Here is a 57,671-nt window from a genome sequence, read left to right as displayed (position 1 = left end):
GCATCATCGAGGAGGTGGTCTCGGAGCATCCGATGGTGCTGAAGGACCCCGCACCGACTATCAAGATGAGTGAACTCGCTGACAGCTCGGTGAACTTCATCGTTCGCCCATGGGCCAAGACCAGCCAGTACTGGGACGTATTCTGGGACGTGACCAAGCGGGTGAAGGAGCGCTTCGATGCGGAGGGCATCAATATCCCGTTCCCGCAGCGCGATCTGCACTTGGCGGGTCCCATCGAGGTGGTGATGGGGGACGCCGGTCGCCCGTCCACGCCGCCGCCGGCAGCACCTTCGCCCACGCCCACAGGCCCTGTCCACGACGACAGCTCGCCCTCCACGGCCGAGCCTGGACCCGCGGACTAGCCCAAGGGCGCGCAGCCCTCGGCACGGATTGGGGTGGGGCGCCCGTCCGTGCCGAACGGTGATTTACTCATCGGACACCCAGCGCGTCAGGTGGGCCTTGGCGCCCATCGGCACCGGCTTGCTGGCGAACTCGTCGTACCAGGGCAGGGACTGGCTCCAGGTATACCCCATGCTCCAGGTGTAGCCCCGGCTCCAGGTGTACCCCTGACTCCAGGTGTAGCCTTGGCTCCACGTGTAGCCGCGGCTCCAGACGTACCCCTGGCTCCAGGTGTAGCCGAGAGGCCCTGGCGGCGACTGATCCCAACCGTAACCGGGCTCGCGGATGGCGCTGCCATCCTCCGGGGCGACCACGTAGAAATGACCGTCCTCGCGCTGATTGGCGGGGCCGCCGAAATGGCGGGTGCCAGCCAGGTCGGCCTCGACATCGAGGCGCTGGTTGGCGCAACCATCGCGGCGGGACCGGATTGCAGCGAACGCATCGATTAGGCCTGCTCCCTGTTGGAAGATGCTGTAGGCGGGAGTGCCAGCCTCGGAGATTGCGGCACGCGCCGAACTCATGAGTCGGCACTTCACATCATCCGGCGTCAGCTCCGGGCGCGCGTCCAGCATCAAAGCTACGACGCCGCTCACCACCGCGGCGGCTTGCGAAGTGCCCGACATCTGAAAGGTGTCGCTGCCCTCGCGGAACTGCTCGGGGTGCGTGTGCGGCAGCTGAGCGTCCCGCCCTAGCCACGCTGCCATGTGACCGCCCGGTGCGACCACCTCCGGTTTGACGAAGCCCTCGTAGGTGGGCCCGGCGGAGGAGAAGCTGGCGAGCCGATCGTCCCCTCCATCATGTGGGGTGTAGCTATCACTCATGGCGCCGACGGTGATCACGTAGGGCACGTTCGCCGGCACGCCGATGGTCATCGCGTCGGGACCCAGGTTGCCGGCCGCGGCCACCACCACGATGCCGTCGCGCCACGCGCGCATCACGGCGCGGTTGATCGGGTCGTTCCAGTACCAGGACAAGGGCGGCGCGGTGAAGGAGAGGTTCAGCACCCGGATGTCGTACTCCTCGCGGTGGGCGAGCACCCAATCGAGGGCGCGAACCACGTCGAAGTAGGTGGCGCTGCCGGTCTCATCGAAGGCGCGCAGGGAGAGCAGCTTGGCACGCGGGGCCACCCCCGTTGACGCAGGGTCGTCGCCGTCGATACCGGCCATCGCGATTTCGATCAGGTGAGATCCATGGCCGTGCGGATCGCCCTCGCTTCCGTCGTTGACGAAATCAACTTGCTTGAGAACACGGTCCGGCATGCGCTTCTCGTGCGCTTGGCCGATGCCCGTGTCGATCATCGCAATCGTGATATCGCCGAAGATGCCTGCCCGGTGCGCAGCGAGGGCGCCCGACACCCACGTATGAGCGGCTACCGCTGTCGCGCCAGCGCCTTGGGGAGGTGCCGAGGTGGAGAGTTCGCCATCGGCGGGAAACAACGCGAGGCCTGCGGCGCGCAGGGTCGCCTGTTGTTGCCGCGTCAACCTTGCCGCCACCGTGTCCAGCGCAGAAGGGGTGAACACGCGTTCGCCACCACAGGCGTCGATGGCCGATACTACCTCGGCCGTGGCGCGCGTGCCGATCGGGCTGACGAACCACAGGGAACCGTCCTGGGAGGCGCCGAGCGCGGTCGTTGCGATCGCAAGGCCAAGCGAGAAGAAGGTAGTCAGGCCTAAGCGCCTCATGCATCGAGCCATCCGTCGCCCCGGTCAGGTCATTGAAACAGGGGATCGAGTGTAGGAAGAAGGTGAGCCTGTGGCTGTTACTCGGGCCACTACGTGACACGCCCTCGGTGTGATCGGTCCTGCAATAACCGCCGGTCAACTCGTAGGCCGGCTCGGCGAATCTAACTGCCGCGGGCGCGCGAAGCGCTGGGGATGGAACGTGACGATGCAATTCCCCAGGTGGTCTGGTTCAAACGTGATCTGAGGATTCACGATCACCGCCCGCTGGCCGATTCGGTGCGTGCGGGCGGCCCGGTACTGCCCCTCTACGTCCGCGAGCCCGCCCAATGGCGTCAACCTGATCGTTCCCCACGCCATATCGCCGTCACGGCCCAAGCCCTAGTCGACCTGGATGCACAGCTGCGCAAGCTCGGTGCGCGCTTGGTGGTGTTTCCCGGCGAGACTCTGGCAGCGCTCGAGCGCCTGCGTGAGCACTACGGCGTGTTCGCCCTGTGGGCGCATGAGGAGACGGGCAACGGCTGGACCTTTCAGCGCGACCTGGACGTCATCGATTGGTGCCGTGAGCACGGCATCCGCTTTCGGGAGCACGCGCAGTTCGGGGTCACTCGGGCCCTCAAGCAGCGCGATGGCTGGGCAGGGCGCTGGAATCGGCAGATGGCCGAGCCGCTGACGGCGCCGCCACGTCGTCTGCAACCGGCCCCAGTGCCGAGTGGGTTCGGCGGCGTGGAGCTCTTCACCGAGGGAGCGGACCCATTGCCCGAGCCGATGCAGACGGTGGGCCGAGCGTCCGCGGTGGGAGACCTCGAGACCTTCCTTCGCCATCGGGCCGAGGGCTACCGCAAGCACATGTCGAGCCCGCTCACGGCCGAGGACGGCGGCTCGCGCCTCAGCGTTCACCTGAGCCTCGGCACGCTCGCGATGCGCGAGGCGTGGCAAGCGACCTCCCATCGGCGGCGCCAACTGCTGGCGCGGCCGCCCGAGACCCGTGGCGCCCTCGCCGATGATCTGAAGGCCTTCGAAGGTCGCCTGCACTGGCACTGCCACTTCATTCAGAAGCTCGAAAGCTCGCCGGCCATCGAGTTTCGCAACATGGCGGCCAGCGCCGACGGCCTGCGCGAGGAAGAGGCGCCGCACGAGGTGCGCCTCGAGGCCTGGTGCGAGGGGCAGACCGGCTACCCCTACATCGACGCTTGTATGCGCTACCTGAACCACACCGGGTGGCTCAACTTTCGCGCTCGGGCGATGCTCATGTCCTTCGCTGCCTACGATCTGTGGTTGCACTGGCGCGAACCAGCCCTGCACCTGGCTCGGATGTTCCTGGACTACGAGCCCGGCATCCACTACTCCCAGGTGCAGATGCAATCGGGGACGACGGGAATCAACACCCTGCGTATCTACAACCCCGTGAAGCAGGGGCAGGACCACGACCCCGAGGGCACGTTCATCGGCCGCTGGGTGCCTGAACTCGCCGCGCTCCCAGGCCCGATCCGCCACACCCCCTGGAGCGCATCCCCGATCGAACTGGCCACCACCGGCCTGGTGCTCGGCCGCGACTACCCGCAGCGGATCGTCGATCATGCCGAGGCGGCGCGGGCCGCCCAAAGCGCGATCCGGGCCCGTCGCCGTCAGCCGGAGGCGCGCGCTGAGGCTTCGGGTATCCACCGGCGCCACGGGAGCCGCAAGCGGCGAAACTAGGGGGATGAGGGAGATGCCTGAATGGGGATTTGCGGTCCATGTGGTAGCATTTGCCTAATTCCCCGAATGTATTCGGATTTTTGCCTTGCCCCAACTCCACTTCTACGTGCCGGAAGACATTGCCGACGCCGTACGCCGGCGCGCACAGGCTCGCAACATGCCGCTTTCGCGCTATCTGGCCGAGATCGTGCGCCGTGAGGTGGCGGGCTGGCCGGAGGAGTTCGCGGGTACCCTCGGCGCCTGGCAAGGGGATGAGCCGCCGTTACCCGGGGGTGGGAGTTCGAAGCGGGATCGTAAGTGACGTCAGTGGCTCGGATCTCGCGACGACGCTCCTAGGCAGCGCATGTATCTCCTCGACCTGCGGATCTGCACTCAGTTGCTGAAGCACCCCACCGGGGCGGCCCGCCGGCGCCTGCTCTCCTGCAAACCCGAGGACATCCGCCTGTGCAGCATCGTGCAGGGTGAGTTGCTCTACGCCGCCCGCCGGGCGCGCAGCAGTGCCCTGGCCGAGGAAAACCTGCAGCTCCTGGCCACCTTCTTCGCGCCGCTCGAGTCGCTTGAGTACTGCGAGGCGTCAGCCGCCGAGTACGGCTTGATGCGGGCCGAAGTGGAGCGTCGCGGCTTGAGCCTGAACCCGGTGGAGGTCATGACCTGCGCGATCGCGCGGGTGAACGATGCCGCCCTCGTCACCTACGACGCCACCCAGACCTTCCAGCGGGTGCCCGGCGTGCGCTTCGAGGACTGGCGCCAGTACGAGGACGGCTAGTGCCCTGCCCGACTTCTTCAACGCACTAGTCGGACAGGGCACTAGGCCGGCACGCCGGCCGACCTAGCCGTCGATCTGCAGGCTCAGTGCAAGTCTACGGGGCACTGGAAGTCAGCAGGTTTCACCACCAGCAGGTCGGCGCTCAGCTCGCCGAACACCCGTTCCGCCGTGCTGCCGAGGAACAAGCGCTTCAGGGCGCCGCGGGCGATAGCGCCCATCACCACCAGATCGATCGAGTGGTCTTCGATGCGGGCGATCAGCGAGTCCGCCGGTGGGCCCACTTCCAGCACGACTTCGTCCGCCGTGCACTCGCGGTTGGCGAGGAGCGCGTCCAGTGCCTCGCGGTGAGCGTTTTCGATAGCTGCTGCGTCTTGCTCGATCGGCAGATCCAGGGGAATGCCCCCTGCTTCCACCGGGATACGATTGATCGCCGGCTGGAAGGCGTGGAAGACGCTGAGCTCGCCCTTGATGGCATCGCGCAGGAGCTTCGCGTGATCGACGATGCGATGGTCGAGGGCGGCGGGCTTGTCACGTTCGTGCATCGGATCCACGGCCGCCAGAATCCGCGGCGGGTTGTGCCAGCGCCCACTCTTGAGCATGAGCAAGGCCTTCGGGCATTCGCGGACGAGGTGCCAATCGGTGTTGGTGAACATCGATTTGCCCCAGCGCGGGTGATGGTGAATGTCCTTGATGACCAGATCTGCATCCAGCTTCATGGCCTGGCGCAGGATGCCGTCGTGCCAGGGATGGTCCCACTCGAGGTGGGCTTGCACCTGAGCGATGCCATCGGTGTCGAGCTTGCTGATGCAGTCGGCGAGCCATTCGCGCCAGGTCTGCATGAAGGTCTCGCGTGCCTCGGCCATGGCAGCGGACTTACCGTGAAGCTGGTTATTGTATTGAACGAGGCCGAAGTGCAACTCAGCCCCCATCTCCCGCGCCAGGGTAATGCCTGTATTCATGGCGGGTTGGGCCTTGTTGGTCGGGGCGGAGTACGGGTCGAGTACCACGAGTATGCGATTGATCGCTTCCATGGGCGGTTCCTCCTGCTGATTCCCACCCAGTATCTGGGACGCGCGAGGGGGCAGCAATCGTGGAATGCCGTATTGAACTCGCCCTGGCGAGCTGTCTACACGGTGTTTGCCTAGCTGGCCTGCACCTGGGGCTGATCGGTCAGCAGCTCCGCGATGGCCGCGCCCCTGACGGGGTGGGAGATGAGGAAGCCCTGGATCGTGTCGCAGCCGTGGGCCGCGAGCCATTCGCGCTGGGCCTCGGTCTCCACCCCTTCGCCCACCACCTCCAGTCCGAGCTGTTGGCCTAGGGAGATGATGGCGCTGACGATCGCCTGATCGCCCGTCTGCGTGGGCAGGCCGTCGACGAAGGAGCGGTCGACCTTTAGGGCGTCCAAGGGCAGGCGCCGCAGGTTTTGCAGGCTCGAGTAGCCGGTGCCGAAGTCGTCGACGGCAACTCGCAGCCCACGGGCCCGCAGGTCGGCGAGATCGGAGATCGCACTATCGCTGATGCTCATCAGCGCGTGCTCGGTCAGATCCAGCTCGAGCCGTTGAAGCAGTCCCTTCGGCTCGCTCACGTAGGAGAGTACCTCGCAGAACTTTCCGCGGTTGAACTGGATAACGCTGGTGTTGACCGTGACGCGCGGTACGTCCACCCCTGTGGTGGCCCACTCATCGAGCTGGCGAAGCACCTCGGCGAGCACCCACTCACCGTCGATGATCAGGCCAGAACTCTCTGCGACCGGCAGAAAGTCGACAGGAGCCATCTGCGTCTTGCCCTCGCGCTCCCAGCGGATGAGCGCCTCCACGCCCACGCATCGACCGCTCGACAGGGCGATCTTCGGTTGATAGGCGAGGGAGAACTCGTTGGCGCGTAGGGCCACCCGTAGGCGGCCTTCGAGCGTCAGGCGGCGCAGGGCGCGTTCGCCGAGTTCTTCCGAGAAGAACTCGAATCGATTTCGGCCCAGCGACTTCGCGTGATACATCGCCGTGTCGGCGCAGCGCAGGAGCGTCTCGACGTCCTGTCCGTCGCGCGGGTAGAGAGCGATGCCGATGCTCGGCGTGACTCGCATGTCGTGACCGTCCACCACGATGGGGCGGTTGAGCACGTTGACGATGCGTGCGGCAACACCTGCTGCGTCCTGGCCTTCGGGGAGTTGGGTGAGCAGGACGACGAACTCGTCACCGCCCATGCGGGCCACTTCGTCCAGTCGGTCGCCCTCGTCAGCGCACGCCTGCGGGGCGCTCGTCGAGCTATGGCCGATGGCATCGCTCTCGCGCACCACCGCTGCCAGGCGATCGGCCACCTGGCGTAGCAGCAGGTCACCGAAGGTGTGGCCGAGCGTGTCGTTGATGCGCTTGAATTCGTCCAGATCGATGAACAGCACGGCCAGGCTGCTCTCGTTGACCGTGGCCCGGTCGAGGGCGCGACCTAGCTGCTCGCGGAAGTGTCGGCGGTTGGGGAGGCCCGTCACGTCGTCGTAGTAGGCGAGACGTCGGATCTCCTGCTCCTGGGCGCGTCGGGCGCTGACGTCCTGCAGGGTGCCGCGCAGACGCACGGCTGCACCGCCCGTACGCACAGGCACGATGTGTTGGGCCAGCCAGACATCGCCCGTGGCCAGCTGGAACTCGCACTCCATCGCCGTGCTGCGCTCCGCCACGGCGCGCAGGGTGCGGGCGCAACGCTCGCGGTCGTTCGGATGGATGCGACGCAGGAGATCCTGCTGGGTGAAACGCTCGTCCTGGCGCTGGCCCAGGCGCAGTAGCTGGCGTGCCTGGGTGGACAGGCGCAGCTCGCCGCTGGCCGGATCCAGGGCCCATTCCCCCACCCGAGCTACCCGTTGCATCATCAACAGTCGGTCGCGATATTGGTGGAGTTCGGCCAACTGCGCCTGCGCGACTCGCAGCCGTTGAATGCGCAGGGCGAGGGCGTCCCAGGCGTATGGGGCCAGGGCGAAGTCCGCTGCACCGGCGGCCATGGCAGCGTGGGCCGTGGCCAGGTCGCCCGCGAGGGCGATCCAGGGAGTACTGGTGAGCTCCTTGGCGGCGTCGGCGGGGATCGCCTGCACGAGCGCATGGTCGCCTAGCAGCACGTCGACCGACCCCTCGCGCAAGCGATGCTCGAGTTCTTCGCGCACCATCACGCACTGCAGATCGAGCGCTTGATCGCCGAGCTGGTTGGCGAGGGCCGTCGACGCATCGTTCCAGGCGGAGGCATCCACGTGAGCGAGCACCACCCGCAAGGGGCGACGGGGTTCATCGGCGGAGGTATCAGCGACCACGGGCGAGGGCGCCGAGGGCGCCATCACCACCGCGTCGCGTCCGCCAGGGCGTGCCTCGACGGTTGGGGGCGGTGTCAGGTGCGCGAGGCAACGGTGCAGTGCGTCCACGCGCAGGGGCTTTCGCAGCTGCGCATCAGCCGCCTGCTTGAGTTGTTCCGCCTGGGGCCGGCAGTGTGCCGTGCCGCACATGGCGACCACGTAGACCGGACGTCCGAGGGCCGCGCTCACCTGACGGATCGCGGCGACGCTGCTGGCGCCCGCGATGTCGGGCACGAGGCTATCGATGAGCACGGCGTGGAAGTGGCGATAGCGCGCGTATTCGAGCGCCAGGCGCATGTCGCCAGCGATGGTGGTTGAGCAGCCGAGCTTGCCTAGCAGCCGCTCGATCACCTGCTGCTGAGGGCGCAGATCCTCCACCACCAGCACCTTGAGCGAATCGAGGGAGGCTGACGGTGGGCGTTGGATCGAGCCCGGTCCTTGGGGAGGCGGTGAGAGCTTCACGGGATCCTCGTTGCGGCGGCTGCCACGCCGCGCGGCCGGAGGGTCTGGTACCGGGCGGTTGGCGTCATGTCTATTTTTGGGTCGGCAGTTCTCCTGTGAGCTTTAGCTCGGGTGCGTCATAAGCCCGGCGGTTCAGGTCGACGCGAGGCGAATCCCGGCCTGGGCGAGCGCGTAGAGCCCGACGAGCAGCAGCGCGATGGAGAACAGCTTGTCAAAGCGACGCAGGGAGGTTTTGGGTGTCATCGTCTTCTCGCTTGCATACCGACGGGTCGGTCTGTTTCGGGAGTCCAGTTACAAGGTGACAGGGACAGTTACGGGTAGCTGGCTAGTGTTGGATGCGCTGGGCGCGAAGGTGCACCAGCAGCGCGGTGATCGCTTGGCGAAACAGCGACTCGTCCATCGCGTTCTTCACCAGGCCGACGGCTCCCTGGGTGGTGGCCACGATCAACGTGGCCAGGCCTTTAGCGTCCGTCGACGGATCCATGGTGCCAAGGGTCTGGGCCCGCTCGAAGGCGTTCTCTAAAGCCTGCTGCCAGTGCCTGTAGATGGCGCTGACTCGCTCTCGAAAACCTTCATCGAGTGGCGACATTTCCTGCGCCAAGTTATTGATTGGGCAGCCGTGACGCATTTGCTCCGCGCACGCTGACTCGCACTGCTCGGCAAGCTGATCGATGACTGCGCCAAGGGGGTCGGGGGTCTGGCTCACGTCGTCCCAGCAGCGGGCGTGGCGTTCCGCAAGGTACTCATCGAGCACCGCGTAGCCGAGCGCCTGCTTGCTCGGAAAGTGGTGGTAGAGCGCCCCCTTGGAGATGCTGAGGCGCTTTAAGATGTTGGCCGTGGAGGCCGCTTGGTAGCCCACGCGGTACATCTCTTGCGCTGCGCCCTCGAGGATGCGCTCGCGAGTGTGCTCAGCTTGTTGGGGGCGGTCGCTCATGGTGACTTCCTTCAGGATGGGCGAAAGTCTACAGACCGACCGGTCGGTTTGCAAGCCTGGGCCGAGTGTCGTGGTGCGTAAGTTCGTCGAAGCAGTCGCACGGGGCTTTTTGTTCCTAGGCGCGGCGCGACGACGAGCGTGGCAGGCCCCACGGGAGGAGGAGCAACGTGCCTAGGGGCCAAAAGTACCCGCGAATGCTTCGACGAACTTGCGGGACACGACACTAGGCAGTCAGGTGGGCGGGCGGTTCCAATCCGTTCGCCAGGCAGGTCGCCGTGACGGTATTGGCGAGCAAGCACGCGATGGTCATCGGTCCCACGCCGCCAGGCACCGGCGTGATGGCGCCTGCCACCTGCGCCGCGGCAGCGTAGTCGACGTCACCGACGAGCTTGGTCTTGCCCTCGCCGCGTTCCGGTGCGGGCACGCGGTTGATACCGACATCGATTACCGTCGCGCCGGGCTTCACCCATTCGCCCTGTACCATCTCGGGGCGGCCCACGGCGGCGACCAGAATATCCGCCGAACGACAAACGTCGGCGATGTCACGGGTGCGCGAATGGGCGACGGTCACCGTGGCGTTGGCGCTTAGCAGCAGCTGCGCCATCGGCTTGCCCACGATATTCGACCGACCGACGATCACCGCGTTGGCACCAGACATGTCCCCTAGATGATCACGCAACATCAACAGGCAGCCGAGGGGCGTGCAGGGCACGAGGGATTGCATGCCGGTGGACAAGCGACCCACGTTCACCACGTGAAAGCCGTCGACGTCTTTGGCCGGGTCGATGGCGTTGAGCACGTCATCGGAGTTGATGTGATCGGGCAGGGGGAGCTGCACCAGAATGCCGTTGACCTGCGGATCGTTGTTGAGCTGATGCACGAGGGCGAGGAGCTCGTCGGCGGACACGCTGGCATCGAGGCGGTGTTCGATGGAGTGCATGCCCACCTCTACCGTCTGCTTGGCCTTGTTGGCCACGTACACCTGGCTCGCGGGATTCTCGCCGACGAGCACGACGGCCAACCCGGGTTGCAGCTGGTGCTGCTCCGAAAGCTTGCGCACTTCCGTCGCCACCTCACCGCGAATTTTGGCGGCGAATGCCTTGCCGTCGATGACCGTTGCGCTCATGCGTTTCCCCTCAGATGTCGTCGGTAGAGTTGTTGTGTCGTCAGGTCTAGCTCAAGCGCACAGAGTCTAACGACTCGCGGCCGCTGGCTGCGGCCGCGGTGGCTCAGGATCCCTTAGCAGGCCATAAGCAGCCGTGGCGTTACCGGACTTCGGTCACTCCAGCACGATGCGGATAGAATCTGCCGCCGCCTGCGCCCGCAGGCGCGATTCCGCGAGCGTGTCCGAGGCGGCGAGCACCACCCCCATGCGCCGTCGTCCGTGCACCTGGGGCTTGCCGAACAGGCGCAGGTGTACGTCGCACATGGCGAGGGCGTCTTCCAGACCTTCGAAGCGTGGTGCGTTCGAGTCGCCCTCGGCGAGCAAGGCGTAGGAGGCGCCCGGCCCCAGCTGGCGGATCACCGGAATCGGCAGACCTAAGATCGCTCGGGCGTGGAGGGCGAACTGGGAGAGATCTTGGGTCATCAACGTGACCAGGCCCGTGTCGTGGGGACGGGGGGAGACTTCGCTGAAGATCACCTCATCGCCCTGCAGGAAGAATTCGACCCCGAAGACGCCGAAGCCCGCGTCCGTACGATCCTCGCACAGGGCGGCGGTGATCTTGCCGGCCATCTCCTGGGCTCGCTCCAGGGCAGCTTTGCTCACCGAATGCGGTTGCCAGGATTCGCGGTAGTCACCGTCTTCCTGGCGGTGGCCGATCGGCGCGCAGTAGCTCGTGCGTACCTGGCCGTCGCGGCCTCGATGGCGCACCGTGAGCAGGGTGATCTCCGACTCGAAGCTCACCTGCCCCTCGACGATCACCCGCCCGCCGCCAGCGCGCCCGGCGGTTTGCGCATGCTCCCAGGCGTGCGCCACCTCCGATACGTTTCGCACCATGGACTGCCCCTTTCCCGAGGAGCTCATCACCGGCTTGATGAAGGCGGGCAAGCCGAGTGCCTCGACGGCCTCGGCACAGGCCTCGGCGCTGTCTGCGAAGCGGTAGGGCGAGGTGGGCAAGCGCAGCTCTTCGGCCGCGAGGCGCCGGATGCGTTCGCGGTTCATGGTGATGTGTGCGGCGCCGGCCACGGGCACCACGCGGTGGCCGCGGGCTTCGAGCGCCAACAAGGTGTCGGTGGCGATGGCCTCGATCTCCGGCACGATCAGGGCCGGGTGTTCCTGCTCGATCACGCGCTGGAGCGCCTCACCGTCGAGCATGTCGATCACGTGGCTACGGTGGGCCACCTGCATGGCGGGCGCGTTCTCGTAGCGATCCACACCGATCACTTCCACACCCAGCCGTTGCAGCTCGATGGCGACTTCCTTCCCGAGTTCGCCGCAACCGAGCAGGATCACACGCCGGGCGGAGTCGGTGAGGGGCGCGCCGAGGGACATCATCGTGAGGAGCCTCTTTTCGAATTGAACCGCGGGCGGGGTGCCCGCGTCGTGTGAGCTGCGTCACACCTTCGCTGTGGGGCGTTGCCCATAATCGGGTCGAGTATCGCTCCTAAGCCTCTGGCTGCGCCACCTCACGAGACGCCGCCAGAATCTGTGCGCGGTGCCCATCTCGCGGGGCGAACGGGTAGCCTAGCAGCGTCGAAGGCCTGCGCCGCAAGGGCCCTCCAGCTATCGGTGATCGATTGACTGAACCAACAGACCGCCTCCGTATCGTCTCCCCACCGGAAGACGATGGCACGATCGACCTCAGCGGCTCCTGGCGTCGCGATATCGGGGCGAGCGGGGCGGCCGGCGGTGGCGCGAGTGGCCCGGTCCCCCGGCGCGCAGCACAAGCGCCGAGCCTTCAGGTCTCGCCAGCGATGCACCACGCCCTGCTCACCGGGGCGATGCCTTCACCCGCCCTGCTGAGTGCGCTCGCGCATCCGCGCGCCGCGATCCAGGCCTCCTTGCTCACCGATGCCCTGCCCATCGGGCCGATTCGCCAAGCCTTGCGCGAGGCGTACTCGGCGGCGCGTGAGACGGATGACTCGCAAGGCGTCGTAGCCGCGCTGGAGGCTGCCGCCACGGTGGACGCCCGGCGCAGCGCGTTGGTCGAACGGCTGCTCGGCGACTTCTTCACCAACTACCCGGATCTTGAGCAGCGCATCGTTGCCATCGTGGAGGGCGGTGCCACGCGTGGCGACCCCGAGTACCGCGGGATCTTCGGCGACATCGACTTCACGGTGTTCACGGATAGCGCCTCGCCGCGCGAGCTGGCGCGGGTCAGCGAAGCCCTGGCGACGAGCTTCGCCTGGACGGGCTACCCCTTGAGCGCCAGCGGCTGCAACCGAACCCTCGATCTGCACGTGTTCGTTCAGCCCGCCAGCCGTCAGGGCGATGAGGACAAGCGGATCCTGCCCGCTGGCAGCCCCGTGCCCATCGGCACGCACAACCCGAGTCGCTTCGTCTGCGACGCCGGCCTGCGCTGGATCGTCAACCAGATGTACTACAGCGGCCGCCCCCTGCGCGGACTCGTCGAGCGCGCCTGTCATCCGCGGTCGATCCCACCGGAATCAGCGGTGACCTTCGCCAGCGACGTCACCTGCCACATGGGCTCCGCCCTGATGCGCGTGGCGCACGAGGAGCAGACCGGGGCGCGCCATGGCGACGGCGATAGGCTACGCGAGCGCCGCGTGCTGTCGGCGGCCCTCGAGGAGGCCAAGCACGTGTTGCGCCTGGTCGACGCCTGGCTCATCGCAACGCCCATGGGCAACGCCCTCTACCACGATCGCTTCGCCGGGCCTCGCCACGCCACCCGAGGCACCAGCTATCACGAGCGCATCGTGCGCGATGCCTTGCAGGTGATGCATGCGGGCAAGGGCGGGGGCGCGCTTCGCGAGGACGATCGCCAATTGCTGCTCGACCTCGTCGAGCTGAAGATGCGCAAGCAACACCTCACGCCATGGGACTACCTGGGCTACAGCGGCGCGGCGAACGACCGCGCCCGGGATCTCGCGTTGCAGATGCTCGATCTGGTACGACGCATCGGCGATGAGCTCGATCTGCTCAACCAGGGACGCTCACCGCAGGCCACGCGTTAGGACGAAGCCGGGCTAGTGGCGCAAGACGCTGCTGCCCACCAGTGCCATGCTGTCGGGGCTCGGTGTCTGGAGGGGGTCGCCGAGCGCCGCGATGGGGTTGCGCCGTTCCATCTGAGCAGCCGTCATGGGCATTCCGAAGCGGTAGCCTTGCATCTGATCGCAGCGATTCTCGACCGCGAACTCGTGCTGGGCGCGCGTCTGCACGCCCTGTGCTACCACCTTGACCCGCATGCTACGGCCAAGGCCGATGATCGCTCGCACGATCGAGCACGTGTAGGCATTGTCCAGGCCGCTCAGGTACATCCGATCGATCTTCAGACAGTCGATGGGTAGGTGGCGCAGGTAGGTCAGGGAGGTCATGGTCGTGCCCATGTCGTCGATGCAGATGCGAACGCCCATGGCTCTCAGGCTCTCGATCACCGCTTGCGTTCGGGTGGGATCGGCGATGAGCGCCCGTTCGCTGAGCTCGATCTCCAGGAGATCGGCAGGGCACTTGCTGGCGGTGAGGCATTCACCCACCAGGTGCTCGAGGGAGCCGGCGTTGATGCTGTCGCTGCCGATGTTGATCGCGATCGGGCAGTCGATGATGCCCGCCTCGTTCCAGCGTGCAGCCGCTTCGCAGGCTGTAGCGATGACGAATCGATCGAGCCTCGGCCCGAGGTTTCGACGGCGCACCATTCCTAAGAATTTTCCTGGGTGCTGGAGGCCGAGGCGCGGATGGCGCCAACGGACGAGAGCTTCGAAGCGTTTGACCCTCAGGGAGCCCGTCTCGACGATAGGCTGATAACGAAGTTGCAAGGCGCCGTTGCTGAGGCTTTCCTCAAACTCGCGCTGTAGCGCCGCCTCCGGTGAGGGCGGGCCGTTACCGCGAAACACCGAGTAGCTGTTACCGCCTTGGGATTTCGCCCGGTACATGGCCTGGTCCGAGTGGCGCAGCAGCGCCTCCGGGCTCGTGCCGTGATCGGGGTAGATGCTGACGCCGGTGCTGAGGCCAAAGTTGATGCGATCATCGCCGACGATCACGGGTCTGTCGGCGACGGTGCTCAGATTCTCCGCGATCACCCGGGCGTCGTCCTCGCGCTGCAGACCCTCCACGATGACGCAGAATTCATCACCGCCGATGCGGGCCACCAGATCATCGCGGCGTAGCTGGCGCGACAGGCGGGCGGCCACCTCGCGCAGGATGGTGTCGCCGATTTGATGGCCGTAGGCATCGTTGATGCCCTTGAAGCGATCGAGGTCCATGAAGAGCAACGCGAAGCGGCCGTTGTTGCGGGCGGCGCGGCCGACGGCCTGCTCGACACGCTCGTTGAAGGTGGCGCGGTTGGCCAGGCCCGTCAGCTCATCCAGGCTGGCCATGTTGTGCAGGCGCCGGGTGGTCCGCTTGCGTTCCATCGCGTGATGGATGGCGCGTCGCAGGTGTTCGGGGGGCTCACGGTGCTTGACAAGGAAGTCCTCGGCGCCGGCGCGCACTGCGGACAGGGCGTAGCTCTCATCCTGCTGGCTGCTAACGATAACGATCGGTACTAGAGGGTCGATCGAAACCAGGCTATGAAGTCCGTCAAGTCCGTTTGCGTCGGGAAGTGTCAAGTCCAGCAGGACGACGTCTACCTCGCGGGCTGTGAGGAGATCGCGCGCTTGCTTGAGCGTGCTGGCACGAGATAGCTCAGGCGCGGAGCCTAAAGCTTTCTTCAGGGCTCGGGTCGTCAGTTCTGCGTCGGTGTCGAGATCTTCGACGAGCAGTACTTTCATGACCGGGTGCTCCCAGGGAGTGCGGGAATGACATATTCCCATCTATCGCCGTGGGTCGCAGTCCGCGATCGCGGAACTGTGAGTCAGATCACGTTTATGCGTTGTAAGTGACGGAATTTTGGCGATTTAGCCGCCCAACGTGCTCCTGGAGGTCTTGCGCCGGCATCGGCGCACCGTAGCGATAGCCCTGTAGGTAGTCGCAACCACTCCCCCTTAGGAAGTGTTCCTGGGCGCGTGTTTCGATGCCTTCGGCGGTCACCGTCAGGTCCAAACAGTGGGCAAGGCGGATCATGGAGGTGACGATCGTGCGCGTCTTGTGGTTGTCGAGGTCGACGACGAAGCTACGATCGATCTTCAGGCCGCTGGCTGGCAGGCGGCGCAGGTAATTGAGAGCGGCATACTCCACGCCAAAGTCATCGATGGTCAGGGACATGCCGAGGGCGGAAGCGGCATTCATGGCTCGAATGGCGCTCTCCACATCCCCGATCAGCACGTTCTCGGTGAGTTCCAGGTCGATGAGGTGGGCGGGGCATTGGGCGCCACGGAGGGTGCGCATCAGGGGGCCTAAGGGGTCGGCGGTGCAGAAGTGCATGGCGGACAGGTTCACCGATACGCTGCTGGGCCCGTGGCGTGAGCGTGCCCAGGCGCTTACCTGCCGTGCGGCCAGGCCCAGGGCGATACGGTCGAGGGTCAGGATTTGCCCGGTGCGCTCGGCACTCGCGATGAAGGCCTCGGGACGCAGGATTCCGCGCTCGGCGTGGTTCCAGCGCAGGAGCGCCTCGGTGGCCACTACGGTGAGGTCGGCGGCCTCGACCACGGGTTGGTAGTAGACGATGAACTCGCTCTGGGCGATGCCCCGCGCGATGTCTCGCTCCGCATCACCGTCTGCGGGCACGGGGGCTGCGACGGCCGGGTGGCCCACGGTGGAAGGTGGGCGGACCACGGGGCTGGGGTTGGCGCGGCCGCCGAGGTCCAGGGCTGCACACGGCGAGGCCGTGGATGTAGACTCATTCATACGAGGGCGGCATTCCAGCGTCGTCCCTAGGAGGGTCACCGGGCCGCAATCCCTGCACGCCCGCGGAGTCGCCACCCCCGTGTGGCTATCCGATTCCTTCACCTGTCGTCGAGCCTACACGCTTGCGAAGGAAAGGCAAGGGTGATCCGTGCGTACGGAAGAAGAAAAACGGCGCATAGTTTCAGGTGTCGTGGGTGCCACCTAAGGTGTTTACCCGCGACAGGAAGTTTCACTCGGTCGGGCGCTCGTGCTGCTCGTCAACCACGGATTGTTGAATGAGAATGCATCCCAAGTACCCAAGCCTTTTTCAACCCCTCGATTTCGGCTTCACCACCCTGCGCAATCGCTCGGTGATGGGCTCGATGCACACGGGGCTGGAAGATCGGCGTAAGCACTTTCCTCGCTTAGCGGCGTACTTCGCCGAGCGCGCCCAGGGCGGGGCCGGGCTGATGATCACCGGGGGATTTTCTCCTAACGTGGAAGGCTGGCTGGCGCCCTTCGCCTCCACCTTGTCGTCCTCGTCTCAGGCCCGTTGGCACCGGCCGATCACCGATGCTGTGCACGAGCACGGCGGACACATCGCCCTGCAGATCCTGCACGCGGGGCGCTACGGCTATCACCCCTTGTGCGTCTCGGCCTCGGCCGTGAAGTCGCCCATCTCTCCGTTCCGACCGCGAGCGCTTTCGAGCCGCGGCGTGAGTCGCCAAATCGATGCCTTCGCCCGCTGCGCGAGCGTTGCACGCGAGGCGGGCTACGACGGGGTGGAGATCATGGGCTCCGAGGGGTATTTCATCAATCAGTTCCTGGTCTCACGCACCAATCGGCGCGACGATGAGTGGGGTGGCAGCCTCGCCAACCGCATGCGCCTACCGATTTCGATCGTCGAGCGTGTACGCGAGGCAGTCGGGCCAGACTTCCTGATCGTCTACCGACTGTCGATGTTGGATCTGATCGAAGACGGCCAGGACTGGGAGGAGATCATCACCCTCGCCAAGGGCATCGAAGCCGCCGGCGCCAACATCATCAACACGGGGATCGGCTGGCACGAGGCGCGCATTCCGACGATCGCCACGATGGTGCCGCGCGGGGCGTTCAGCTGGGTCACGGCGAAGCTGAAGGCTTCCGTAGCCCTGCCCCTGTGCACGACCAACCGAATCAATGACCCCACGGTGGCGGAGCGCATCCTGGCCGACGGCGAAGCCGATCTCATCTCCATGGCGCGGCCCTTCCTCGCCGATCCTGAGATCATGGCCAAGGCGGAGCAGGGGCGTGGGCAAGAGATCAACACCTGCATCGCCTGCAACCAGGCGTGCCTGGATCACACCTTCTCCAAACGCCTCGCCTCCTGCCTGGTCAATCCGCGCGCCTGCCACGAGACGGAGCTGCAGATCACCCCAGCGCCGAGCGGCGAACGGTTCGCGGTAGTCGGGGCCGGGCCGGCGGGGCTCGCCTGTGCCTGCACCCTCGCCGAACGAGGTCATCAGGTGGATCTCTTCGAGGCGGCGGATCAGATCGGCGGCCAGTTCAACATGGCACGCAAGGTGCCCGGCAAGGAGGAGTTCAACGAGACCTTGCGCTACTTCCGCTCGCGCCTCCAGATCACGGGCGTCAACGTGCACCTGAACACGCGCGCCAGTGCCGAGCAGCTTGCCCAGGGCGGCTACAAGGCGGTGGTTCTCGCCACGGGCGTCTCGCCGCGAGTGCCGGAGATCCCCGGCCTCGACCATCCCAAGGTGCTCTCCTACGTGGATGTGCTGGCCGGTGGTGCCAGCGTCGGGGAGCGTGTAGCGGTGATCGGCGCCGGGGGCATCGGCGTCGACACCACGATCTTCCTCTCCCACGAGCCTGGCACGGTGGCGCCGAGCGTGGACACGCAGACCTTCCTGCGCGAGTGGGGCGTGACGGATCCGGCCGAGGCGCGCGGGGGGCTGGCACCCGAGGGGCCGCAACCGGACCCATCGCCGAGGCAGATCTTCATCCTGCAGCGGCGCCTCTCCAAACCGGGCACGGGCCTCGGCAAGACCACCGGGTGGATCCACCGCCAGGAGTTGCGGCTCAAGGGCGTCAAGCCGGTGAGCGGCGTGGAGTACTTAGGAGTCGACGACCAGGGCCTGACGATCCGCCGCGGCGAAGAGGCGCCGGAGGTGCTGGCCGTCGACAACGTCGTCATCTGCGCCGGCCAGGTGCCTCGCCGTGACCTTGCAGATCCATTGACCGAAGCGGGGGTGACCGTGCACCTGATCGGTGGCGCCGACGTGGCCGCCGAGCTCGATGCGAAGCGGGCGATCGACCAGGGTACCCGCCTGGCGGCCAGCCTTTAGGGCGCTGTCGGCCTAGCGGCGCCGGCGGGCGAGTTCGTCCGTCACGTGGCGCAAGCTCAGGTCGCGGGACTTGAGGGCCACGAGCAGGTGGAAGAGTAGGTCGGCGGCTTCGCCGACGACCGATTCGTCGTCCTCCCCGACCACGGCGAGGGCAACCTCCACGCCTTCCTCGCCGACTTTCTGCGCCACCTTGCCGCGACCGCGGCCGAGGAGCTTGGCAACGTAGCTCCCACCCGTATCGCCATCCCCCTGGGCCTGGGCGCGGCTGTCGATGACCGACTCGAGTTCGCCGAGCACGGCGCCGGGCGAGGCCGCAACCCCCTCGCCATCACCCGCCTTGTCTTCAGCATCGAAGCACGTGGGCGTGAGCAGGTGGCAAACGGGGCCGGCGGGGCGGGCCTGCACCAGCAGGGTGTCGCCGTCGCAGTCCGCTCGAAGCTCGGTGAGCGCCAGGGTGTGGCCGGAGGTCTCGCCCTTGGTCCACAGCTGCTGGCGAGAGCGACTGTAAAAGGTCACCAGGCCCGTGCGTAGCGTCTTCGCCAGGGCCTCACGGTTCATGTAGGCCAGCATCAGTACGCCGCCGTCGTCCGCATCTTGTACCACCGCCGGCAGCAACCCGTCCGCTGCCTTGTCCCAGGCGAGCTGCGCGACGCGCTCCTCGTGACCGCTGGCGATGCTCATACGGGGCGCACCGCGATGTCCGCATGCGTGAGGAACGCCTTCAGGTCCGGGATACGAATCTCCCCGGAATGAAACACGCTGGCCGCCAGTGCCGCATCGACACAGGCCTCCTTGAACACGCTGGCGAAGTGCTCCAGCGTGCCGGCGCCACCGGAGGCGATGAGGGGCACGCGGGTCACCTCCCGCGCCGCCTTGAGGCCATCCAGATCGTAGCCCCGCCGCACGCCATCCTGGTTCATGCAGTTGAGCACGATCTCACCGGCGCCGCGCGCCTGCACCTCGCCGAGCCAGGGGAGCAGTTCGCGGCCGGCGCCGCGGCGCGTGCTGTCGCTGCCGGTGTCTCGATAGACACGCCAGATCCCGGCGTCGTCCGGCTTGGCGTCGATGCCGATGACCACGCACTGGCTGCCGAAGCGCTTCGCCAGGCGATCGATGAGGGCGGGATCGCGCAGGGCTGGGGTGTTGATGGACACCTTGTCCGCGCCCGCGTGGAGAATGCCCTCGGCATCCTCGACGCTGCGTATGCCGCCGGCCACGCAAAAGGGGATATCGAGCAGGCGAGCCACGGCGCTTACCCACTCGCGGTCCACGGATCGACCCTCGGGACTCGCGGTGATGTCGTAGAACACGAGTTCGTCCGCGCCGTCCTGCGCGTAACGAGATGCCAGCGCCGTGATGTCCCCAACCACGCGATGATCCGCGAAGCGCACGCCCTTCACCACCTGCCCGTCGCGCACGTCGAGGCAGGGCACGATGCGGCGGGTGATCGCGCAAGGAATCGGGTCAGGGGTCATGCGCGCAGCCACGGTTGCGCCTCGTCTAGGCTGATGCGCCCGTCCAGGAGCGCCTTGCCGGTGATCGCGGCATCCACCCGCACCGCCTCCAGGGCACGCAGGTCGTCGATGCTGCCGACGCCGCCGGAACTCTGGATGCACAGGCCCGGATAGCGGTCGCGCAGGGCCTCGTAGAGGGCTACGTTGGGGCCGGCGAGGGTGCCGTCGCGGGCGATGTCGGTGCACAGGACGTGGCGCAGACCGGCGCCCGATGCGGTGGCGAGCAACGCCCATAGGTCGATGTCAGCGCGTTGGGTCCAGCCGTGGAGCCAGGGCCAGGGGCGCCCGTCTTCTTCACTGATGCGTACGTCCACGGCCAGGACCACGCTGCCGGGCTCGAAGGTATCGAGCCAGTCGATCAGCAGTCCTGGGGTGGCGATGACGGCGCTGCCCACCACGACGCGGCCCACGCCCATACTCAAGGCCTTGGCGAGGGTATCGGCGTCGCGGATGCCGCCGCCGAGCTGGACCTGCATGTCGGCCTGTGCACGCACCGTCTCCACCAAGCGCGTGATGAGGGCGGCGTTGCGCCGTTTCCCATCGCGGGCGCCGTCGAGATCCACCACGTGCAGCCAGCGTGCACCGGCCTTCGCGTACTCCAAGGCAAGCTCCACCGGATCGGCGGCGTATTCGGTCTGGGCCGCGAAATCCCCCTCGCGCAGGCGCACGCAGCGTCCGTCGATCAGGTCGATGGCGGGGATCATTCGCACAGCAGCTTCTCCGGTGGGGTGGTCAGGAAGTTATGAAGCAGACGGTGGCCCCAGCGCGCGGAGCGCTCGGGGTGGAATTGGGTGGCGAGGAGATTGCGTCGCCCGGCGACGGCCGTGAAGGTCGTGCCGTAGGACGCCGTGGCCAGCGTTTGCGGGCCGGGCGGGGCCGCGTAGCTGTGCACGAAGTAGAAATGGGCCTCGTGCAGATCCAGGCCGTCGAACAGGGCATGCTCGATGCGCGAGGCGATGCGATTCCAGCCCATCTGCGGCACGCTGAGATTGGCGGTGGTGGGGAGGTGCTCGACCACGCCGTCGAGCAGGCCTAGGCCGTCGACCTGGCCCTCGGCGCAGTGCTGGTAGAGCACCTGCAGACCCACGCAGATGCCGAGCAGCGGCTGGCTGAGCGAGGCCACCACCTGGTCCAGGCCCTGCTCGCGCAGGCGCGCCATGACATCGGCCGCGGCGCCGACGCCCGGCAGGATCACGCGCTGTGCCGAGCGGATCGTCTCGTGATCGGTGGTGATCACCGGCGCCACCTGCAGGCGCTCGAGGGCGAAGCGGACGGAGGCGAGGTTCGCGCCGCCGCTGTCGATGACCACAACGTTCTGGGGGGCGTTGCTCACAATACCCCCTTGGTGCTCGGCAGGGCTTGATCCTCCAGGCGCACGGCCTGGCGCAGGGCCCGTCCGAGCCCCTTGAAGGCCGCTTCCACCACGTGGTGATCGTTCTCGCCGGTCACCCGCACGTGGACCGCCGCGCCCAGCGCTTGCGCGAGCGACGCGAAGAAGTGCGGCACCAGCTCCGTCGGCAGTTGGCCGACGTGCTCGCGGCGCAGCTCCAGCTCGCACTCGCAGTGCGCGCGGCCGCTGAGGTCGATGGCGATCTGCGCTTGCGCCTCGTCCATCGGCAGGACGAAGCCGTAGCGGGCGATACCGATCTTGGTGCCTAAGGCTTCCCGTAGGCAGGCGCCTAGGGTGAGGGCTACGTCTTCCAGCGTATGGTGCTCATCGATGTGCAGGTCGCCGTCACAGCGAAGTTTCAGGCCGAAGCCGCCGTGGCGGGCCAGCTGTTCGAGCATGTGATCGAGGAAGCCGATACCCGTGGCAATTGCCGTGAGGTTGGGCGCGTCGAGGTCCACCTCGCAGCGAATGTCCGTCTCGTTGGTGCTGCGCCGATGCTCGGCCGCGCGGCGCTGGCTGGTGAGCTCGGCGGTGATCTCCTCCCAGCTCAGGCCCGGCGCGTCCGGTGCCGTACCCACACGCACGCGCAGGCCCTTCACCCCGAGGCGCTCGGCCAGGGTCAGATCGGTCTCCCGGTCTCCGATGACCGCGCAATGGGCGAGGTCGAGGGCGGTGCCCGCCAGGTACCGGGTGAGCAGGCCGGTGGCTGGCTTGCGGCAGTCGCAGCCGTCACCGGGCAGGTGGGGGCAGATGAAGATCTCATCGAAGCGAATGCCCTGGCTGCTCAGGAGCTCGAGTAGAAATGCGTGCGGTTCGTCGAAGTTTGCCTGCGGAAAGCTCGCCGTACCGAGGCCGTCCTGGTTGCTGACCATCACGAAGCGGTAGCCGGCAGCGCGCAGGTGCAGGAGCGCGGGCACCACCCCGGGGACGAGGCGTAGCTTGTCCAAGCGATCGATCTGCTTGTCGTCGGGTTCTTCGATCAGCGTGCCATCGCGATCGATGAACAACACTCTCAGGCCGCTCATGAGATGCTCTCCAGGATCGCGATGAGACGATCGGTCTGGGCCGGCGTGCCGATGCTGATCCGGATCGCCTCGCCGAGGCCAGGCTTGTCGCGGAAGCTGCGCAGGAGCACGCCGTGCTCGTGGCAGTCCGCCACCACCCGTGCGGCGTCATCCACTTGCACCAGCAGGAAGTTCGCGTCGCTGGGCCACACATTGCGCACGTAGGGCAGCATCTCGAGCACCTTGCGCAGGCGCGCGCGTTGCTCGCCGATCACCTGCAGGCGCTTCGCGGTCTGTGCTAAGGCCTCCTCGCTCAGCCGGTCCAGCACGGCGCCGATCACGGGGGAGGGGGTGGCGTAGGGCGGCGCGAGGGCGGCGAGCAGCGCGATCAAGGCCGGGTCGGCGAGCACGGCGCCACAGCGCACGCCGGCGAGCCCGTGCGCCTTCGAGAGTGTGCGCAGGACGATGAGGTTCGGGTAGGCGTCGAGATCCGCGGCAAAGCCCGCGCCGCCGGTGAATTCCCCGTAGGCCTGATCGACCACCACCGCGGCCTTGCGCCCGACGGCGCGGCACAGGCGAAGTACCGCGTCGCGATCCAGGGAGTTGCCGGTAGGGTTGTTCGGTGAGCAGAGAAAGATCAGCCGCACGGGGTGCGCATCGACCGCATCCGCGATCGCAGTCTCATCCATGCACCAGTCCTGGTCTGCGCGCAGCGGGACTTCCACGCATCGCGCGTTCTGCAGGCGCGCCGCCACCGCGTACATGCCGAAGGTGGGCGGCGTGGTGAGTACCGCATCCTGGCCCGCTGCGCAGAAGGTGCGCACGAGCAGGTCGATGCCGTCGTCGCTGCCGCGGGTAACGAGGAGTTGCTCTGGCCTCACGCCATACACCTCGGCCAGGCGAGCCTCCAGATCGAGGGCGCGCACGGGCGGGTAGCGATTGATCGCGCTCTGCTCGATGGTGAGCGTGTCGTCCCACGGGCTTTCGTTGGCGTGCAGGCGCAAGCGTTCGAAGTCGGGCGCCGCCGCCTGATAGCCCTCGAGCGTGCGCAGGTCGTCACGCACGAGCGCGAGCACGGGTGAGTCGCTCATCCGGTGCTTCCCTCCAGGCGCAGCAGGCGATGGCGTACGGCCCAGCCGTGGGCGTCGAGGCCCTCCATCTCCGTCATGGTGAGTACCGTGGGGGCGAGGGTGCGCAGGCCGTCTGCCGTGAGCTCCTGCACCGTCATGCTCTTGCTGAAGGCATCCACGGACAGACCGCTCCAGGCCCGGGCGTGTCCGTAGGTGGGCAGCACGTGGTTGGTGCCGCTGCAGTAATCGCCCACCGCTTCCGGTGACCAGGCACCGAGGAACACGGAGCCGGCGGCGGTGACGTCGTCGAGCAGGGCGCGCGGCTGCGAGGTCTGGATGATCAGGTGCTCGGGCGCGTAGCGGTTGCTCACGTCAACGGCCTCGGCCAGATCGTCGACCACGATCAGGCGAGCGTGTTCGATGGCCTGGCCGGTGATCTGCGCGCGCGAGAGCGTCTTTAGCTGGGTGAGCACGGCTTCGGCGACGGCATCCGCCAGCGCGGGGCTCGGCGTGACCAGCAGGGCTTGGGAGTCGGGGCCGTGTTCCGCTTGGGACAGCAGATCCGCGGCGACGAACGCCGGGTTAGCCTCAGCATCGGCGATCACCAGCACCTCCGAAGGCCCAGCAGGCATGTCGATAGCGGCGCCTGCGTCGTCCGTGCTCACCAGGCGCTTGGCGGCGGTCACCCAGGCGTTGCCCGGGCCGTACAGCTTGTCCGTGGCGGGGATGGTCTCGGTGCCGTAGGCCATGGCGGCGATCGCCTGCGCCCCGCCCACCTTGAACAGCAGGTCGATACCGCACAGGGCGGCCGCGGCGATGATGGACGGCGCCATACGCCCGTCCGCCTGGGGCGGCGCGCAGAGCACCCGCACGGGGCAGCCAGCGATCGCCGAGGGTACGCCGAGCATGAGGACCGTGGAGGGCAGGGGGGCGCTGCCCGCCGGCACGTAGAGGCCGACCGAGTGAATCGGGCGACGGATCCGCTCACAGTGCACTCCGGGCTGGGTCTCGACCGTCAGTGGCCCACTCGGCACCTGCGCCTGGTGGAAGCGTTGCAGGTTGGCGCGGGCGATGGCGAGGGCCTCGTGCTCGGCGGGGGTGAGGACGGCCAACGCCTCCTCGCGCTCGGCTGCGCTCACCTGCAAGCTCTCCAGCGCGACGCCGTCGAGCTCCTCCGTGAGCGCCAGCAGGGCCGCATCCCCCTCCTCGCGCACGCGATTGACGATCGACTCAACGCGGGCTTGGAATTCGCCGCCGAGGCGCTGCGCTGGACGGCACAGGACCTCCTCGCGCGCTTCCGGCGACAGGTTGGACCAAACGATTTTCTTCACAGCATGGTTCTCGCGATGGCGCTGGTGCGCCTAGGGGCTTACGCCAGCATCTTCTCTACTGGGAGCACGAGAATGGCGCTCGCACCCACATCCTTCAGCGCTTCCAAGGTCTCCCAGAACACTTGTTCGTTGCACACGGCGTGCACCGCCACCCGGTCGGGACGGCCATCGAGCGTGAGCACGGTGGGCGCCTCGGCGCCCGGCAGCAGCTCGTGCACCTCGGCGAGGCGATCGCGCGGGGCGTGCAGCATGATGTAGCGACTCTCCCGTCCTCGCAGCACACCCTGCATCCGCTTCAGCAGGCGAGTGAGGAGTGTCTCCGAGCTGTCGCTGAGGGGGCGCGTCGCGCGGATCAAGGTCGCCTTGCTCTCGAGCAAGGTCTGCATCTCGACCAGGTCGTTGGCGGCGAGCGTGGCGCCGGTGGAGACGAGATCGCAGATCGCGTCCGCCTTACCTAGGCGTGGCGCTAGCTCGACGGAGCCGGAGAGCAGTACCACCTCCGCGTCCACGCCGTGCTCGTCGAGGTGGGCTTGCAGAGAGGCGGGGTAGCTGGTGGCGATGCGCTTGCCGGCGAGGTCCTGGAGCGTGCCGAGGGGAGACGCCACAGGCTTGGCAAGGCTCAGGCGGCAGTACCCGAAGTCGAGCGGCAGCAGCTCCTCGTAGCCACTGGCCTCGCCCGCTTGCTCGCGCTCACAGGCGGCCTCGCGGGCGATGTTCTGCCCGACGATGCCGACGTCGCAATGGCCGTCGGCCACCAGGGTGGGGATGTCGTCGTCCCGCACCAGCATTAGATCGATGGGGAGGTTCTCCCCGGTCCAGACCAGGCCGTCGCGGTTGGCGCTGATGCGCAGGCCGCAGCGCACGAGCAGCTCGCGCGAGTTGTCGGCCAATCGCCCCGATTTCTGCAGGGCGACGCGCAGGCGCTCGCCGGTGACGGGGGGCGTGGGGGTGGTGCTCACTTGGTGTTTCCTTGCATGCGGTCTCGCGCGAGCCGGTAGCCGCCGAAGCCCTCGTCGAGGAAGCGGCGGATGCGGCCGATGGTGGTGACGCTGACGCCCGTCTGGGCCTGGATCGTGCGGTAGGCCTGGCCGTCCTCGAGCAGGCCGACCACGTGCCAGCGGTCCTTGAGGGCCTGAAGTTCGGCAGGCGTACAGAGATCCCGGAAGAAGCGCTGGCACTCCTCGGCATCGCGCAAGGTCAGGATGGCCGCGTAGAGGGCCTGCTCCTCGGCGTCTTCCTGGGTGGGGCTGAGGCGTCGATTGGCTTTCATCGGGGTGTGTATCATTGTATTAGCGTGTTAATACATTAAAACAACGGCGCCGCCTGTACAAGCTCGACCGTGTTGTCCGGTATCGGGTGGGGCGGGGAGCGCTCGGGAGGGGAGAGTCGGAGAGGGGCGCGGCGCTTTGGGCCTCAGAAACGAACAGGGCCGCCCGAGTGGGCGGCCCTGCAAGGCGCTACGCTGTGGTCCGAAGACCGATCAGCTTAGAGCGTGCCGTCGAGGGTCCAGGTGGCCCACCAGACGTCGCTGCCGTCCGGGTTCACCGCGCCGATGAAGTCGGTCGCTTCCAGGAAGTCCACGTCGGCCAGGCTCTCGGAGAAGATGCCGTTGATCGCCACCCAGTCGAGGGGCTCGGCGAGCAGGGCTTCCGGTGCCTGCGAGGCCAGGTTCATGTCGAGCTGTGCTTCCACCGCCGAGATGGTGGTGGCGTCCAGCGTGTCGTTGCCGATCACGCCCACACCAGCGCCGCCCTGGCAGTCTGCCACCCAGTTGTTGACCACGAGCGCCGTGTTGATGAGGGCTTCGGAGTCAGCGCCTTCGATCAGCAGGCAGTTGTCGATGGTGCCGTTGGCATCGTCGACGGTCAGCACCGTGTTGTGGAAGAAGCCGCCGGAGCCGGCCTTGAACACGAGCATCTCGGTCTCATCGCCTTCCACGCCGTGGCCGATCACGGTCACGTTGGCGAGGGTCGGCTTGGACAGGGGCAGGGGGTTGCCCTGGGTGTCCATCTCGAAGGCGTTACCGAAGCTGTTCTCGGACTGACGCACGATGATGAACTGCAGGTTGCCGACGAAGCCTTCGTCCCAGTCGACGGAGTCATCGAGGTTGTCGGTGAACACGCCGTACTTGAGGTTCACAGCACCCCCGTAGAACTCGATGCCATCGTCCGAGTTACCCTGCACCTGGATGTGATCCATGGTGGTGCCAGAGCCGACGCCGACCAGGGAGATGCCGTTGATCTCGTTACCCGGGGAGAACTCGAAGCCGCCCTCGGCCACGATCACGTAGGACAGGGTGCCGCTGTTGTCGTCGGCGACGAAGCCGCCGGCGAAGCCGGACTCACCCTCGGAGTCGATGTTGCAGATCATCTGCACGGTGTCGCACTGGTTGTGCTCACCGAAGCCGTGCATGATCAGACCGCCCCACTCACCGGAGCCGTCGAGGCCGGCATCGTCGGAGCTGAAGATGATCGGGTCCGCTTCCGTGCCGACCGCTTCGATGCGGCTGCCGCGGGTGATGATCATGTTGGCGAAGGTGCCGGTGGCGCCCTGGATCTGGGTGCCGGGCTCGATCGTCAGCACGACGTTCAGCAGCGGGTTGCCGTTGGTGAGCTCGCCGTTCTCGTCGATCTCGTTGTTGCCGTTACCGACGGTGACGGTGCCTTCCATCAGCCAGATCACGTCGGGCGTGAGGGTCTGGCTCTCGGAGATCACCGCGGGCAGGGCGCAGACGTCGTTGCCGTCAGCGTTGATCGGCTTGGCGCCGGAGAAGGCCGGGCAGTTGGTGGACACATCGCCGGGCTGACCGCCCGTATCGCCCGCGTCGCCCGCATCGCCACCGCCGTCGGTGTTGTTGGTGACGTTCTCAGTGGGCGCGTCAATGGTGATAGTGGCGAGGTCGCCCTCGGCGCAGCCATACAGAGCCGCAAGAGAAGGCAGCAGCGCCGCCATGAGCATTAGTTTACGTGCCATGAGTCCTTTCCCAATAGTGTGGTAGTGGCAAGAGAAGTCGTAAGGTCGATAGGGCCGTTGGGTAATTAGAAGTTCCAGTCTGCCCCGAGCTGGAATTCGACTCCCCGCTTGTAAGCGAAGAAGGTTCTGCCGCCCTGCGTGAACTCCACCTCGTCGTCGAGCAAATTGCTCGCCTTGGCGCGGAAGGTGAAGCTGTCGCTGATGTCCCAGCGGTACACGAGGTTGATGTCCAGGCGGGGCTCTTCGATCACGTCCGGGTTGCCAAGGATGCCGACGTCGCGGATCGCCTCGCCGTTCTGGTTGATCAGGATCGTGACCTGCTGGCCGTAGCCCGCGTGGTCGAAGCCGAGCACCAGATTGCTGGTGTACTGGGGTTGACCCTGCAGGGCGCGCGTGCGCGTCGGCAGCTGCACTTCCGATTCGATGTAGCTGGCGTTCAGCGCGAGGAAGAAGGAGCGCGCGTAGTCGTCGCTGATCAGGAACTCCTTGCGCGCTTCGACTTCCGCACCGTAGAGGAATGCGGATTCCGCGTTAGCGAAGGTACGAGAGTTACCCGCGGTACCGGAGGCCTGCTGCACGACACGCTCGATGGGGTTGTCGAAGTCCTTGTAGAAGGCGGCGACGGACAAGCTATCGCGATCGTTCGGGTACCACTCCCAGCGAGCGTCGACGTTCAGGACGTCCGAGATCTCGAGATTCGGGTTGCCGCGGACGCGGAAGTCGAACTCCGTATCGTAGAAGGTGGCGTTGGCCGACTCTTTGAAGTCTGGTCGTGCCACGGTCTGCGAGATGGCGAAGCGGAACTGGTGGGCCTCGGTAGCGAACCAGTTGAGGCTGAAGCTCGGCAGGAATGACCCTTCGTCGATGCGCGACTGCACGGCCTCACCAGCGCCCTGCAGGGAGAACGTGTTGGTGGTCTGGTCGTACATTTCGTAGCGCGCGCCGATCACCACCTGGAAGCGGTCGTTGAAGGTGTGATCGTAGGTGGCGAAGATGCTGTTGTAGTCGAGCTCCGCGTCGTAGCTGTCACTGGCGAGGGTGCGATCGAGGAAGGTGAAGCCCGTGGCGGGGTCACCGGTGATCGTCTCTTCCGTGATGATGTCGCTTACCAGGATCTCGTCGGTGATCAGGTTCTCGACGTTCTGCTGGTTGAGGTTGAAGCCGTAGGTATCCGAGTCGGAGTCGCGCTCGCGATAGATGATCTGTCCACCGATCTGCAGGTTAGCGAAGCTGTTGCCGTTGTCGATCAGATCCCAACCCAGCGACGTGGAGAAGTCGAAGTTGTTGTCGGTCAGTTCGTCGTAGCGGCGAACCAGCGCGTTCGACTCGAGGAAGAAGCCGTTCAGCTCTACGTCCTGGTCGTCGTTCAGGCGGTCGAGATCGAATCCATCGAGCAACGACTGCGGGTCGGTCTGGAACTGGTCCGCGCTGAAGGTGATCTCGCGGCGGTCCGGGGCGTCGCGGCGCGCCTGGCTGGCGGTGAACTGCCAATCCAGGTAGACAGATCCGCTCTCGACCAGCGAGTGGTTGCCGGCGATCTGCTGGGACAGGAACTGGCGCTCCACCCAATCGACCGTGTTGCGGTAGCGGGCCTGGAACTCGTCACCTTCCTGGCCCACGGTGCGCACGACGCGGCTTTCCGTGGCGCGCGAGGCGATGCTGTTGAGTTCGATCGTGTGCTGGCCGACGTTCAGACCCACCGAGAGCAGGGCGTTGGCGTCGATGCTGTTGGTGTACTCCTGGAAGCGGAAGCGGTTGAGGTCATCGCCGGAGGGCGTGAAGGTGTTGCTCACCCCGTCGTTGCGCTGGCTCCACTGGTTGGAGAAGTTGCCGGCGGCGAAAATGCCGAGCTCCACGTTGCCGATGTCGAAGACGTCACCGTAGTTGGCGCCGATGCGCGTGTCCGGTGCAGCGTTGGTGAGCTCCAGGTCGAGGTTGTCGCTGATCAGGAGGCCGCCGACGCGACGCAGCTCGCGCTCCACCGTGTCGTTGATCTGGAAGATGCCGCCGGTGTTGGAGTCCGTCACCGTGCCGATGTTGAGCGCTTGGGTGATCGCTTCCACGGCCACCGGGGCCTCACGCGCACCCGCGTCCCAGCCGAAGTAGTCGAAGTCGCCGTCCGTGGGATCGGCGAAGACGTCGTTGCCGGTGACGCCGGGCGTGGCGCTCATGCGCACCTGCAGCTGCCCCGAGCGTTCCGTGGGGAAAGTGCGGGTGTTGATCACCAGGTTGCCGCCCGTGCTCTCGCCCGGCATGCCCGGGATGAAGGTCTTGCGGATGTCGAGCTGGTTAACGAAGTTGCTCGGGAACAGATCCAGCGGCACGGTGCGTTTGGCCGGGTCCGTACTCGGCATGGTGGCGCCGTTCAGGGTGGTGCTGATGTAGCGATCACCCAGGCCTCGGATGAACACGAAGCGGTTGTCCTGCACGGTCACGGACGGCACGCGGACCACGGAGGCGGCCACGTTGGTGTCGGCGAAGCGCGAGAGAGTCTCGATGTCGAGGGTGTCGATGATCTGGTTGGTGTCGCGCTCGGAGGCCTCGAAGGCGTTCGGGTCGAAGGCGGCCACGACCACCACCTCCTCGATACCGCTGAGGGTGGGCGCTTCCACATCCAGTGCCGACTGGTTGCGGATCGTGAGGCCCACGCCGCGCGTCACCCCGGACACCACGCGAACCGTGCGCGAGGCGGTGCGATCGTCGGTCGGGTGGTAGGCGGTCAGGCGGTACTCGCCGCGGGGCAGGGTCACGTTGAAGCGACCGTCGGCGTCCGCCAGCAGCAGCTCGCCCGTGTCTTCCACCACGATGCTGGCGCCGGCGAGGCCACCGGCGGCGGCGCTGACCGTGCCGCTGAGGCTGCCCGTCGGGGCGTCGCGCTTGTCTTCGGCACTTTCTGCCGGGGAGTAGGTCTCAACCCGGTGAGTCGTGTCGTCGCCTAGAGTGATCAGGGCATCCACCTGCTGGCCGCGGGCGGTGGTGAAGCGGAAGCTGTAGAGGCTCTGTTCGCCGTCGCGTACCTGCAGGCTGTGCACGCCCTCGGAAAGATCGAAGAAGGCCGAACCGTCCTTGCCGACGGTGGTGGTCTCTTGACCGTCGAGGACGAGGGTCAGCCCGACGCCCGGCTGGCGGTTGTTGAAGGTGTACACCGCGAGTTCGTCGTCCGCGAAGGCGGGCGAGATCGCGGCGAGTGCCAGCACCTGGACACACATCGCCGGACGGCTGAGGAACGACTTGATCATGGGGGCCTCTAACGTTGCGGTTCATCGGTCGGGGCGTCGTTTCTCCTTGAGCGACGCACCAACACATGGACCAGCGGGGAGGCCAGATTTAGGTACCGGAAGAGACGTACTGCCGGCCGCGATCCGCTGCGACGCGGCGGATTAGAACAAAGTAATATTTCAGTACTATTTCAGGCACGTGTCCGAAAATTAATATGTGAGGGGCCGCTCGGAAGTACCTCTGAGAGGGGGACTATGGCGTCCCTAGCCCCGAGCGGTTACTGTGCGCGGCCACGGAAAGTCCGCCCCTTCCCAGGGTCCACGCGCCACCTGTGGCGCACCCCCTGACGGCGATCCTGGAGCGTGTGCGCGCCACCGCGCTGCAACAAATGTTCAATAAGGCGGACGACCACCGCCCCATTTCCCAACCTGATTGGAGAGTTCATGAAGAGTCTGAGCACTATTTCGGCCGCGTTGATGGCCGGAGCGATCGTCGCGACGCCCGTGGCCATGGCCCAGGAGCCGCAGAGCGAAGACGAGAAGACCACCTACGCCATCGGCTTCCTGCTCGGTGAGGCCCTCACCCCCTTCGGTCTGAGCGAGACGGAGCTGAAGATGGTGATGGCTGGCCTCAGCGACCGGGTGAAGGGCAACGAGCCCAAGGTCTCGCCCCAGGAGTACCAGGCCAAGGTGCAGGAGCTACGCAACAAGCGCGTCGCCCTGGTGATCGAGCAGGAGAAGGCCGCGGCCGCCGCCGCGCTGGAAGAGGCCAAGTCTGCCGCTGGCGCCACTGCCACCGACTCGGGGCTGATTTATCGTGAAGTCACCGCCGGGACCGGCGCGATGCCGGCCGCCACCGACACGGTGCGCGTGCACTACCGCGGCACCCTGCGCGACGGCACGGTCTTCGACAGCTCCTACGATCGGGGCCAGCCCGCTTCCTTCCCCCTGAACGGGGTGATCCCCTGCTGGACCGAGGGACTGCAGCTGATGAAGGTGGGCACCAAGGCCCAACTCACCTGTCCGTCGGACATCGCCTACGGTGATCGTGGCGCGCCGCCGCGGATCCCGGGCGGTGCGGTGCTCACCTTCGAGGTGGAGCTGCTGGAGATTGTGACGGCCGCCGAGTAGGGCGACCTCAGGGCCGTCGACCGGAGGTGTCGGTCGGCGGCTTCCCCTGAGCGATCAGCTGCTTATCAGCTGGCCAGGGGTTCGATGGGCTGGTCGGTCGAGGTGTCGGCGGCCGGCGACTCGCCGAGCAGGACGGTGGCTTCCTCGCCGTCTTCGGCGTCCGAGAAGGTCATGCGACCGTGCACCGTCTCCAGGTATTCGCGCGTCAGTACCACGGTCTCGATGTCGAATCGGCGATCACTCATCGGTGTGCTCTCTCGCGTCTATGGGTCCGGATCGGCCCTGAGGCGTCAAGTGTGGTCTTTCGACCACGAGGCGGCTGTGACGCACGTCACGTTACTTCAGGCCCCAGTCACGAAACCCTGTTATTGTTTAGACGCTTAAGCTGGGGCGAATTGTGCGCTGGCAGCACAGGTGTGGCGAGCGCACCTGGGCGAGCAGTGAGCCCCGGTAGCGGAGGGAGCTGAGGGTGGAAAGCACGGAACGAGAAGGCGAGGGATCCGCCGGCCGTGCGGGTCGCGGGGGCACGGAGGCCAAGCGCCTTTTCCCCGTCCGTAACAATCCGCGCGCTCCAGCGGTGCCGGCGGGGGGCGATCAGGGTATCGCGCCCGTCTTCGCCCAGGCGGCGATCGCCTTCTCTCAGATCGATTCCGAAGAGCTGACCCCCGAGCTTACGCGGGTCTTCGAAGACGTCCGTCGCGCCGTCGATACGGACGCGATGTTCATCGGCTTGCTCGACGCTCGCGGCGAGACCTTCGCCACCGCTCTCGAGTCCGTCGACCCTCGCTCCCGGATCAAGCCGGCCCACCTGCTCGGGCGCAAGCTCGAGGCGATGCCCGAGCTGCACCGTCAGCTGGCGATCTCGGGCGGCTACCTGCAGATGGACGATTGCCTGGTCCCGACCGAGGGCACCGAGCGTGAAGCCGACTGGTTCTCCCAGGCCAACATCCGGGCCTGCGTGCTCATCAGCCTCCACGGCAGCGACGGTCCCATCGGTTTCGCCGCCCTCGCCTGCGAAGACGCGGTGCGCTGGCAGGCGAGTTTCTGCTTGATTCTGCGTCTGCTGGGCGCCTCGCTGGCGGCCGGCGTGGAGCGCCTGCGCGTGGCCCGCCGCCTCGCCTCCGTGCGCGAGCGCGAGGAACTCGAGGCGCTGACCGCGAACGATGGCGTCTGGGACTTTGATGAGCGCCACAAGCAAACGCACTTCTCCCCGCGGTGGAAGAAGATGCTCGGCTATCGCGAGGACGAACTCGACGACAACGTGCCCGACTGGCGCAACCTAGTGCACCCCGAGGACTACGCCCACGTGCAGGCGAAGCTCAAGGAGCATCTGGACGGGCGCACGGACGTGTTCGAGAGCGTGCATCGCCTGCGCCATCGCGACGGCCACTGGATCTGGGTCCAGAGCCGCGCCAAGGCGAGCGGAACGGGGCAGCACCGGCACAAGCGCCTGGTCGGCGTAGAGCTCGACATCACCGAGCGCAAGCACTACGAAGAGGCTCTGCGCCGGGAGAAGGAAAGCGTTCTGATCACCCTCCAGTCCATCGGTGATGGGGTGATCCGCACGGACTCCGAGTGCTGCGTCGAATACCTGAACCCCGTGGCCGAGGACCTCACCGGGTGGTCCCTGGACGATGCCCTGGGTCGGCCGATCGACCAGCTCTTTCGCACCTACCATGAGGAGACCTGCGAGCCGCTCGAGAATCCCCTCGCGCTCGCCATCCGCCAGTGCCGTTCGATCAAGTCGATTCGCCCGACCTTGCTGATCCGCACCAGCGACTACCGTGAGTTGTTCATCGAGAGCACCGCCTCGCCGATCCGCGATCGCGGCGGCGCCATGTCCGGCGGCGTCCTCGTCTTCCACGACGTCAGCGAATCCCGCGAGCTGCAGCGTCGCCTCACCTTCCACGCCAGCCACGACGTGCTGACGGGCTTGGTCAATCGCCACGAGTTTGAGCAACGCTTGGAAACGGCGTTGGACACGGTGCGGGCGGGCGAGGGGCGCTTCGCCCTGTGCGTGATTGACATCGACCAGTTCCGCGTCATCAACGACAACGCCGGGCACACGGCCGGCGATGCGCTGCTCGCCCAGCTGGGCGCCTTGTTGAAGACCAAGGTGCGCTGGCGCGACACCCCCTCACGGCTCGGCGGCGATCAGTTCGGCGTGCTCATGGAGGGCGCCACCCTCGATGAGGCGATGCGCGCTGCCGAAGCCTTCTGCGAGGAGGTGCGGGGCTTTCGCTTCAGCTGGGATGAGCACACGTATTCCCTGCGCGTGAGCGTCGGGATCGTGCCCATCACCGGTGAGAGCGAGACGGTGGCGAGCCTGCTGGCCGCGGCCGACGTGGCCTGTCAGGCAGCGAAGGATGCGGGCCGCGACCGCGTGCACGCCTACCAGGTGAACGACGTCGCTCTGATGTCCAGGCGGCGCGAGATGCAGTGGGTGGCGCGTCTCACCACGGCCCTCGAGGAGAATCGCTTCGATCTGTACCGCCAGTCGATTCGCCCGCTCACCGAACACGCCGAGCAGGGTCAGCACTTCGAGCTCCTGCTGCGCCTGCGCGATGAGGACGGCGGTATGCCCGTCTCGCCCGCGCGCTTCATCCGCGCTGCCGAGCGCTTCAACATCACGCCCAGCATCGATCGTTGGGTGATCAACCGCGCGTTCCGCTGGCTCCTCGCCAATCCGCAGGAGCTCGATTCCCTCGCGGTGTGTTCCATCAACCTGTCGGCCCAGAGCCTAGCCGACGACAAGTTCCTGCCCTACCTCATGGAGCAGCTGGACAGCCACAAGCTGCCGGGGGAGAAGTTCTGCTTCGAGATCACCGAGACGGCGGCGGTCGCGAGCTACGCCCAGGCGCAACGGTTCATCACCGGCCTGCGCCAGCGCGGTTGTCGCTTTGCCCTCGATGATTTCGGCTCCGGCATGGCGTCCTTCGCCCACCTGCGCCACCTGCCGGTGGACTACGTGAAGATCGACGGCAGCTTCGTGCGCAACATCGAAAACGACACCGTTGATCGCAGCATGGTTGTGTCCATCAACGACATCTGCCACCTGATGGGCAAGCGCACGATCGCCGAGTTCGCCGAGAGCGATGCGATCTGTCAGATGCTGCGCGAGATCGGCGTCGACTACGCCCAGGGCTACGCCATGGACGAGCCCACGCCCATCAGCTGACGCGCCTGCCCGTCGCCAGGCGCTAGGACACCTCGAGGATACGCAGGGAGAGGTCCAGGGCGCGTACGTGCTTGGTGAGGGCGCCGATGGAGATGAAGTCCACGCCTGTGGCGGCCACCTGCGCCGCGTTGTCGAGCGTGATGTCGCCGGAGGCCTCTAAGCGCATCGGGTGTTGAGCGTCGCGCACACGGGCCACCGCGGTGCGCATGTCCTCGAGGGTGAAGTTGTCCAGCATGGCGATGTCGGCCCCGGCAGCCATCGCCTGGCTGAGCTCATCGAGCGACTCCACCTCCACCTCGACCGCCAGGGACGAGCGTTCGGCGCGCGCTGCGGCGACCGTCGGGGCGATTCCGCCGCCTGCCGCGATGTGGTTCTCTTTGATCAGCACCCCGTCGAACAGGCCGATGCGGTGGTTGGCGCCGCCGCCGCAGCGCACGGCGTACTTTTGCGCCAGGCGCAGCCCTGGCAGGGTCTTGCGCGTGTCCAGCAGGCGGCAGGTGGCGTCATCGCCCAGGGCGTCGACGTAGCGTCGCGCAGCGGTGGCCGTGCCCGAGAGGGTCTGCAGGAAGTTGAGGGCCGTGCGCTCCGCCGTGAGCAGGGCGCGGGCCGGACCTTCGATCTCGCACAGGGGCGTGTCCGTGTCGCAGCGTTCGCCGTCGCCCAGGTGCCAGTGCACGTGGATCTGGCCGCCGGACACCGCCGAGAAGGTCTCGTCCACCCACGCCGTGCCGCAGAGCACGCCTGGCTCGCGCGAGATGACCCGCGCCCGGGCGGTGGCGTCCGCCGGCACCAGGGCCGCCGTGACGTCGCCGGGGCCGAGGTCCTCGGCGATGGCGCCGGCTACCTGGGCGGGGATTGCGGGCGGAAGCGACGGCAACTGGGGTGAAACTGTCTTGATCATGCAGCGAATCCTCGGGCATGGCGGGGCCACCGCCAGCGTTTGCGGGCGCTGGTATACTCGCGTCCCGAATCTGAAGACTCAACCCATGAGGAGTGACCTGCATGAGTCACCAGCTTCCCGAATTGCCATACGCCATGGATGCTCTCGAGCCCCACATCTCCCGTGAGACCCTCGAGTACCACTACGGCAAGCACCACAACACCTACGTCACCAAGCTCAACGGCATGATCGAGGGCACGGCGCACGCGAACGCCAGCCTCGAGGACATCGTGCGCAACAGCGACGGCGGCGTGTTCAATAACGCGGCCCAGATCTGGAACCACACGTTCTACTGGAACAGCCTGAGCCCGAACGGTGGCGGTGCGCCGAGCGGTGCCCTGGCCGACGCCATCAACGGGTCCTTCGGCTCCTTCGAGGAATTCAAGAAGACCTTCACGGACAAGGCCACCACCCTGTTCGGTTCCGGTTGGGCCTGGCTGGTGAAGAAGTCCGACGGCAGCCTTGCGATCACCCAGACCAGCAACGCCGACACCCCGCTCACGGGTGACGATGTGCCGCTGCTCACCTGCGATGTGTGGGAGCACGCCTACTACATCGACTACCGCAACGCGCGCCCGGGCTACCTGGCCGCCTGGTGGGAACTGGTGAACTGGGACTTCGCCGCCGCCAACTACGGCGCCTGATAGGCCTCGTGCGGCTCTTCGCCAACACGGCCTACCTCACGTGGCGTCGCGCCCTGCGCGCGACGCTCGTCGGCGCCGTGGCGCTCTTAGGCCTGGCCGGCTGTGCCACCCTCATCGTCACCGGCGCCGTTGATCCCAACGCGAAGGCCGAGCAGGCGGTGGAGATCGCTGCCGCGGTCAACGAGGCGCTCCGCGCAGACGCTGGCCTCGATGCCAGCGACGTGCGGGCGAGCGCCAGCGGCACCGTGGTCACCTTGAACGGCAGCGTGCCGACGGCATCGCAGCGCGAGCGCGCCGTGGCCGTGACTGCGGCCACCCCGGGCGTCACCCGCGTGGTGGACCGCCTGAGCCTCGGCACCTAGCATCCCCTTTGACGCGGTTCCCTCGGCTCGGGTACCGCTACCTCAGCGTTACAACGCAGGAGACATCATGGATATCAACGAACGCATCAAGCAGCAACTCGACGCAAACGCGGTGCTGCTCTTCATGAAGGGTTCGCCGGACTTTCCCCAGTGCGGCTTCTCCGCGCAAACCGTCGCTGCCCTGCGCGCGCTGGGCACGTCCTTCGAGCACGTCAACATCCTCGAGGACATGGAGCTGCGCGAGGGCCTGAAGGTCTACTCCAACTGGCCGACCTTCCCGCAGCTGTACGTCAACGGTGAACTGATCGGCGGCTGCGACATCGTGCTGGAGATGTATCAGAGCGGCGAGCTCAAGCAGGTGCTCGGCGAGGCCGCCAGCGCCTGAGCTGGCCCGAGGGCACCGATCACGCGCCGTGATCGGTGTCCATGAACGATCGGTACGCCGGCTCGAAGCGGTTGACGATCGTGCAGAACAGCGCCGCCGTCTGGCGCGCATCGTAGGTGGCCGAATGGGCCTGCTTGTTGTCCCACTCGTGGCCGGCCGCCACCATCGCCTTCGCCAGCACCGTCTGGCCCACGCCTACCCCCGCCAGCGTGACCGTATCGAAGCAGCTGAAGGGGTGGAACGGATTGCGCTTCAGCTTGCACCGGGCCACCGCGGCGTTCAGAAAGGCGAGATCGAAGGCCGCGTTGTGTCCGGTCAGGATCGCGCGGTGACAGCCCGTCTCCTTCAACAGTCGGCGCACCTCTCGAAACACCCGCGTCAGGGCGTCGCGCTCGGGCAGGGCCGGGCGCAGGGGATGGTCCGGGTCGATGCCCGTGACCTGAAGTGAGGCGGGTTCCAGGTTGGCGCCCGGGAAGGGCTGCACGTGGAAACTCAAGCTCTCGTCGATCTGGCAGAGGCCCTGCTCATCGAGGCGCAGGGTGACCGCGGCGATTTCCAGCAACGCGTCGGTGGCGGCGTTGAAGCCGCCTGTCTCCACGTCCACCACCACCGGTAGGTAACCGCGAAAGCGGCGAGCCATCAACGGCATCTCAGACGGGGCCTCGGCGTCGGCCGACGAACTATCGCTGGGTGGCGTGTCAGGTGGGGTCGTTGCCATGCGCTCGCGCTAGCCGCTGGTGCTGTCGTCGTCACCGATGCGACGCCACGTCAGGGTCTCGCCCGCGCCGAAGGGCACCAGTGCTTCCTGCTCCACAAACGGATAGGCGGCGGGCACCTGCCAGGCTTCCTTGCGCAGGGTGATCTTGTCTCGGTTGCGCGGCAAGCCGTAGAAGTCCGCGCCGAAGTGCGAGGCAAAGCCTTCCAAGCGCTCCAGAGCGCCCGCCTCCTCGAAGGCCTCCGCGTAGAGTTCGATCGCCGCGTGGGCCGAGTAGATGCCGGCGCAGCCGCAGGCCGATTCCTTGGCGCTGCGCGCGTGAGGCGCGCTGTCCGTGCCCAGGAAGAAGCGGGGGTCGCCGCTGGTGGCGGCGTCCACGAGGGCCTCGCGATCGCGCTCGCGCTTGAGCACCGGAAGACAGTACATGTGCGGGCGCAGGCCACCCTGGAAAAGGGCGTTGCGGTTGAGCAGGAGATGTTGCGGGGTGATCGTGGCCGCCGTGGCCTGATCACAACTGCGCACGAAGGCGACGGCGGCGGCCGTGGTGATGTGTTCGAACACGATGCGCAGGCGCGGATAGCGCTCGCGCACACCGCTCAGTACCTGATCGATGAAGGCGGCCTCGCGGTCGAATACGTCGACATCGCTGTGGGTGACTTCCCCGTGGACCAGCAGGGCTACGCCGTGTTCCTCCATCGCCTCCAGCACCGGCTCGATGGCCTCGATGCGCGAGACCCCGGCGTCGGAGTTGGTGGTGGCGCCCGCGGGGTACAGCTTGAAGCCTGCAATCCACGCGTGGGTGCTGGCCTCGCGCACGGTCTGCACGCTCGTGCGGTCGGTGAGGTAGAGGGTCATCAGCGGTTCGAAGTCCGCCTTGCGTGCGCGGGGAACCGCGGCCCGAACGCGGGCGCGGTAGTCGGCCGCCGAGTCCACCTCGGTCACCGGGGGCACGAGGTTCGGCATGACTACGACGCGATTGAAGCACGCCGCACTATGCGGCACGACCGCCGTCAAAGCCTCCCCGTCGCGCACGTGCAGGTGCATGTCGTCGGGGCGGGTGATCGTCAGTTCCATCAGGAACCCTGCCCGTCGTCCTCGGCGTCGCTCAGCATCTGGTCGACGAGCAAACTCGTTAGGAGATGAACGCCGAAGCCGGTGATGTCCGTGGGAACGTGACCGAGGCCACCCTTGTGGCGGGAGGAGGCGAGGTCGATGTGCACCCAAGGGATACTGTCAGGGACGAAGCGGCCGAGGAAGCGAGCGGCCAGGATGTGATCGCCGCGGCCGTCGATCGTGCACTGCTTCACGTCGGCGAAGTCGCTCTCGAGCGCCTGATCGAAGTCGGCGCTGAGGGGGAACGGCCACACGCGCTCGCCGCTCGAACGACCCGCTTCCACCAACATGTCCTGCAGCTCCGGGCGGTTGACGAAGACACCGCTGTACGCCGTGGTCAAGGCGTTCACGCACGCCCCGGTCAGGGTGGCGAGATCGACCAGCAGGGCCGGCTGCTCGCGAGCCGCCAGGTGCAGTGCGTCCGCCAACACCATGCGGCCCTCCGCATCGGTGTGCACCACTTCGATGGTGGTGCCGTTGGCGGCGGTGATGAGGTCCTGGGGCTTGTAGGCGCCGGGGCCGATCGCATTCTCGGCCAGCGCAAGCCAGGCATCGACGGCGATCGGCAGCCCGAGTTCGGTGATCGTGTACAGGGTGCCGAGGGCGGCGGCGCTGCCGCCCATGTCCTCGTTCATGGTCTGCATGTACTGGGCAGGTTTGACGTTTACACCGCCCGTGTCGAAGCAGATGCCCTTGCCGACCAGGGCCAGTTCCGCAGGTGCGTTCGGCACGGCTCCGGGCGGGCGGTAGCGCAGGTGAATCAAGGCAGGCTCCGACGGGGCATGCCCTCGACTGCCCTGGGCAACAGCCAGGTAAGCGTTGGCCCCGAGCGCCTCCAGCTCCTGCGTGCGCAACACCTCGAGCTCCCAGCCGAGCTCACCGGCCAGGGTCTCCACGCGCTCCAGGTAACCCTGCACCGTGAGCGCGTTGGACGGCAGCGCCGAGAGCCAGCGCGCCAGCCCGTTGCCCTGGGCCTCGGCCAGCTCTCGCCGATAGTCGAGGGGCTGATCGAGGCCGAAGGTGTCGATGCGCTCGAGCGACACCCGGCTGCTCTCGCTGCGCTGCGCCTGCTTCGCCGAGGGCATCTCGAAGGCGGCGGCGGCGAGGGCGCGGACGACGGCACTCAGCACCAGGGCCTGCGCCTGCGGGTCGAAACCCGGCGCCACCACCGTTACCCGCCCCACCTGCTGGCGAGCGACCTCGGCCACGAGCTTGCGTGCCGCTGTGAGGGTGGCGAAGGCGTCCTGGCCGGCCGGCACGAAGCCGGCGCTCACGTTGGTGGCGTCCTCCGTAGGCAGCACCGCGTGGACCCGCCGCGCGTCGCCCACCTCCGTGAGGCGATCGAGGAGGCTGCGCACCAGGGTCTGGTGGGGAAAGGAGGGCCAGCCATCGCCCTGGGCCGTGCTGCTCGGCAGCGCGATGATCAGGTGATCACACGCGGCGATGTCGGCGTCCGATAGGGGGGAGCGATGGTGTGTGGCCTCGATGCGCGGAGATGCGGGGAGCTGCAGGGGCACGATAAGGATTTCTTGACCGCTAGGAGGCAAAAAGTAATGATGGCGCCGCTTTCGAACAGCGCCGCGCGTACTGCGCATGCTAGCAGGTGGATGGCGGCAATTCGACCGACCCCGATCGCTACTCAAGCATGTCCCAGCCACCGATGCGGCCACCTTGCGCCGCGCTCGCGAACCGGTCCGCGAGGCGGGCGACGGGCCAACGCTAAACGGAAGCATTGGCCGGATCTCACAGCTTTCAGTATCCGATTATTGCGGGGAGCGTATGTCGGAACACCATACGTCGCAGGACCTCGATCCAGCGGAAACACGGGAGTGGCTGGAGTCCATTGACTCCGTCCTCAAGGTGCACGGTCCGGAGCGGGCGCATTACCTGCTCGATCGGCTCATCGATCACACACGGCGCTCGGGCGGATACCTCCCCTACAGCCCCAACACGGCTTACCTGAATACGATTTCAGTCGGCCAGCAGGACCCCTATCCCGGGGACCTCGCGGTCGAGAAGCGCATCCTCGCCTACATCCGCTGGAACGCGATGGCGACCGTTGTGCAGGCCAACCGGGCCAACAGTGAGCTCGGCGGCCACATCGCCACCTACGCCTCCAGCGCCGTGCTGTACGAGGTGGGCTTCAACCACTTCTGGCGCGCGCCGAGCGAGAGCCACCCGGGCGACATGATCTTCGTCCAGGGGCATTCGGCGCCCGGCATCTACGCTCGCGCGTTCCTCGAGGGGCGCCTGAGCGCAGATCAGCTGCGCCTGTTCCGCCAGGAAGTGGGCGGCGGGGGCTTGAGCTCCTACCCGCACCCCTACCTGATGCCGGACTTCTGGCAGTTCCCGACGGTCTCCATGGGCCTCGGCCCGATGATGGCCATCTACCAGGCGCGCTTCACGCGCTACCTGCAGGACCGCGGCCTGGTGCCGCCGTCGGATCGCAAGATCTGGTGCTTCCTCGGCGACGGCGAGATGGACGAGCCCGAGTCCCTCGGCGCCATCACCCTGCCGGTGCGCGAACGCCTGGATAACCTTGTGTTCGTCATCAACTGCAACCTGCAGCGCCTGGACGGCCCCGTGCGCGGCAACGGCAAGATCATCCAGGAGCTGGAAGCGAGCTTCGGCGGCGCCGGTTGGAACGTCATCAAGGTGCTGTGGGGCTCGCGCTGGGATCCGCTGCTCGCGCGCGACACCGAGGGCCTCCTGCGCCAGCGCATGGAGGAGGCGGTCGACGGCGAGTACCAGGCCTTCAAGGCCAACGGCGGCGACTTCGTGCGCAAGCACTTCTTCGGCAAGTACCCCGAGCTCGAGGCCATGGTGGCCAATATGTCCGATGAGGACATTTGGCGCCTGAATCGCGGCGGCCACGATCAGCTCAAGGTGCACGCGGCTTACGCCGCGGCCTCGCGCATGCAGGGGGCGCCCACGGTGATCCTGGCCAAGACCGTGAAGGGCTTCGGCATGGGCGCGGCCGGTGAGGGGCAGAACACCACCCACCAGCAGAAGAAGCTGGACGAGGAGGCGCTGCGCCACTTCCGCGATCGCTTCGACATCCCCGTGGCCGATGACGAAATCAACAAGCTGCCCTTCTGCCGCCCGCCGGAGGACAGTCGCGAACACCGCTACCTGATGCAGCGGCGCAAGGTGCTGGGCGGTTCTCTGCCCCAGCGCACGATCTCGCTGCCGACGCTCAAGGCGCCGGCCCCTGATCCCTTCGACGCGCAGCTCAAAGGCTCGGGCGATCGCGAGGTCTCCACCACCATGACCCTGGTGCGCATGCTCACCCAGCTGATGCGCGACAAGGAGGTGGGGCAGCGGATTCTGCCGATCGTGCCCGATGAGGCGCGCACCTTCGGCATGGAGGGCATGTTCCGCCAGTTCGGGATCTACTCGAGCGTCGGTCAGCTGTACCGTCCGCAGGACGCGGATCAGCTCATGTACTACCGCGAGGACAAGAAGGGACAGATCCTGGAGGAGGGCATCAACGAGGGTGGCTCGGTCTGCTCGTGGATCGCGGCGGCCACGGCCTACGCCAACCACGGCATCCAGATGATCCCCTTCTACCTCTTCTACTCGATGTTCGGCTTCCAGCGTGTCGGCGACTTCATCTGGGCCGCGGGCGACATGCAGTCCCGGGGCTTCCTCGTCGGCTGCACGGCGGGCCGCACGACGCTTGCGGGCGAGGGTCTGCAGCACCAGGACGGCCACAGCCACCTGCTCTCCGCCACCGTGCCGAATTGCGTCTCCTACGATCCCACCTACAGCTACGAGCTGGCGGTGATCGTGAAGGACGGCTTGCGCCGGATGATCACGGAGGACGAGAACGTTTTCTATTACCTCACCTGCATGAACGAGAACTACCAGCACCCGGCCATGCCGGCGGGCGCCGAGGAGGACATCGTCAAGGGCATGTACCTCTTGCAGGAAGGCCAGCAGGGAGAACTGCGTGTGCAGTTGCTCGGCTGCGGTACGATCCTGCGCGAGGTGATCGCGGCCGCTGAGCTACTGGGTGAGTTCGGGGTCGCCGCAGACGTGTGGTCCGTGCCGAGCTTTACGGAGCTGCGCCGCGAGGGGCTGGCCGTTGCGCGCAACAACCGTATGCGTCCCGAGACCACACCGCAGCGCGGCCACGTGGAAGCATGCTTCGCCGAGCGCAGTGGCCCCTTCATCGCCGCCACGGACTACATGGCGTCCTTCGCCGATCAGATCCGTGAGTGGGTGCCGGGGCGCTACGTGTGCCTGGGCACGGATGGCTTCGGTCGCAGCGACGGTCGCGCCAAGTTGCGCGATTTCTTCGAGGTGGATCGTCGCTACATCGCCCTCGCCGCCTTGAAGGCCCTCGCCGACGAGGGGCGCATGCAGCGCTGGCTCGTCTCGCGGGCTATCGAGCGCTTCGAGATCGATCCCAACCGGCCAGCGCCGTGGCTGTCCTGACGCGAGGGGGCTGACGTGACAACTGAGGATCGTGAAGTCCGCGTGCCGGACATCGGAGACTTCAACGACGTCGACGTGATCGACGTGCTGGTGAACCCTGGCGACACGGTGGATGCGGAGCAACCGCTGGTTACGCTCGAGACCGACAAGGCCGCCATGGACGTCCCCGCGCCGCGCGCCGGCGTGGTGGCTGAGGTGCACGTGAAGACCGGCGACAAGGTCTCCGAAGGGAGCCTGGTGGTGACCTTCGCCGAGGGTGCCTCCGCCGCCCCTGCGGCCTCGACCTCGCCGCCCGCGGCCGCCGCGCCATCGAGCGCGCCCGCTCCGGCCCCAGCTCAGGCTGTCGAGGCGTCAGGCGGCGGCGAAGCGGTGCACGTGCCGGATATCGGCGACTTCAACCAGGTCGACGTCATCGACGTGCTGGTGAGTGCCGGCGACAAGGTCGATGCCGAGCAACCCCTGCTGACGCTTGAGACGGACAAGGCCGCCATGGACGTGCCGGCCCCACGCGCCGGCGTCGTCGCCGAGGTGCACGTAAAGACCGGCGACAAGGTCTCCGAGGGCGATATCGTCATCACCTACGCGGACGGTGCCGCCGCGGCGGCGCCCCGCGAAGGAAGCCTGCCTGCGGCCACCGCCGCCGCCGCCGCCGCCCCGGCCCCGAGTAGCGAGCCCGTGGTCGTGCCCGGCGTCGAGGTGCGCGTCCCGGACATGGGTGATTTCAACGATGTGGAGGTCATCGAGGTCCTGGTGAAGCCCGGCGACGAGGTGGAAGCCGAGGCGTCCCTGATCACCTTGGAGACGGACAAAGCCGCCATGGACGTGCCGGCGCCGTCCGCCGGACGCGTCGCCGCCCTGCACGTGGGCGTGGGCGACCGAGTGTCCGAAGGCGATCTGATCATCCACCTCGATGCGGTGGGATCGGCAAGCTCAGCGCCCGCGGCGGCGCCTGCTGCGCCCGCGGCGGCCCCGGCTGCGGCCCCGCCGAAGCCAGCTGCGCCGGCACCTGCGCGCGCCGCTTCTTTGCCGCCTGTGGACGAGGGCACGTTCGCCCGGGCCCACGCCGGCCCCTCCGTGCGTCGCTTCGCTCGCGAGCTCGGCGTGGATCTGGGTCGCGTCAAAGGCAGCGGACTAAAAGGGCGTATCACGGCCGATGACGTCAAGGGATTCGTCAAGTCCATCGTGACCGGCGCTGCCCCCGCGGCAGCAGGGCAGGCTCTGGCGAAGGTGCCCAAGGTCGACTTCGCCAAGTTTGGCGAGATCGAGCGCCAGCCGCTCACGCGGATTCAGAAGATCTCCGGCCCGCGCTTGCACGCGAGCTGGATCAACTTGCCCCACGTCACGCAGTTCGACGAAGCGGACATCACGGACATGGAGGCAACGCGCAAGCGCCTGAAGCCCGTGGCCGCGGAGCGTGAGGCCAAGCTCACCCCGTTGGCCTTCCTGGTGCGCGCGTGCGCCCTCGCCCTCGATGAGTTCCCGGTGTTCAAGGCGTCCCTCGACGGTGATGCCCTGGTCATGAAGGGTTACACGCACATCGGCTTTGCCGCGGACACGCCGAACGGCCTCGTCGTGCCCGTGATCAAGGACGCTGACAAGCGCGATCTGTTCGACATTGCGCGCGAGCTCGGCTCGCTCGCCGGTCTCGCCCGCGAGGGCAAGCTGAAGGGCGATCAGATGCAAGGTGGCGTCTTCACGATCTCGAGCCTGGGCGGTATCGGCGGCACGGCCTTCACGCCGATCATCAATGCGCCTGAGGTCGCCATCCTCGGCGTCTCACGCTCGGCCATGGCGCCCGTGTGGGATGGCGAGGCCTTCCAGCCTCGCCTGATGCTTCCGTTCTCCCTGTCCTATGACCACCGGGTGATCGACGGCGCGGCTGCCGTACGCTTTACGGTGCGCTTAGGTGAAATCCTGAAGGAAGTGCAGGGCCTGCTGCCGGAGGACCTACGCGGATGAGCGAGCCGACCACGGTGCAAGCAGATCTCGTCGTGCTCGGCTCCGGGCCGGGCGGCTACACCGCGGCCTTCCGCGCCGCGGACCTCGGCCAGGACGTCGTGCTCATCGAGCGCGATCCCTATCTCGGCGGGGTGTGCCTCAACGTGGGCTGTATTCCCTCGAAGGCCTTGCTGCATGCAGCCAAGGTGATCGAGGAGGCCCATTCCATGGCGGAGTTCGGCGTGCGCTTCGCCGACCCCGAGATCGACACGGATCGCCTGCGCAGTTGGAAGAACGGTATCGTGCGTCGCCTCACGGGCGGCCTCGACCAGATGGCCAACAAGCGCGGTGTGCGCGTGGTGCACGGCTACGGGCGCTTCGCCTCACCCAACGCCCTGGAGGTGGAAGGCGAGGGCGGTACCACCCGCGTCGAGTTCAAGCAGTGCATCATCGCCGCCGGTAGCGAACCTGTGCGTTTGCCCTTCATCGATCACGACGATCCGCGCGTGATGGATTCCACCGACGCCCTCGAGCTCGACGAGCTGCCCGAGCGCATGCTCGTCATCGGCGGCGGCATCATCGGCATGGAGCTTGCGAGCGTCTACGACGCCCTCGGCGTCAAGGTGAGCATCGTCGAGCTTACCGATGGCCTCATGCCGGGCGCCGATCCCGACCTGGTCCGCCCGCTGGCCAAGCTCATGGGCAGCCGCTACGAGGCGATCATGCTCGGCACCAAGGTGGTGGCCGTGGAGGGCACGGACGCGGGCCTTGAGGTGACCTTCGACGGCGAGGGTGCGCCCGAGCCGCAGGTGTACGGCCGGGTGTTGGTCGCCGTGGGCCGCAAGCCCAACGGGGCGCTGATCAACGCGGAGGCGGCCGGGGTGGCCGTGGACGAGCGCGGCTTCATCAGCGTCGATCGTCAGATGCGCACCAACGTGTCCCATATCTTCGCCATCGGCGACATCGTCGGTCAGCCGATGCTGGCGCACAAGGCGACCCACGAGGCGAAGGTGGCGGCCGAGGTGGCCGCAGGTGAGAAGTCCTTCTTCGACGCACGGGTGATCCCCTCCGTCGCCTACACAGATCCTGAGGTGGCTTGGGTCGGCAAGACCGAGCAGCAGCTGAAGGACGAGGGCGTGGACTACGGCAAGGGCAACTTCCCGTGGGCCGCGAGCGGCCGATCGCTCGCCATCAACCGCAGCGAGGGATTCACCAAGCTGCTGTTCGACAAGGCGAGCGGGCGCTTGCTGGGGGCCGGGATCGTCGGCCCGAACGCGGGCGATCTCATCGCCGAAGCGGGCCTTGCGATCGAGCTCGGTTGTGATGCGGCGGACATCGGCCTCACCATCCATCCCCATCCCACGCTGTCGGAGACGGTGGCGATGGCGGCGGAGGTGTTCGAGGGCACGATCACCGACCTCTACCTGCCGAAGCGCAAGGCGCGCTGAGCCGAGCGGACCTCTACGCGCACCGCAGCGCGGCCGAGCGTCCTCTGCTCAGCCGCGCTTCACCGTACATACGCACGACTCACCGGCGTCCTCGAAGCCGATAGCGCCACCCAGGAATCGCTCGATCACCTGGGCGTTGGTTAGCGCATGGCGGCTCGGGCGCAGGGTCGAAAAGCAACCGCCCTGGGCGAGGGCCATCGGCAGCAGCAGCTGGTCCGCGAGGTAGTGGTCGACGGCGGCGGCGCTGCGTGTGAACGCTCGTACGCGTTTGGTGAGGCGATTCGCCACCTGCTCCGCTGACACACTGCGCTCGCCGAAGGATGCGAACATCACCGTTAGGTCCTGGTATTCCAGGCGTGCGTACAGCAGGTTGCCAGGGCCATCGGAGTCGGCCCGTTGCAGCTGCCGTGCCTGTGTGGGGACATCCAGGGCTTTGCCTGCGACATTGAGTTCGCGCTCGCCGATCGACGAGGCGAGATTGGCCACCAGGCAGTCCAGGTAGCGACCCAGCTCCTCACCCCGCGTCTCGCGCACGAATTCCCGTGTGCCGACATCGGTCCGGCCGCCTACGCGCACCTCGACCGAACCGCCGCCAGCCGGGTAGAACCCATGGCGCAGGAGCGATGCATCGAGCGAGTAGCCGAGCGAACGCAACGCCGGCAGGTAGGATCGGTCGAGGAATTCGAAGGGCGGTGCCGCCGGGTTGTGCGTGCCTCCGCTCACCCGCACTGTGGATGGGGCGGTGCTGTGCAGGAGCACAGGTAGTACGGTTTGCAGCACCAGGCCGGTGCTGCCTGCCGTCCCGACACTGAAGGCGTAGTCGCCGGCGCGGATCGCGCCCGGCTGGAAGCGGATGCGCTGACTGCCCACCTCGGCGCCATCCACCTGGGCATCTGTGATGTCGCACAGGGCGAGCAGCGCTGTCAGGTGCTGGCGCATCAAGCCGGGGCGGCGCCGACCGGCGCGAATGTTGTCCACCTGCACCGCCTGGCCGGTGATCGCCGCGAGCGACAGGGCCGTGCGTAGCACCTGTCCGCCGCCCTCACCCATGGCGCCGTCGATCGTGATCGTCATGTCGACTTCCTTGAGTTTTGGCGGCGCCCGCGCTCGCGGACGCCGCCCATCGTTTTCCCTAACCCTTCACGCACACCACCTGGCGCAGCGTGTGGACGATCTCCACCAGGTCGCGCTGGGCGTCCATGACGGCGTCGATCGGCTTGTAGGCGGCCGGGGTCTCGTCCAGTACGCCGGCATCGCGACGACACTCGACGTGAGCGACCGCTCGCTGGTGCTCTTCCATGCTCACCAGCTTCTTCGCCGCCGTACGCGACATCACCCGACCCGCGCCATGGCTGCAGGAGCAGAAGCTCTCGGCGTTGCCAAGACCACGCACGATGAAGGACTTCGCCCCCATCGAGCCCGGGATGATCCCGAGAACACCCTCAGCGGCACGTACCGCCCCCTTGCGGGTGACCAGGATGTTCTCACCGAAGTGGTGCTCCCGGGCCACGTAGTTGTGGTGGCAGTTGACCGCCTCGGCGTGCGCCTGGAAGTCGATGCCGAGGGCCTTGCGAGCCGCGTCCAGGGTTCGGGTCATCATCGCCGTTCGGTTGGTAGCCGCAAAGCGCTGCGCCCACTCGACGGCCTCCACGTAATCGTCGAAGTGCTCCGTGCCCTCCGGGAAGTACGCGAGGTCCTGATCCGGCAGGTTCACCAGCCAGCGGCGCATGTCCTGCTTGGCGAGTTCGATGAAGTAGGTACCGATGCGGTTGCCCACCCCACGCGAACCCGAGTGCAGCATGAACCACACGCGGTCATCCTCATCCAGGCACACCTCGATGAAGTGGTTGCCCGTGCCGAGCGTGCCGAGGTGCTTGCGGTTGTTCGACTTGGCGATCTTCGGGTGCTTACCCGTGATCGTGTCGAACTCGTCCGCGAGCGTTGCCCACAGGCCATCGACGCCCTTCGGCGGGGTCTCCCAGGAGCCCTTGTCGCGACGGCCGCGGCCCGCGGTACGCCCGTGGGGGACGGCCGCTTCGATCGCCGTGCGCAGCTCGCGCAGGGAGTCCGGCAGGTCCTCAGCGAACATGCTGGTGCTCACAGCCATCATGCCGCAGCCGATGTCCACGCCAACGGCAGCGGGAATGATGGCGCCCTTGGTCGGGATGACCGAGCCGACGGTCGAGCCTCGCCCGAGGTGCACGTCCGGCATGACCGCCAGGTGGCGGAAGATGAAGGGCATACGCGCCGTGTTGGCGAGCTGCTCGCGTGCAGCGTCCTCCACGGGTACGCCTCGGGTCCACATCTTCACCGGGGCTGAGTCAGCGTTGACCATGACTTCAATGTGTCGTGTCTCGTCCATCATTTTCTCTCTCCTCTCGCTCGCTCCGGCGCCATCCTCGTCGTTTGGCTGGGCGCCTGCGGTCTTGCTTCCGGCGCCCCGGATGGGCCCATTCCCACCCGGGGACTTTTTCCTGACCGGTGATGAGGCTCGCGCCTCGGGAGAGGTGTTGCGAATCCTGGGCCAACTCTGATGGCGAGAGGAGAGCTGACCCTTAACTTACTGTTCTCGAATGATTTTCGAACTCTAGTGCAGTGAAGGTCAAATTGCAGCTTGGGCTTCTATTTGTATTCTCTGAGCGAAAATTTAGAATTCTCGCTATATGCAAACCACCGTCATTAGCTTGCTCGGCACCCAGCTCGATATCGGACGCAAGGCCGATCGCTGGAATCGCTGGCGTCCCAACGTAGGCCTCTGCCAGCAGGAGGACCTGCTGGTCGATCGCCTGGAGCTCCTTCACGGCGTTCGCTACACGGCGCTCGCCGAGCAACTTCGCGACGATATCGCCGCCGTGTCGCCGGAAACCGAGGTGCGCCTGCAGGTGCTGGAGTTTCAGGATCCCTGGGACTTCGAAGAGGTGTACGGCAAGCTCCTGGACTTCACCCGCCAGTACCCCTTCGACACGGACGCCGAGCGCTACCTGGCGCACCTCACCACCGGTACGCACGTGGCGCAGATCTGTTGGTTCCTCCTTACGGAAGCCCGCTACCTACCGGGGAAGTTGATTCAGACATCGCCCCCACCGCGCCGGGACGGAGAGGTCTCGGGTGCGTACCACATCATCGACCTCGACCTATCCCGCTACGACCAGATCGCAAGCCGCTTCGCCGAGGAACGGCAGGAGGGCACGAGCTTTCTGAAGTCAGGCATCGTCACCCGCAACGCGGCCTTCAACGCCATGATCGAGCAGATCGAGCAGGTGGTGATCCGCTCCACCGCCCCGGTGCTGCTGTTGGGGCCGACGGGCGCAGGCAAGTCGCAGCTGGCGCGACGAATCTACGAGCTCAAGCACCAACGCCACCTGATCGCCGGGCCCTTCGTCGAGGTCAATTGCGCCACCTTGCGTGGCGACAACGCGATGTCGGCTCTGTTCGGTCATCGCAAGGGAGCGTTTACGGGCGCGGTCGCCGAACGCGCCGGGTTGCTGCGCGCCGCGGACGGCGGGCTCCTGTTCCTCGATGAGATCGGGGAACTCGGCCTCGATGAGCAGGCGATGATCCTGCGCGCCGTCGAGGATCGCCGCTTCTTCCCCGTCGGCGCGGACCGCGAGGTGAGCAGCGACTTCCAGCTCATCGCCGGCACCAACCGCGACCTGCGCAAAGCGGCTCGCGAGGGCAGCTTCCGCGAGGATCTCCTGGCGCGCCTGGATCTATGGACCTTCGAGCTGCCCGGATTGCGAGAGCGCCGGGAGGACATCGAGGCCAACGTGGAGTACGAACTGCGCCGCGTCTCCTCGCTCACCGGCACCAAGGCGGCCTTCAACAAGGAGGCCCTGGCGCGCTACCTGCGCTTCGCCACCAGTGAGCAAGCCCATTGGGTGGGCAACTTCCGCGACCTCGGCGCATCGATCACCCGCATGGCGACGCTGGCGGGGGATCGCCGTATCAATGAGGACCTCGTCGCCCAGGAGTTGGACCGTCTGCGGCGCGCCTGGCGAGGCGTCGAGCCCGAGGGACCACAGGTGGATCAGGCGTTGTTGGAAGACTTGCTCTCGCCCCAAACCGTGCGCGAGCTCGATCTGTTCGATCGCCTTCAGCTCAGCGGCGTGATCGACGTCTGCCGGCGCAGCGAGACCCTGAGTGCCGCCGGTCGCACGCTCTTCGGCGCCTCGCGCCAGGCGCGGCGCACGACTAACGATGCCGATCGCCTGCGCAAGTACCTGCAGCGCTTTGGGCTCAGCTGGCGCGAGATCAAGGCCCTGGCTGCTAGTCGAGGCCCTGGCCGAAGATCGCGTCTAGCGCGGCATCGGCCCTGAAGGCACGGAACACGTCCGTCTCCCCCACCACCACGCCCAAGGTGCCGTCGCGCCATGCCAGGCGCAGGGTGAGCGCCGTGTTCGCAAGCTCGATCTTTGGCAGGGACACCGACCCCTCGCTCAAGGCGGGCACCTCGACCAGGGGATCGCCGGCCGCGCCGCTCGGGGGCTCGCTGGACAGGGTGGGCACCGGTAGGGTCAGCGCCGGGAGATCGATGCTCGATTCCGCTTCGTAGAAGGGGATGGGCAGGAAGCCGCTGTCGATGGGTTCCGCATCCTCGTCGGGCGGGAACGGGGTGACGAAGGTGGCGCTGAGGCCGTCGTCGCCGTCCACGTCCACCGTGAGCGAGTCGTGCACGTAGATCGGGGTGCCGTTGCTGTCATCGAGGACCGGGATGGGCAGGGTGTAGTCGCCGAGATCGAACAACGTCAGTCCGTTCAGGGAGAACAACTCCGCAAGCTCCACTAGCCCCTCGCCGCCCGCGTGAGAGCCCTCGGCGGAGAACTGTTGGGTGGCGAGGGCCATGGCCTGCTTTGCACTCTGACCCGGCAGGCGCGCGGCGAGTTGCCAGTCGAGATCGACGCGCCAGGCGACCAGCTGCCCGGCCGTGTTGAGCGTCAGGCTGCCGCTGACCCTGACCCGCAGCTGGAGACCGAGGATCTCGATGCCGGCCGGCAGATGCGTGGGCGTGAGTTGCAGACCGAAGTCGGCCCGACCGCTCACCTGCACCCCCTCGTGGCTCAGCGCCAGGCCTCCACCGATCCAGTTCCGTCCCAGCCAGTGCACGCGCCCGCTGGCGGCGAGCAACCATTCGTAGGCCTTGGCTTCGATACGGCACGCACCGTCGAAGGTGATCCCGTGGACGCGGAAACCGCCTTCGCCGGTGAGGGTGAGGGCCGCATGCTCGTCTGCGGGGAGGCTCACCTGACCGGCGAGGGCCAGGCGCATGCGACTGAAGACCAACCCGCCGAAGTCCCAGCGCCGCAGGGCACCGCTCTCGCCTAGCGCAGCGCGTAGGTCGATCGACCGCTCGGTCGCTGTGATCTCACTGGCCACCAGGGTGCGACCGAGGAGCAGCAGTTCGCCCTCGCCGCGCAGGAGCAGTTGTGGGCCGGGGCCGAGCCTGCCCACAGCCTCGGCGCGCAGGCCGAACAAGGGGGTGCCATCGGCTTGGGGCAGGGCGTCCATGGCGAGCGTGCCCTCGATGAGGGCCTGTGCGTGACTGATCTGCGCGCGGCCGTCCATTTGTACCTGGCCATCGAACAGGTGCAGGGCGCCGGGGCCGGTGAGTTCGAACTCGCGATCGGATGCCATGCGCAAGGTCACCGCTTCGTCCTTACGGCCCAGGGTGAGCCGGGCGAGGGCACCGGCGCCGTCCTCGCGGGGCAGTACCTGCCAGTCCGCAACGCCCTGCGCCGTGAGCACGACGTGCGAGTCCGCGCCCGCACTGCGACCTGCCAGGGTGATCCTGCCGCGCAGATCCAGGGGCAGGGGCACGGTAAGCCCGGCGACCTCGAGTGCGAGCAGTTCCAGGGCGAGGGAACTCGTTAGGTGGAAATGGCCATCGCTGGCGAACCAGCCGACCATCTCCGCCTGATGGCTGGCGAACACGCGCACCCGCGCCGCCACCATCACGGCCACCTCGGGCGCATCGGTGAGCGCTGCCAGCAGGTCGTCCGCCGAATAGGCGGCAAGGACTTGCGGCAGGCCGCCGTCAGCGGGCGTCAGCGTTCGCCGCAAGGTCGCCAGCGCCTGTGCGTCGAGGTCACTCTCGCGGGCGAGGGGGAAGTCGACGTGCTCGCCCTCGTAGAGCGCGAAGCGATCGAAGCGTGCCCCCGTGTTCCACCAGCTGTCGAGGCCTGCGAAACCGTAGGTGAGGGGCTCATCGCCGTCATCGACCTCGCACCACAGGGCGTCATCCACCCACACGCGGATCTGGGTGATGGCGCGCTGTCCCGCTTCGCGGGCGTCGACGAGGTCTTCGATCGCGATGGCTGCGGGCGGCTGGCGGCTGGTGCGGCGGGGGTCATCGCTCAGACGTCTTTCGAGTCCCGCGCTCTCCCCGCCGCGGCTCACGGCCTCGACGCGGATCTCGTAGGGGCGCTCCTGCACGAAGGAGGAGGTGCTCTGGTGGAGGATCGTGATGTCACCGTCCACCACCTTGTCGAGGCGCCACTCGCGTTGCTCTTCGGTCATGCGGAAGCGGTAGAAGGTGCGTTCACCCTGGAAGTGGAACACGACGCCGAGGCCGTCGTTGTCCGTGGAGGAGGCGCTCACCTCCAGGCGCACGTCGGCCACCGCGTCGGCCTCGTACACGATCATGCTGCCGTAGCGTGCGTAGGAGTTGTCGCCCACGTTGTTCGACTGCACGAGCTGTCCGCCGCGCACGCGCCAGCTACCCGTGCCGCGCTTGAGCCCATGGTTGTAGCGCTTCCAATCGGGCAGGGCGGTCTCGTCGAAGTCCGTACGGTGCACCACTCGCCAAGAGCGCTCGCCCGGGGGCTCGGGTGCGTCGATCGCGTTGGTGAGTTCGCCAGGGAGCGCCAAGAAGAACCACGCGCTCGCCTCGAAGCTCAGGAACCGCCCCTCCGCGTGTACGGTGCGCACGGACGCGGGCAAGTGCGCCAGGAGCTCCACGGGGTCGATCTCGAGGGGCGTGGCAGCGAGCGACTCGGCCCAGTCCACCACGCTGTCACCGGCGTCGACGATACGCGCCTGTAGCTGCTCCACCAGTGAACGCAATTGCTGACCGAGAGCGATCACCGTGGTCACGTCGATCCGTGCCTGCAGGTCCTGGCCGATGATCGCCTCCGCGCCCGGGAAGAAGTTCAGCACCGCCGGCGGCACGGCGATGCGCCCGTGCAGCAGCTCCGCGTACATGAGCGAGGCGATGTGGCCCTCGGGATCGATGGGCACGGTCGGGTCCGAGAGGAAGCCTAAGAGTTCAAAGAACAGCAGCGGGCTCGGGTTGGGGAAGGGACGGACCACGTCGTAGGACAGCTCGAAGCCGGCCACGCGCACGCTCAGGCAGTGGCGGTCCATAAACGGTGTGGCGTCGGCGAGGAAGGGAATCACCAGCTTGCCGAGCACCGGCGTGATCACCTGGTAATCGTCGCTTACGTGGCGCAGGCCGAGTTCCTCGTCACCGAGTTCGAGGTCGAACGCTGCGCGCTGGTTCGGCGCCGGCAGGGGACCGAAGAAGGGCGACATGGCGTAGCGCTTGAAGCCCGCGCGCAGCACGCCCGGCACGTTCACCTGCAGGCCGTCCCAGACCGGCCGGCAACGTCCGTCCTGGAGCGGTGCGGGCAGGGGGCGATCGCTGCGCAGGTCGATGTCGAAGGCGACCAGGGGCAGGAGGAAGTCGACTTCGCCGAGCACGATGGGGATCAGGTCGAGCTTGAACTTGAGCTTGCTGTCCTCGGGCAGGCGGATGCCCGCCCCGTGGGTGGCCGACGTGTCGGCATCGTCGATCAGTTGCTTGGAGAGTTCCAGCTCACCGGCGACGTCGATCTTGAGGCTGTTCTTGCTGTAGCCGTAGCCGATCAGGAAGCGGTCGAGGATGATCGCCGAGCCCGGGTAGCGGCCGAAATCCGGCAGGGGGATCGGCGCCAGTCCGCCCTCCACGGAGAAGAAGATCGCGTCGGCCGAGAGCCCCAGGGTGAAGACGAGGTCGCCGAGGGGCGCGAGGGGATCATCGGGCGCGAAGCCGGTTATCGCCGCGCCGCCGGCCACGCGAATGTCGGCCGGATCGTTGAAGGGCAGCAGGAACTCGACGTCGCGGATCTCGAAGACCAGGTTCGTGTCGGCGTGGAGGGAGCCGAACACGGCGTCCACGGCATCCTGATACCGCTCGACGAAGCCCTGGTAGGTCTGTTGACTGCCCTCGACGCCCACCGCGCCGAGCATCTGATGCACGGCCAGCACGGCCTGGTAGAGGAACTTACGCCCCAGCGCGTCCACCAGCGCCTTCTGGATGGCGGGGAGGGCGCGGAACTCCAGTTCGAAGCGCTCCCACTCCTCGCTCAGTGGCGTGTCATCGAGAATCGCCAACACGTCCGCGAGCTGCCCCTCGCGCTCGGTGATCAGCGCGTCGAGATCGGGTTCGATGTCGCCTACCCAACGGCCTTGATAGTCCCATTGCCCGCTGCCGTCGCGCAGCTGATCCAGATCTTCGCGCGAGAGCGGTAGCTTGGGGATGGCGATGGGGATACGCAGCAGGTCCAGGCCGAAGCTCAGGTGTTCGTCGGTCAGCTCGAACTCGAGGTCGACGTTCTGGCCGGCGAAGGCGAGCCCCGTGGTGATGCCGAAGGCGAAGGGGAAGTTCCCGTCGTCGCCCTGCGCGGCGTCCGCACTGCCAATGCTCAAGCGGATCTGCTCGAGGGCGATGGCGACGTCGATATCGAGGTCGATCTCGTTCTCCCCGCCCGCCTCGCCGAGGAGCTTATTGGTTCCCGAGAGGTTGGCGAGCATGTCGAAGAGGTCCACCTCGAGGCTCGCGTCGTCAAAGGTGCACTGGGCCTCGAACCAGGCGTTGTCCTCACTGATGCCAAGGGTCAGGCTGGCGCTCCCCGTGAGATCCACCTCGCGGGCGATGGCGAGTAGGCGATCGAGTTGCACGGCCATGGGCGGCGGCACGGCCGCGGTGGCGGCGGCCGGCAGTATCGGTTGCAGGAGGAAGCTACCCTCGAGGCGGATGACGCCGGTGACCGACTCGCCGTCGGCATCCAGCTCGATCGCCACCTCCTCCAGGGCGAGCTGCACCGGGGGTTCATCGAAGGTCATGCCGGGCAATTGCAGGCCGACGGTCACGAGGTCCGTCACCGTGGCCGAGAGCGAGCCGGTGGTGGCGCCGTGCTCGTCGCTGCTGTCCAGGGCGGCGCTGAAGCGCAGCTGCACGAGGCCCGTGGCGTCGCCCGTGCTCAGGTCGACCACCTCGCCCAAGCCCACGGCTTGCAGCGCGGGGGCGGCGGCGAGATCCGGCAGGAGGAGGGTGAGCTCTATGCCAAGCTCGCCCTCGAAGTCATCGTCCACCACCTCCAGGGCGATATCGATGGCCGCCTCCGGCACGGCAGGGCGAAGGCCGGCGGGCACGAAGGGCCAGAGAGCATCGACGTCGTCCAAGGCGGCGCGTATCGACAGCTTGAGCTGATCCTCGATCCAATACGCGCGAAGGGCGACCTCGCCATCATCCGGCGGCAGGGGCAGCAGCGGTGGCGCGTCGGCCAGGGCGATGCGCTCGCTCACCTTCGCCCAGGACAGATCGGCGATGAGCTCGAACAGGAGCAGCGCTGACTCGCCATCCTCACCCTCGCCGAGCACGAGGATCAGCTGGGCCGAGTCGAGGTCGCCGTAGCCCTCGAGTTCGAGATCCGTGAGGTCGATGCGCAGGGAGTCGAGGCCCGACTCGTGGTCGTAGGCGATGCTGATGGCTTCGCTCGAGAAGCTCAGGCCGGGCAGGTCGAGGTCGATGGCTGCGCTGCCCACGAGGCTGAAGTCGCCTTCCGAATCGAACTCACCGGCGAGGCTGAGGTTGCTGAAGGCGAGGTGGAAGTCGTCACGGCCGAGGGGAACGACGACGGGGTCGTCGCTCGCCTGGGCGAGGTTCAGGTGAAAGTCGTACTGATCTCCTTCGCCCACTCGGAAGCCGAGCTCGATGCGAAAGATCTGCTGCAGCGGGACCGCGGCGAGGTAGGCGTTCACCGCCGTGCCGATCGGCACGTTGCGCTCGATCACCACCTCGGCCGTATCGATGGCACAGGCCCAGCCGAACAGCTCGCCGTACAAATCCGTTTGGTCGAGGTCGAAGGCGTGGCCGTCATGGGTGACCGGCCAGCTCAGGGTGGCGGTGGTGGACACGCCCTTGTTGCCGATGGCGACGTCGTCGAGATCGAGGTACAGGCCCGGCAGTTCGCGCCCGTTCAACGCGAGCGGGATGTCCCAATGCACCTGCGCGCTCTCGGCGTGGATGCCGCGGAAGCCATCGTCGAAGCCGAGGTCGATGATGGCGTCATCCACCTCCTCGGCGCTGGTGATGAGGCGACAGGTGTCGAGGGCGAAGGCGAGGCCCGT

42 protein-coding genes (1 of these 42 running past the window's edge) are annotated in these 57,671 nt (G+C 66.9%); 15 read left to right on the top strand and 27 right to left on the bottom strand.

All coding sequences use genetic code 11. The features are described 5' to 3' along the window. A protein-coding gene (locus tag AAF184_02940; GenBank protein MEO0421264.1) for a mechanosensitive ion channel family protein crosses the window boundary here: on the top strand, nucleotides 1-362 show its end. It extends 1,615 nt beyond the left edge of the window; 362 of the gene's 1,977 nt are visible here — the last part of the coding sequence; its start codon lies beyond the left edge, outside the window; the stop codon is at nucleotides 360-362. A gap of 63 nt (nucleotides 363-425) precedes the next feature. On the opposite strand, the gene AAF184_02935 is transcribed toward AAF184_02940, so the two are convergent. Then, a complete protein-coding gene (locus AAF184_02935) occupies nucleotides 426-2,081 on the bottom strand; it encodes a S8 family peptidase (protein MEO0421263.1) in 1,656 nt (551 codons plus the stop codon). Nucleotides 2,082-2,273: 192 nt separating this feature from the next. Here AAF184_02935 and AAF184_02930 point away from each other — a divergent pair, with 192 nt between their 5' ends. The 3 genes from AAF184_02930 to AAF184_02920 all read left to right on the top strand — a co-directional run bounded on the left by AAF184_02930 (nucleotide 2,274) and on the right by AAF184_02920 (nucleotide 4,542). After that, the gene (locus AAF184_02930; GenBank protein MEO0421262.1) at nucleotides 2,274-3,776 is read left to right on the top strand and encodes a deoxyribodipyrimidine photo-lyase; all 1,503 of its coding nucleotides are present in this window, start codon (nucleotides 2,274-2,276) and stop codon (nucleotides 3,774-3,776) included. Between the two features lie 85 nt (nucleotides 3,777-3,861). Beyond that, on the top strand, nucleotides 3,862-4,077 hold the full coding sequence (locus AAF184_02925) for a hypothetical protein (protein MEO0421261.1): 216 nt from the start codon (nucleotides 3,862-3,864) through the stop codon (nucleotides 4,075-4,077). Nucleotides 4,078-4,119: 42 nt separating this feature from the next. After that, nucleotides 4,120-4,542 (top strand): type II toxin-antitoxin system VapC family toxin, encoded by a 423-nt coding sequence (locus AAF184_02920; protein ID MEO0421260.1) that lies wholly within the window; start codon nucleotides 4,120-4,122, stop codon nucleotides 4,540-4,542. 83 nt (nucleotides 4,543-4,625) lie between these two features. Here AAF184_02920 and AAF184_02915 read toward each other — a convergent pair whose 3' ends face one another. From AAF184_02915 to purT, 5 genes are all read right to left on the bottom strand, one after another. Beyond that, nucleotides 4,626-5,573, bottom strand: coding sequence for a universal stress protein (locus tag AAF184_02915; GenBank protein ID MEO0421259.1), 948 nt, complete (start codon nucleotides 5,571-5,573; stop codon nucleotides 4,626-4,628). Between the two features lie 110 nt (nucleotides 5,574-5,683). Continuing rightward, nucleotides 5,684-8,332: an EAL domain-containing protein gene (locus AAF184_02910; protein MEO0421258.1), complete on the bottom strand. Its 2,649-nt coding sequence runs from the start codon at nucleotides 8,330-8,332 to the stop codon at nucleotides 5,684-5,686. A 325-nt stretch (nucleotides 8,333-8,657) separates the two neighbouring features. Continuing rightward, the gene (locus AAF184_02905; protein MEO0421257.1) at nucleotides 8,658-9,266 is read right to left on the bottom strand and encodes a TetR/AcrR family transcriptional regulator; all 609 of its coding nucleotides are present in this window, start codon (nucleotides 9,264-9,266) and stop codon (nucleotides 8,658-8,660) included. Nucleotides 9,267-9,489: 223 nt separating this feature from the next. Beyond that, nucleotides 9,490-10,392 carry a bifunctional methylenetetrahydrofolate dehydrogenase/methenyltetrahydrofolate cyclohydrolase FolD gene (gene folD, locus AAF184_02900; protein ID MEO0421256.1) on the bottom strand — a complete coding sequence of 301 codons (903 nt, stop codon included), beginning with the start codon at nucleotides 10,390-10,392 and terminating at the stop codon, nucleotides 9,490-9,492. Between the two features lie 153 nt (nucleotides 10,393-10,545). After that, on the bottom strand, nucleotides 10,546-11,763 hold the full coding sequence (gene purT / locus AAF184_02895) for a formate-dependent phosphoribosylglycinamide formyltransferase (protein ID MEO0421255.1): 1,218 nt from the start codon (nucleotides 11,761-11,763) through the stop codon (nucleotides 10,546-10,548). A 242-nt stretch (nucleotides 11,764-12,005) separates the two neighbouring features. Here purT and AAF184_02890 point away from each other — a divergent pair, with 242 nt between their 5' ends. Then, nucleotides 12,006-13,403, top strand: coding sequence for a hypothetical protein (locus AAF184_02890; GenBank protein MEO0421254.1), 1,398 nt, complete (start codon nucleotides 12,006-12,008; stop codon nucleotides 13,401-13,403). 12 nt (nucleotides 13,404-13,415) lie between these two features. Here the strand turns inward: AAF184_02890 and AAF184_02885 are convergent, their stop codons facing one another. Then, nucleotides 13,416-15,155 (bottom strand): EAL domain-containing protein, encoded by a 1,740-nt coding sequence (locus tag AAF184_02885; protein ID MEO0421253.1) that lies wholly within the window; start codon nucleotides 15,153-15,155, stop codon nucleotides 13,416-13,418. Nucleotides 15,156-15,249: 94 nt separating this feature from the next. Beyond that, the gene (locus AAF184_02880; protein MEO0421252.1) at nucleotides 15,250-16,170 is read right to left on the bottom strand and encodes an EAL domain-containing protein; all 921 of its coding nucleotides are present in this window, start codon (nucleotides 16,168-16,170) and stop codon (nucleotides 15,250-15,252) included. A 281-nt stretch (nucleotides 16,171-16,451) separates the two neighbouring features. Here AAF184_02880 and AAF184_02875 point away from each other — a divergent pair, with 281 nt between their 5' ends. Beyond that, complete coding sequence (locus AAF184_02875) at nucleotides 16,452-18,491, top strand: NADPH-dependent 2,4-dienoyl-CoA reductase (protein ID MEO0421251.1); 2,040 nt, start codon at nucleotides 16,452-16,454, stop codon at nucleotides 18,489-18,491. A 12-nt stretch (nucleotides 18,492-18,503) separates the two neighbouring features. Here AAF184_02875 and hisIE read toward each other — a convergent pair whose 3' ends face one another. From hisIE to AAF184_02820, 11 genes are all read right to left on the bottom strand, one after another. Then, nucleotides 18,504-19,172 carry a bifunctional phosphoribosyl-AMP cyclohydrolase/phosphoribosyl-ATP diphosphatase HisIE gene (gene hisIE / locus AAF184_02870; protein MEO0421250.1) on the bottom strand — a complete coding sequence of 223 codons (669 nt, stop codon included), beginning with the start codon at nucleotides 19,170-19,172 and terminating at the stop codon, nucleotides 18,504-18,506. Next, the gene (gene hisF / locus AAF184_02865) at nucleotides 19,169-19,966 is read right to left on the bottom strand and encodes an imidazole glycerol phosphate synthase subunit HisF (GenBank protein MEO0421249.1); all 798 of its coding nucleotides are present in this window, start codon (nucleotides 19,964-19,966) and stop codon (nucleotides 19,169-19,171) included. Before hisF ends, hisIE begins: the two co-directional genes overlap by 4 nt. Beyond that, nucleotides 19,963-20,709 carry a 1-(5-phosphoribosyl)-5-[(5-phosphoribosylamino)methylideneamino] imidazole-4-carboxamide isomerase gene (locus AAF184_02860; GenBank protein MEO0421248.1) on the bottom strand — a complete coding sequence of 249 codons (747 nt, stop codon included), beginning with the start codon at nucleotides 20,707-20,709 and terminating at the stop codon, nucleotides 19,963-19,965. Before AAF184_02860 ends, hisF begins: the two co-directional genes overlap by 4 nt. Continuing rightward, a complete protein-coding gene (gene hisH / locus AAF184_02855) occupies nucleotides 20,706-21,338 on the bottom strand; it encodes an imidazole glycerol phosphate synthase subunit HisH (GenBank protein ID MEO0421247.1) in 633 nt (210 codons plus the stop codon). Before hisH ends, AAF184_02860 begins: the two co-directional genes overlap by 4 nt. Beyond that, nucleotides 21,335-22,420, bottom strand: coding sequence for a bifunctional histidinol-phosphatase/imidazoleglycerol-phosphate dehydratase HisB (gene hisB, locus AAF184_02850; GenBank protein MEO0421246.1), 1,086 nt, complete (start codon nucleotides 22,418-22,420; stop codon nucleotides 21,335-21,337). The genes hisH and hisB overlap by 4 nt, the downstream gene beginning before the upstream one ends. Continuing rightward, complete coding sequence (gene hisC, locus AAF184_02845) at nucleotides 22,417-23,490, bottom strand: histidinol-phosphate transaminase (GenBank protein MEO0421245.1); 1,074 nt, start codon at nucleotides 23,488-23,490, stop codon at nucleotides 22,417-22,419. The genes hisB and hisC overlap by 4 nt, the downstream gene beginning before the upstream one ends. Continuing rightward, nucleotides 23,487-24,800: a histidinol dehydrogenase gene (hisD, locus tag AAF184_02840; GenBank protein MEO0421244.1), complete on the bottom strand. Its 1,314-nt coding sequence runs from the start codon at nucleotides 24,798-24,800 to the stop codon at nucleotides 23,487-23,489. The genes hisC and hisD overlap by 4 nt, the downstream gene beginning before the upstream one ends. A 38-nt stretch (nucleotides 24,801-24,838) precedes the next feature. Next, nucleotides 24,839-25,759: an ATP phosphoribosyltransferase gene (gene hisG / locus AAF184_02835; protein ID MEO0421243.1), complete on the bottom strand. Its 921-nt coding sequence runs from the start codon at nucleotides 25,757-25,759 to the stop codon at nucleotides 24,839-24,841. Then, nucleotides 25,756-26,070: a YerC/YecD family TrpR-related protein gene (locus AAF184_02830; protein ID MEO0421242.1), complete on the bottom strand. Its 315-nt coding sequence runs from the start codon at nucleotides 26,068-26,070 to the stop codon at nucleotides 25,756-25,758. Before AAF184_02830 ends, hisG begins: the two co-directional genes overlap by 4 nt. 215 nt (nucleotides 26,071-26,285) lie before the next feature. Further along, nucleotides 26,286-27,773, bottom strand: a complete 1,488-nt coding sequence (locus tag AAF184_02825; protein ID MEO0421241.1) for a hypothetical protein — start codon at nucleotides 27,771-27,773, stop codon at nucleotides 26,286-26,288. A gap of 65 nt (nucleotides 27,774-27,838) precedes the next feature. Further along, entirely contained in the window at nucleotides 27,839-31,012 is a 3,174-nt protein-coding gene (locus tag AAF184_02820) for a TonB-dependent receptor (GenBank protein MEO0421240.1), read from the bottom strand. Nucleotides 31,013-31,435: 423 nt separating this feature from the next. Between AAF184_02820 and AAF184_02815 the strand changes: the two genes are divergently transcribed. Then, a complete protein-coding gene (locus AAF184_02815; protein MEO0421239.1) occupies nucleotides 31,436-32,122 on the top strand; it encodes an FKBP-type peptidyl-prolyl cis-trans isomerase in 687 nt (228 codons plus the stop codon). A 65-nt stretch (nucleotides 32,123-32,187) separates the two neighbouring features. Here the strand turns inward: AAF184_02815 and AAF184_02810 are convergent, their stop codons facing one another. After that, the gene (locus tag AAF184_02810; GenBank protein ID MEO0421238.1) at nucleotides 32,188-32,367 is read right to left on the bottom strand and encodes a hypothetical protein; all 180 of its coding nucleotides are present in this window, start codon (nucleotides 32,365-32,367) and stop codon (nucleotides 32,188-32,190) included. Nucleotides 32,368-32,591: 224 nt separating this feature from the next. Here AAF184_02810 and AAF184_02805 point away from each other — a divergent pair, with 224 nt between their 5' ends. Continuing rightward, entirely contained in the window at nucleotides 32,592-35,300 is a 2,709-nt protein-coding gene (locus AAF184_02805; GenBank protein MEO0421237.1) for an EAL domain-containing protein, read from the top strand. Between the two features lie 22 nt (nucleotides 35,301-35,322). On the opposite strand, the gene nadC is transcribed toward AAF184_02805, so the two are convergent. Next, nucleotides 35,323-36,201 carry a carboxylating nicotinate-nucleotide diphosphorylase gene (gene nadC, locus AAF184_02800; GenBank protein ID MEO0421236.1) on the bottom strand — a complete coding sequence of 293 codons (879 nt, stop codon included), beginning with the start codon at nucleotides 36,199-36,201 and terminating at the stop codon, nucleotides 35,323-35,325. Between the two features lie 101 nt (nucleotides 36,202-36,302). Here nadC and AAF184_02795 point away from each other — a divergent pair, with 101 nt between their 5' ends. From AAF184_02795 to grxD, 3 genes are all read left to right on the top strand, one after another. Further along, entirely contained in the window at nucleotides 36,303-36,884 is a 582-nt protein-coding gene (locus AAF184_02795) for a Fe-Mn family superoxide dismutase (protein MEO0421235.1), read from the top strand. 8 nt (nucleotides 36,885-36,892) lie between these two features. After that, a complete protein-coding gene (locus tag AAF184_02790) occupies nucleotides 36,893-37,246 on the top strand; it encodes a BON domain-containing protein (GenBank protein MEO0421234.1) in 354 nt (117 codons plus the stop codon). Nucleotides 37,247-37,313: 67 nt separating this feature from the next. Continuing rightward, nucleotides 37,314-37,631 (top strand): Grx4 family monothiol glutaredoxin, encoded by a 318-nt coding sequence (gene grxD, locus AAF184_02785; GenBank protein ID MEO0421233.1) that lies wholly within the window; start codon nucleotides 37,314-37,316, stop codon nucleotides 37,629-37,631. 19 nt (nucleotides 37,632-37,650) lie between these two features. On the opposite strand, the gene rnt is transcribed toward grxD, so the two are convergent. From rnt to AAF184_02770, 3 genes are all read right to left on the bottom strand, one after another. Beyond that, nucleotides 37,651-38,271: a ribonuclease T gene (gene rnt, locus AAF184_02780; GenBank protein ID MEO0421232.1), complete on the bottom strand. Its 621-nt coding sequence runs from the start codon at nucleotides 38,269-38,271 to the stop codon at nucleotides 37,651-37,653. A gap of 87 nt (nucleotides 38,272-38,358) precedes the next feature. Then, on the bottom strand, nucleotides 38,359-39,423 hold the full coding sequence (pyrC, locus tag AAF184_02775; protein MEO0421231.1) for a dihydroorotase: 1,065 nt from the start codon (nucleotides 39,421-39,423) through the stop codon (nucleotides 38,359-38,361). Beyond that, nucleotides 39,420-40,976: a leucyl aminopeptidase family protein gene (locus tag AAF184_02770; protein MEO0421230.1), complete on the bottom strand. Its 1,557-nt coding sequence runs from the start codon at nucleotides 40,974-40,976 to the stop codon at nucleotides 39,420-39,422. The genes pyrC and AAF184_02770 overlap by 4 nt, the downstream gene beginning before the upstream one ends. 262 nt (nucleotides 40,977-41,238) lie before the next feature. On the opposite strand from AAF184_02770, the gene aceE reads away from it, so the two are divergent. Genes aceE through lpdA form a run of 3 tightly spaced genes read left to right on the top strand, consistent with a single transcriptional unit; the run spans nucleotide 41,239 to nucleotide 47,285 of the window. Beyond that, entirely contained in the window at nucleotides 41,239-43,899 is a 2,661-nt protein-coding gene (aceE, locus tag AAF184_02765) for a pyruvate dehydrogenase (acetyl-transferring), homodimeric type (GenBank protein MEO0421229.1), read from the top strand. A gap of 15 nt (nucleotides 43,900-43,914) precedes the next feature. Beyond that, nucleotides 43,915-45,858, top strand: coding sequence for a dihydrolipoyllysine-residue acetyltransferase (aceF, locus tag AAF184_02760; GenBank protein MEO0421228.1), 1,944 nt, complete (start codon nucleotides 43,915-43,917; stop codon nucleotides 45,856-45,858). Next, nucleotides 45,855-47,285: a dihydrolipoyl dehydrogenase gene (gene lpdA / locus AAF184_02755; GenBank protein ID MEO0421227.1), complete on the top strand. Its 1,431-nt coding sequence runs from the start codon at nucleotides 45,855-45,857 to the stop codon at nucleotides 47,283-47,285. The genes aceF and lpdA overlap by 4 nt, the downstream gene beginning before the upstream one ends. Before the next feature lie 48 nt (nucleotides 47,286-47,333). Here lpdA and rtcA read toward each other — a convergent pair whose 3' ends face one another. Then, entirely contained in the window at nucleotides 47,334-48,359 is a 1,026-nt protein-coding gene (gene rtcA / locus AAF184_02750) for an RNA 3'-terminal phosphate cyclase (GenBank protein ID MEO0421226.1), read from the bottom strand. Nucleotides 48,360-48,417: 58 nt separating this feature from the next. Continuing rightward, entirely contained in the window at nucleotides 48,418-49,647 is a 1,230-nt protein-coding gene (locus tag AAF184_02745; GenBank protein ID MEO0421225.1) for an RtcB family protein, read from the bottom strand. A gap of 301 nt (nucleotides 49,648-49,948) precedes the next feature. Between AAF184_02745 and rtcR the strand changes: the two genes are divergently transcribed. Next, nucleotides 49,949-51,601 carry an RNA repair transcriptional activator RtcR gene (gene rtcR, locus AAF184_02740; GenBank protein ID MEO0421224.1) on the top strand — a complete coding sequence of 551 codons (1,653 nt, stop codon included), beginning with the start codon at nucleotides 49,949-49,951 and terminating at the stop codon, nucleotides 51,599-51,601. Here the strand turns inward: rtcR and AAF184_02735 are convergent. Further along, nucleotides 51,552-57,671 (bottom strand): hypothetical protein (locus AAF184_02735; protein ID MEO0421223.1); only part of this gene is annotated, 6,120 nt, incomplete at its 5' end. The genes rtcR and AAF184_02735 overlap by 50 nt on opposite strands.

This window comes from Pseudomonadota bacterium (assembly GCA_039815145.1).
Classification (GTDB): Bacteria; Pseudomonadota; Gammaproteobacteria; order Steroidobacterales; family JBCBZW01; genus JBCBZW01.
This window is presented reverse-complemented; position numbering and strand designations above follow the sequence as displayed.

What these genes read in the sequence shown, in the direction of transcription:
- AAF184_02935 (MEO0421263.1), bottom strand. Translation starts at nt 2,081, where the DNA reads ATGAGGCGCTTAGGCCTGACTACCTTCTTCTCGCTTGGCCTTGCGATC.
- AAF184_02930 (MEO0421262.1), top strand. Translation starts at nt 2,274, where the DNA reads ATGGAACGTGACGATGCAATTCCCCAGGTGGTCTGGTTCAAACGTGAT.
- AAF184_02920 (MEO0421260.1), top strand. Translation starts at nt 4,120, where the DNA reads ATGTATCTCCTCGACCTGCGGATCTGCACTCAGTTGCTGAAGCACCCC.
- AAF184_02915 (MEO0421259.1), bottom strand. Translation starts at nt 5,573, where the DNA reads ATGGAAGCGATCAATCGCATACTCGTGGTACTCGACCCGTACTCCGCC.
- AAF184_02905 (MEO0421257.1), bottom strand. Translation starts at nt 9,266, where the DNA reads ATGAGCGACCGCCCCCAACAAGCTGAGCACACTCGCGAGCGCATCCTC.
- folD (MEO0421256.1), bottom strand. Translation starts at nt 10,392, where the DNA reads ATGAGCGCAACGGTCATCGACGGCAAGGCATTCGCCGCCAAAATTCGC.
- purT (MEO0421255.1), bottom strand. Translation starts at nt 11,763, where the DNA reads ATGATGTCCCTCGGCGCGCCCCTCACCGACTCCGCCCGGCGTGTGATC.
- AAF184_02885 (MEO0421253.1), bottom strand. Translation starts at nt 15,155, where the DNA reads ATGAAAGTACTGCTCGTCGAAGATCTCGACACCGACGCAGAACTGACG.
- AAF184_02880 (MEO0421252.1), bottom strand. Translation starts at nt 16,170, where the DNA reads ATGAATGAGTCTACATCCACGGCCTCGCCGTGTGCAGCCCTGGACCTC.
- AAF184_02875 (MEO0421251.1), top strand. Translation starts at nt 16,452, where the DNA reads ATGCATCCCAAGTACCCAAGCCTTTTTCAACCCCTCGATTTCGGCTTC.
- hisIE (MEO0421250.1), bottom strand. Translation starts at nt 19,172, where the DNA reads ATGAGCATCGCCAGCGGTCACGAGGAGCGCGTCGCGCAGCTCGCCTGG.
- hisF (MEO0421249.1), bottom strand. Translation starts at nt 19,966, where the DNA reads ATGACCCCTGACCCGATTCCTTGCGCGATCACCCGCCGCATCGTGCCC.
- AAF184_02860 (MEO0421248.1), bottom strand. Translation starts at nt 20,709, where the DNA reads ATGATCCCCGCCATCGACCTGATCGACGGACGCTGCGTGCGCCTGCGC.
- hisB (MEO0421246.1), bottom strand. Translation starts at nt 22,420, where the DNA reads ATGAGCGGCCTGAGAGTGTTGTTCATCGATCGCGATGGCACGCTGATC.
- hisC (MEO0421245.1), bottom strand. Translation starts at nt 23,490, where the DNA reads ATGAGCGACTCACCCGTGCTCGCGCTCGTGCGTGACGACCTGCGCACG.
- AAF184_02830 (MEO0421242.1), bottom strand. Translation starts at nt 26,070, where the DNA reads ATGAAAGCCAATCGACGCCTCAGCCCCACCCAGGAAGACGCCGAGGAG.
- AAF184_02825 (MEO0421241.1), bottom strand. Translation starts at nt 27,773, where the DNA reads ATGGCACGTAAACTAATGCTCATGGCGGCGCTGCTGCCTTCTCTTGCG.
- AAF184_02820 (MEO0421240.1), bottom strand. Translation starts at nt 31,012, where the DNA reads ATGATCAAGTCGTTCCTCAGCCGTCCGGCGATGTGTGTCCAGGTGCTG.
- AAF184_02815 (MEO0421239.1), top strand. Translation starts at nt 31,436, where the DNA reads ATGAAGAGTCTGAGCACTATTTCGGCCGCGTTGATGGCCGGAGCGATC.
- AAF184_02810 (MEO0421238.1), bottom strand. Translation starts at nt 32,367, where the DNA reads ATGAGTGATCGCCGATTCGACATCGAGACCGTGGTACTGACGCGCGAA.
- nadC (MEO0421236.1), bottom strand. Translation starts at nt 36,201, where the DNA reads ATGATCAAGACAGTTTCACCCCAGTTGCCGTCGCTTCCGCCCGCAATC.
- AAF184_02795 (MEO0421235.1), top strand. Translation starts at nt 36,303, where the DNA reads ATGAGTCACCAGCTTCCCGAATTGCCATACGCCATGGATGCTCTCGAG.
- grxD (MEO0421233.1), top strand. Translation starts at nt 37,314, where the DNA reads ATGGATATCAACGAACGCATCAAGCAGCAACTCGACGCAAACGCGGTG.
- rnt (MEO0421232.1), bottom strand. Translation starts at nt 38,271, where the DNA reads ATGGCTCGCCGCTTTCGCGGTTACCTACCGGTGGTGGTGGACGTGGAG.
- aceE (MEO0421229.1), top strand. Translation starts at nt 41,239, where the DNA reads ATGTCGGAACACCATACGTCGCAGGACCTCGATCCAGCGGAAACACGG.
- lpdA (MEO0421227.1), top strand. Translation starts at nt 45,855, where the DNA reads ATGAGCGAGCCGACCACGGTGCAAGCAGATCTCGTCGTGCTCGGCTCC.
- rtcA (MEO0421226.1), bottom strand. Translation starts at nt 48,359, where the DNA reads ATGACGATCACGATCGACGGCGCCATGGGTGAGGGCGGCGGACAGGTG.
- AAF184_02745 (MEO0421225.1), bottom strand. Translation starts at nt 49,647, where the DNA reads ATGGACGAGACACGACACATTGAAGTCATGGTCAACGCTGACTCAGCC.
- rtcR (MEO0421224.1), top strand. Translation starts at nt 49,949, where the DNA reads ATGCAAACCACCGTCATTAGCTTGCTCGGCACCCAGCTCGATATCGGA.